Origin of the sequence: Rossellomorea vietnamensis, assembly GCF_008180615.1 — a bacterium.
Lineage (GTDB): Bacteria > Bacillota > Bacilli > Bacillales > Bacillaceae_B > Rossellomorea > Rossellomorea vietnamensis_D.
In genome coordinates, this window is the sequence record NZ_VTEH01000018.1 from 1 (window position 1) to 57671 (window position 57671).

Consider the following 57671-nt stretch of genomic DNA (forward strand, 5'->3'; position numbering starts at 1 on the left):
GAGCTTCTCAAACTCAGAAGGCGTAACATAGTCATGCTTACTGTTCTGAGCTTGAATGTCTTTTTTATATTTCCGTACCCATTTAGTCATCGTGGTGTAAGGGATCTCCAGCTCATAAGCTACCTCTGAAGCTTTTCTTCCTTCCTCCGCAACCATTTTACATACATACTCTTTATATTCGGATGAGTAATGTTTTCCCATGTGAACACGTCCTTATAAATGATAGTTATATTCTAACTTATTACCATTTTCCTGTGTCCACTTTTTAGACTAACTTAAATCTTGACCGAAGTGCGGCTCACTTCGTACACATCTCGACCGAAATCTCTCTCGCTTGACCGAAGTGCGGCTCACTTCATACACATCTCGGCCTAATTCTCTCTCGCTTGACGAAGTGCGGCTCACTTCGTACACATCTCGACCGAAATCTCTCTCGCTTGACCGAAGCAAGCCTCTCGCTACATATCATCCCACAACTCCTGCACCTCAAAGGATAGAATCACAGCACTGCCACTCAACTCCAGTGTAAGCACCCGACCCTTCCCATACACGAAGTAAACCCTATTCCTCTAGATTAAAGGAAAGAACTCACGACTTCCTATAAGCCCGCCTCTCAGCGTAAGGAACACACTTGCTGCAGACCTTTACCTTTTCCCCCTTATCATTGAAATAAGTTGCACCTTGTTTGAGTTTCTGCTTACAGATGGCACATTTTGATTGAATGGACAGCTTTTTTAATAGATTTAACAAGTCTATTCTCCTTTCCAGGGACTCAGCTGCAAAATCGCCGGCCCCTCATCTATACAAATTCCTTTTCCAAATCCCTTCATTCTTTCTTTAGACGCCAATTAACCTCATTGGGATTAAAAGTCTCATATCCCTGAATCTCACCCCATCCTGTCATATGCTCATTCTCAGGATGACTTTTATCGTTGATTACCCGCAGAAACTCTTCAAAGCCCGGCTCTCCGCCAACATCTTCCGGCGGCGCACTTCCTTCTCCATCTGTGCAGACAGGATAATTCACTTTATAATCCTGAACCACCTTTTCCACTTCGATTTCATGCTGCCAATTATCTCCGAAGTCATAGGTATAAAGAATAGAACTTTCCAGACATTGCGAGAGTTCAACCTCAGAGTCCATTTTCATCGGAATTTCAGTTTCTTCATTATAAGCATCATTAAAAGAAACAATTTTCACCAGCGGCTGATTCTTCGAGGTGACCCTGAACTCATAAAGGTGGCTGCTCTGCCAGTTAAAAGCAATTTGCAGGACGTTGTGCAATTGCTTCAAATTGTAATTCGTCGGTACGGTGATTCTGCGCCAGACTGAATAGTTTTCGAGCAGGAGGGTCACTTTCAGCTGAGCTGCCTCAGAATGAAAAACAGGTTGTCCAGCCATTTCTTCCAGGCTTTTATATAATTCTTCGTTAGGGTTAATGTAAGTGCCCTTGCCAGCCCCAGCCAGCAAAGAGCTGATTTTCATGCTCACATCCACTTGCGCAATAGACTCCTCGTCAATCAAGTCCGTCATAAAGTAGAAATCTTCACAAGCTCTGTTCATTCTCGCAACCGATTTTCTGTCCTTGGTCTTTGTAAAACTCGCTTCACCCGATTTCTGTATGAACTGCTCAATGATCTCCGGCTTAATCCCTTCCGCCTTAAAAATCTCACGAATCGATTGCAGCAACAGTCCGCTGAGATTTTTCAAATCCTTCGCTTTCACCCCGTAAAGCACTATTACATATTTCGTTTGATCGTTCACCATGACAATCGTCTTCTTGCGCCCGAGCTTAATAATATTGGCATGCCAGGAGAACAATGGATTTTCATCCGAAGATTCCTCGGCACTGACCTTCAGTTCATCCAGCAGCTTCTTTGTACATTGAATCAGCATATAAACACTCCTTATTTAAAATTCCCTTAATAACTTATCACTCATTTTAACATTAAGAGCTTCCAGCTGGGAGAACCTAAAGATTCAACTCCTTCAGAGACTCAGATTCAAAGCAGGTTTGAAAGAATCTACACAGTCAGTGCCGGCCTTCAATAATTATAATGCTAGAAAAGAGAAAAGTGTTGTACCTCACCACGGCTGTGCTGTAAAATCAAAGGATTTCCAGCCTCCGGCAATAATCACCACTCGCCCCACCTCCACAGTTGCTCAAGACGCTGACCTGGGAATACCTATGTCATACATGCCTGTCGATGGAAAGGATTGCAGCCGAGTTGAAATCCTTGAAACTCATGAAATATTTCATTAAAGAGGATCCTGCCCAAGACGGCAGGATCCTCTTTATTTCGACAAAATCCGGGTGGTGACTGTCACCAGAAAGGGAGTAGAAGGACTAGCGGGATTCCCGCACATCCATCCCATCCAGCCATCTCCCCAGTTTCTCTAAACGCTTTTCAGCCACGCCTTTTACAGGGCTCGGCTTGCAGAACGTATGGTACTCAAGCGATTTCAGATAGGCGGTGAGCCTGAAGGCTGCGTAGATGGAACTTGCGAAGGATCCGATGCAGAAGCTTAACCCCATCCAATCCAACCCTCCTGGAAGAAACAGGACGGTCAGCACCAAGTTGATTCCAAAGAACATGGCTGCGCTGTTCAATGCACCCTGCTGGTCGTCAAAGTAAAGCATGACCAGGAACAGGATCAGCAGCATCCCATTTGCGAGAGCGCCCATTGCTGTAATCCGGAACATCTGGATGAAGGTCTGGTCCAGTCCCAGCCATTCAAATATATAGCCGGCGAAAAACACCACCACCCCCGTGAAAATCAACTGCAGACGAAACACACGCTGCAGTTCCTGTCCCAAAACGGTCATCATCTTTTCTTTTGCCTTTTTAATCTGACCCAGGGTCCCTCCATGGTTCACCGCATTGAAATATTCCTTATACTTCAGATAAAACCTTGTCTCGATGGAGACGACAAATAGCACCATTGTCGGAAGAATCGTAAGGTAACTCCAAAAAATGGCCATATCATAATATGGGTGAATCAAGAAAGATCCTTCAACCACCCTTGCTCCTTCCCCAAACCATATGATCCAGGTGCAGACCCAGATGGCCAGATTATATAAAATTCCGGCAGCCAGCAATTTAGGATACTTGCCAAAATAAGAATAATACGCAAATTGGCCTGAGGTGTTCCAGTCTGGAAATGTCTTTAACAAAGTGTAAAACAAGGTATACAGCGTGACGGCCATTCCGACCCAAAAACCCAGCAGGAGAATGAGCGGGAGTGAATAAGCTTCGAAGGACAGCGCAGTTTGATTAAGACAGGCCAGCAGCGTGCCGAAGACCGCTACAGCTCCTCCTCCCAAAAATCCATAGCCAATGGTCCTGTAATCCTTGGCCGCAGACAAAAACAGAAGCAGCACCCATATCTGGTTCACCGTGAGGAAAAGCCCCAGAACAACCAATTTATATAGCAGAGGAAGAGGAGAAATCAGAGCGAAGGGGATCCACACACACAAGGCCAATACCGAGGTGGTCTTGGTAAGCCCAAGAAAAGCCGGCATAATCTCGTTATATTTTTTTTCATAAATTAAATCTGAGACAAATCTGGTCGCTGTCAGCTGCTGTGTGGAAAATAGAATCTGGGAAAAGATGAAACAGTAACTGACTGTAAAAATGAACAGTTCCTTATCTGCTGAGGATATCGCCGGAAACCTTCCGATAACCGCCTGTATCAGCCCGATGGCGGCAGTTATGATGATCCAGGGCCCCGCGGTTACCAGACTTGCAAATCCATAAGCTTTCAGTTTGGAAGAATACGTTTCCTTACTGAATAGATGCTGCAGATGAAACCCGATCCCCGCCATTCTTCTTCCCCCTTTCCTCATAAAGTGTGGTGTATGTCTCTATTACCTGATGAAGCTGATAGAATGCCTCTACCCTTTTTCTGCCGTTGCTGCCGAACTCCCGGCGCATCGCGGGATTTTTATAAAACCATTTCAATTTATCTCCCATTGCTTTCGCATTGACCGGCGGTACGATGAACCCCGCCTGCCCGAATTTATCCTGTTTGCTGCCGAACAGCAGCTCCCGGCAGCAGCCGACATCGGTTGCGACCCACGGCAGGCCTGCAGCCATTCCTTCCAGTAAGGCAAGGGGCTGCCCTTCTGAAATGCTGCTCAGCAGAAGCACATCGAATTCCGGCAGCCGGTCCGCAATATCCACCTTCCCTGCCAGGCAGACCTCCTCATCCAGGTTCAGCATTCTGATGAGTTCCCGGCACTCTTCCGCATATTGCTCATCTTCTTCAGCCGGTCCCATGATGACCAATTCGAATGGTACACGGGATTCCTTCAATTCGCTTGCTGCCCAGATCATCGTTTTAATATCTTTGATCGGCACAACCCTTACGATGGCACCTATTTTTAATCGGGGTCCCTGGATAGTTCTCTGCACATTCTTAAATCGTTCCAGCGAGATGCCGTTTGGGACCACACTTGTTTTTTCAGAAGGTGCCCCTGCAAGCCTCTGAAATTCCGAGTTTTTTTGAAAAAGGGTAATGACATCATCTGCATTCTGATAGGCATACCTCGAAAGCTTGTAAAAATAGTCAATCCAATTTTTCTTGAACTCAGGGGAAATCCAATCACTCTGCAGGATTTCTTCCTCCCGCTCACGGGAATAAATTCCGTGTTCCGTCAAAATGAACGGGGTGCCGCGCTGAATTTTCAAATAGGAGCCGACCAGGCCGGCGAAACCCGTTGAAGCACTATGAAGGATATCGACTTCAGGAAACTCCTGCTGCAGCAAATGAATAACCGGGCCAAGCTTCGCCTTCCACATGGAAAGATAGTCGATAAACGATTTATAACCACTCTCCTGCTGATAGCTTGCCTCCATAAGTTCCCAAAAGAACGAGGAACAAAAGAACTGTCCAGCCGTACCGATTTTCTCCTTGTCCCCGAGCAGAACAAGCTCCCGGCCGTCCTGATTTCCATGTAGCATCCAATCCCTCAGGACAGATTGGTCCTCTTCATTAAATCCGGCTCCCACCCTGGCTTTCCCACTGCCTTCATTGAGATTGATATTGGTAATGCCTGTCACATTGGACGGGATACTATATTTAAAATCGGTCTCACTCTTTGGTTTGTCGGAAATGCTGATAATATGAAATTCATGCTGCGGCATTTGCTCTATCATCATCTGAATCCAGCTGGAAACTCCCCCGCTTACATATGGATAGCTCCCTTCCGCTATGAATCCTATTCTCAATGTCACCACTCCTTAATCAAAAGTTTCGCCTGGGGCCTGGTAAGCTTGACAAGATACAAGCCTGTTTCGTCTTCTAACTGGCTGACTTGACCATAGGGATGGTTACCGGTTTCAAGCCTTTTTCCCTCCTGTACTCTGACAATCAGATGTGAGGGGTTCAGGATATTCTGCCCTGATATCTCAATTGAATCTGCAGAGTAAGCGACCTCCAGCTCTGCTTCCTGATACTTGATCAGTTTATTTCGGGCATCTTTCATGGTGAGCGGCTCCAGCCAAGGATAAGTGCCAGCAAGCTTCTTTAAATTTTTTTCAAAGTCGGCTTTCAACTCAGGCCACCCTTTATCCCCTGCCCTATGTTCATCCAAGACATCATCCGGGTGAAAAAAGTGGGAGACCACTCCAAAGTTCGCGATAGCATCCGTTTGGACAAACTCATCTTCAGGATGGAAGTTGTAGCGGCTCGTGATTCTGGGAAAATGATAGAGATTTTCATATTTCTCATCGAATTCAAATTCCTGTCCGAAGTACCCCTTATCAGCATCGGCCACATATAACGATGCAACCGTTTCAATATCAGGCATTATATTTTGAAGTGCCGCTATGCCGGTTTCATTGATGATATTGGAAGGAGGCACATAGGATTTCAACTGCTGATTGGGATAAAAGTGTTCAAAAAATGCTTTCGCTCTCTTCAGGCCTTCTTCCATTTCATCCTGATCCTTCCATGGCCTGTACCCAAGGGAAGGATCAGCAGGTTCCGCTTCTGTGACAAGAGATTGATGATTGTAGCCGTGAAAACCTATTTCACCCTCAGCCTCAAGCAGTTCCCTTCCGTAAAAGGTCATATGCCTCCGTGCTTTTTTTATCATGTCATCGACACTTAGTTCCATATCACTTCTATATGTACCGATGAATGGACTTGTGTATTTCAAACCGTACTTTTCCGACCATGCCTTCATATCCTCCCACCATATTTTTTTATAAAAATCGGCGATGGAAAGACCATACTGTTCTTTGACCGGACTGGACGAACCAGCCGGGACGGGGGAAGGGAAATCGTCAATGAAGATTACCTGAACGGCAGCCTGGCCGGTAACAAATGCCGGGACCGCAAGCCCGATGGAGTGAAGGAACAACCCGCGGAGATTCTTAGATTCCAGCATGGTGGTATTCCAGAAAAAAACCTTTCCCTCTCCATATAAATTGCTCCATAAAACAGGCTGTTCTTCAGAACTAATCAAGGTATTGGCGTTTTCCTTCAAAGAAACTTCCAATGTACTGTTGACTGCGAACGGGGTGTCGGATCCCAGTTCCCCGTAACCTGGAAAAATAGCAGAGTGAAAAGTGAAACCGTAGGATGGCTCACTCGAAAACCCGTACGTCTCCTCTATTCCTGCCAAGTCATACCAAGCCTGGTCATTGAACCGGCTTGCAAAGATCAGTCTCCCTCCTTTTTCCACAAAAGCTTCCACTTCCTTATATGGCCAGGCCTTTGAGTTTTCCCCGCCCAGCACGAGGACGTGAAAGGGAGATGGCTCCAGTTCACTGATTTCATCGACTGACAGATGTTCATATGGGACCTTCCCATAATGAAGGCCCTGACTCAAATTTTCATTCAGCCTTTTGGAGGATTCGGAGCCGTCACCCGCAAAATAGACTTTTAATGTCTGCCCCCCGGCGGAATCCCCTGCAGCTGACATCGTTGTAAAATCTTTTTCTGCTGAAACCACGGGTGTTATCACTTCATGAACGTTTTCCATACGCAGAAACTGAAATGCTGCCAATCCTATTAAAAATACTATTCCTGCTAAGCCTATGTTCAGCTTGAGTTTGTCCATTCTCCTGTTCCCTCCAATACACCAAGAGTCATTTTAAACGAATTTGGAATTGAGTCACGCTGCACAGAACGTTTCATTGCACTGATAGTACTTTTCAGTTCTTCCCATTTTCCTTCTTCATAGCAATATCGGACCATGCCCTCATATCCCCCATAATGTTCCGGGAATTTCTTCAACATCGATATGGATATTTCCCTTGCGCTTTCCTTCCTTCCGAGCATTTCCAGCACGTATGCTTGCTTTTGCAGAAAATCGGGATGTTCGGGGAATTCTGTACTTGCCTCTTTTAAAAAATGGATGCATTCCTCACCGGTCATCTCCTGCCATTTACTGCTGGCCATGCCGCTCTTCAGATAGCTGATATAGTGATCAGCGAGGACCCGATACCCTTCTGCATGCTTTGGGACCAACCGCTGCTTAAACCCTTCAATGTCTTTCCTGAACTTTTCCTGCAAAAGGTTCGAGGTCGTGGCTGCATAATGTACTGTCTCGGAATCATCGTTGCTCAAGGCAAGATCCAGACTTTTTTTCAGCCTGGTGATCCCCATGCTATGCAGGTTGAGGAGGAATTCTTTCTGCACCCGGGAATCTCCATGCCTGAAAACAGATGCAGTCGGAACTGCTTCTCTGTCTTTTTGTACAGTCTCCTCTAATTTGTTCTGTCTCCTGCCAGTCATCTCCATATAGCCGGCAGGCACCCCGTCCCTTAGGCGGTCAATCCTTCCCGAGAGATACCAGACAACAGCCCCAAATAACGAGCCGATCACCGGAAGGAACAGCGCCATCCAAAGAATCCATAACAGATGCGCGGATCGGGCCCTGTTTTGCTTTCCGGCAGCCTTGAATCCTCCCAGTACGATACATGTATTAAGGAAGATCACACTTATAATTAATAATTGACTATTCATGAATTCTTCTCACTCCACCATCAGATTTACACAACTTGCTGCTCTTTGCTTTCTTTAGTAACAGGTCGATGATCCTGGCAGTAAGATGTCCAGTCAAGAAGGGTTTGAAGCAGTTCCAAGTCATAAGGATTGAGCCGTTCAAACGCAACGCGGCCGATAGTCAGCACACCCGAAACCTGTCCGTCACATGTCACAGCACCTGCGATTAACGGAACATTCCCTTCATCCTCGAGCCTCCTGGTCAGTACTTTTCTTTTAGACAAAAGGGTTTGAAAGAAAAGTGAATTTTTTATAAGGATATACTTCTCCATCGATTCATCTGCATCACCAAGAAAGTATTTCAGCTTCATGCTGTTCGACCGTTCATCCAGGACATAGAATCGGACATCCTCTGCCTTGAACTGTTTCCTGATGACTGCCATCAGCTTCTTGGCAGTGGTATCACTAGTGGAAGAATGTATGTACTTCAACAGGGACAAAAGGGTTTCGGGGGTCTGTTCGAACTCATAAATTTTCCTCAGCAGATCCTGGCGGGAACCTTCAAGAAGCTCCACCGTCTTCTGGTGCTCTCCCAGCTCTTCCTTAACTTCGAGAAACTCATCCTGCAAATCGTTATAACGCTCTTTTTGCCTGGTCCCAATTACGGCACTGACCGCATAGACACTGAGAAAAAGCATCAGCCACTTCGCCTGCTCAATATCAAAAAAGAGGAGAAGGATATCAGACCCGTTCACCCATTCAGAGCCGACTAAATACAGGATTCCCGTACCCAGGGCGGCGGCCCCCAATCTCCAGCCGTATCTAAGCGAAAACAGCAGAACAACCAGAAGAATAAAGGCTGATTTCCAAAAGCTAAAGTCTATATCTGCAAGAAGCTCAATACTGAATAAAACCATGAAGCTCCCAAGCAGTTCCAGGCACTTTACAACATTATTTCGCACGACAGACACTCCTTTTCATCTTTTCACTTTGGCTCTTTCCACTCTTTTTCATGCGATGAGGCAGAGCTCACTTTCAAGCGGTACAGGGATACGGTAGGCGGGAAATTTTCCGGACCGCCCTCGCCTTCAGTCATTGAAAGACCATCCTAGAGAAGAATAAGCTTTAACAGTGTCTCGTTTTTTAAAAACACACGGAGATCCGATATAATGAAAACAGCAATTGAAAGCGAGGTGAACAGGCATGAAATATTTTGTGGTTTTTGGGATTTTGCTTCTTTTATCCATTCCAGTTTCCTTGAAGATTTATCAGGTCATCTTTTCCTCTGCTGAAAACCCGGGGAAAAAGCCATCCCAAATCGATACATATAAAATCTACTACGACAGTCCGACTCCTGAACTTATCAGGAAAATGCAGAAGCTGGACATGGTGATCATAGAGCCCCACCACTATTCAGAAGAGGAAATTCAACGAATTAAAGAGCATGGAACCATTGTGTTCGGCTATCTGAATGTAATGGAAATCGACAATTGGAATGACAGTGTCCGCAACGAAGTCAACTCTAATGACTATTTTTATAGAAACGGAGAAAAGATTTATTACCCAAAATGGGATTCCTACCTGGCCGATATTTCTTCGGAACACTATCAAAATCTCCTGCTGAGGGAAATTGAAACAGAAATCAGCGCCAAGAAAACGGACGGTATTTTCCTTGATACAGTGGGAAACATTGATAACGAACATCTTCAGAGTCCCGCTGTCTTACAGGAGCAGCAGACAGCCATTACCTCTTTCATCAAAAGTTTTCATGAAAGATATCCTGACTTGTTGATTGCTCAAAACTGGGGGTTCCATACCCTGAAAAATCACACAGCTCCTTATGTCGACTTCATTATGTGGGAGTCCTTCCATTTCAGCTCCCTGACGAATGACCAATGGTCGCTCGATCAAATCAAGATGCTGAACGAGCTGAAGGAACAGCATGAATTCGAAGTTCTGACCGTTTCCTTTGAAGAGGGCCGGAAAAGCAGGGAACTGGCAGACCGGAACGGATACATTCATCTCCATACAAGTGAGGACTACCTGAAATGGTAAGGGAGCTGCCGCTGCAGGAAAGCTCCCTCTCATTCTTTTTAACGTTTGTATGGTTCTTAATAAAGAACACACAAACATTATAAACCTTCCAATCTCCCGATAAAAATGTTATGACCCTCAATATGACCGAGTGAAATGATTTCAGACTCTCTTATTCTTCACTAAGCTCTTTTTTTCTTTAAAATCTATTTAGACACAAGGATAGCGGATGTGACAAGATCGGGATTGGTGAATACAGGTTCCTTTTCAGAATAACCATCAGGATTGGCAGACTGCCACCTCCAGGCATCCCTGCACATATCGGCCATCCCTTTCTCCGCCTTCCAGCCTAACTGACTCTCTGCCTTCCGCGGATCAGCATAGCATTCTGCAACATCTCCCCTCCTGCGGCCGGCAATCCGGTATGGGATCTTCTTCCCGGAAACTTCCTCAAAAGCGGATACCATCTGAAGCACACTGTAACCCTTTCCTGTTCCAAGATTATAGGTCTCAATTCCCTCTGACAAAAACAGCCTTTCAAGCGCTTTGATGTGCCCCCTCGCTAAATCAACCACGTGGATATAATCTCTTACACCCGTGCCATCAAAAGTCGGATAATCAATTCCAAAAACATTCAGATGCTCCAATTTCCCAGCTGCAACCTGAGAAATGTATGGCAGCAGATTATTGGGAATGCCGCCGGGATCCTCACCAATCTTACCGCTTTCATGGGCACCAATGGGATTAAAATACCTCAGAATTCCAATGCTCCAGTCAGGATCAGAAACTGCTATATCCCTCAGCATCTCTTCTATCATCAGCTTCGTACGGCCATACGGATTCGTCGCACTTAACGGAAAGTCCTCTGAAATCGGCACTTTTTCCGGCACACCGTACACTGTAGCAGAAGAACTGAAAACCAGCCTCTTTACATTATGGTTCCTCATGGCTTCCAAAAGATGAAGCGTCCCCGTAAGATTACTATGATAATAGTTCAATGGAAGTTCCACTGATTCTCCCACAGCTTTCAATCCCGCAAAATGCATCACTGCTTCTATGGGATTTTCTGAAAATACCCGGTTTAATCCGCCCTCATCCAGCAAGTCAAGCTCATAAAACACGGGCTCCTTCCCTGTAATCGCAAAAATCCGGTCCAGCACAGCCGGCTTGCTGTTATGGAAATTATCCACTATCACAACCTCATAACCTGCCTCCAGCAGCTCCACACATGCATGACTGCCGATATAACCAGTTCCCCCGGTCACCAAAATGGACATGAAACAACCTCCCCGTGAAAATTCTCCTAGTTCATATACCCTACAATAGCATAATTATTCTTTTTAATGAAAGGTTTTTTCATTATTGAGAACACACAAGGCATGCGTGACAGTCACGCCCCGAAATATGTCGATTAATAGATATCCCCAAGGTATAGGCGGATCCTGGTAGAAAGTGATGATAATTCAGGGCGTGACTGTCACCGCACAATCTCAGACAGAACGCTGCTCTCAATTTCCCTCAAACAGAAAATCCATTGAGTGATGGTAAACAACATTTAAATCCCAACTTCACGGTGCTGCTTATCACTGCCTTCATACATTAATCCTTTCCTTAAATATTTGTAATTCACTATCCAAAATCATAGAAAACCATTGCAACCGGGTTAAAGAGTTCACTGATCAGTACTTCCTGCTACAAGAAAAAAATGGATAATAAATAGTGCACTTACTATGCTATAGTTGGGTGGTCAATCGATATACGGAACACAGTTATAATCCGACAAATTTCGGGTGGTGACTGTCACCACCAGTAGGAGGAAACACCTTGAAAAAACTTACTATTACATTCGCAGCTGCAGCGCTGTCCTTAAGTATTGCTTCCGGAGCAAAGGCTGAGTTTCAGGATGTAACTCAGTTTAAAGAAGAGATTAGTTATTTGGAAGCCAGGGGAATTATCAATGGCCATGAAGATGGGACATTCAAACCGGAAAACAATCTTAAAAGAATACATGCAGTCCAGATTTTCCTGCGGGAGATGAACATTACCAATTTCGATGCCCCTGATCCCGGCTTGGCCGATATGCAGCCTGGCGACTATGGCTATGAAGAAGTTTCTCAAGCAGTAGAATTAGGCTTCATTTCAGGAAAGATTGCAGCAGATGGAACAAAATACTTTGATCCTTCAGGCTTCCTTACCCGAGCTGAAATGGCCAAAATGATGACAGACGGATACAACTTGACCGCCGACCAAAGAATTTCATTTATTGATGTTCCTATGCTTCATTGGGCAAACCAATATGTCAACCGGCTTGCTACAGCCAATATTACAAACGGCTTCCCTGATAGTGAGTTCAAACCTAATCAATCCATTTCCAGACAACATTTTGCCGCATTTATGGCCAGACTGCTGGATGATCGGTTCAAAGCAGAGATGAACCACCCAAGCTTCGAGCCTGACCATTCCAAAACGTATGTCTACAAACAGGGACGATATACTTCTTCCTATACTCATTCCCATGATGATCTGTGGAAGCAATACGATGTTAACACTGGCAGTTATGCCGATAACTTACGTCCATTTTCCGAAGCAGCTAATGGAATCGTGTTTGGAAAACCGCAAATGTCATTTAGTTTCACGCTTGGTTACCCTGTTAAAACCGGACATAAATGGATGGACCAGAATGCGCTGCAAATGACAATAACATCAACCGACAGTACAATAACCACCCCTGCCGGAACCTTCACCAACGCAGTAGAAGTCCGGGGCAATGGCTACCTTGAATACTATGCGCCGAACGTCGGCCTTGTAAAATCAACCTACCTTCCATACAACGACGTGATCGCAGAATTAATTGAAATTAAATAAGACAAGAATGCAAGGTGCTGCCAGAAAATATGGCAGCATCTTTTTATTAATAAAAGCCCGGCTCAACAAACAGTTAAATTTACATTCTCTTATGATTTCGATGTACTCTTATATAAGAAGGGAGTGTCCCTTTAGCGTGCTAAAGTGATAGTTTGTTCGACTTATAGATTAGTGCTTTAAAGCTTTAAAGAAGACATATCTTTTGAATTCTAATGTAAAGTTTTGTTAATATTGTAAATGTACTGAATAATAAATTTTCGGAGGGGTTAGATGAAAAGAATAAAATTCTTGAGCATTTTAATGGCTTTGACGCTGGTCTTGGGTGCTTGCGGAACGAACAACAGTGCAAATAACGGCGGTGATGAAGGAGGATCCGGCGATGACGGAGGCACTACATACACTGTTGGTACGGATACCACCTATCCTCCATTTGAGTTTGAAGAAGGCGGCGAGTATAAAGGAATCGATATTGACCTGATCAATGCCATCGCTGAGGAAGAAGGTTTTGAAATTGAGCTGAAGCCTATGGATTTCGGCGGCATCATCCCTGCTATCCTGGCTGATCAGCTGGACGTAGCGATTGCCGGTATGAGTATCACAGATGAACGAAAAGAAAAAGTCGACTTTTCAGATCCATACTTTGATGCAGGATTGACACTTGTTGTTTCAGAAGATAACACCGACATTACGAGCGAAGATGACTTGGAAGGAAAAGTAGTCGCAGTTAAGAATGGTACAACAGGCGCTGAACATGCCGAAGCAATTAAAGAAGAGGCGGGAATCAAAGAAGTACGCCAATTCAATGACAGTCCATCCATGTTTCAGGAAGTTGCAAACGGCAATGCAGATGTGCTCATAGAGGATTACCCGGTCATCGCCTATGCCATCAAAACAAGCGGTCTTGACTTGAAAACAGTGGGCGAGCGGTTGAATGGCGACCAGTACGGAATAGCTGTCAAAAAAGGCGAGAACGCTGAACTGCTTGAAAAAATCAACAGCGGTCTTCAAAAGATCAGGGACAACGGAACCTACGACGAAATCATGAACACGTATCTTGAAGAGTAAAACTTTTTTAGCGCGCTCCCTTGTAGCGCGCTATCTTTTTCGAAGGCTGTTTTCTCATTAATTGCTTCTTTTTATTACAAATTTGAAGAGATTATACGAATAAGCAGCGGAAGCCCCTGGTGAGCAAGAGAGAAAAAAATTCTCTCCCTGATTAGCGAGTAATTACCTCAGTATCCAAGCGAAAAATCCAGCACTAGGGATTTTTCCGAAAGAACCAATTTATGCGAAAACGACCTTTTCAAAAAACGAAAGGAGACAGACTATGGAAATTTTCCAGGAAGCCCTCCCCGTCTTATGGGCCGGGTTAAAAATGACAGCATACATAACCGTTCTCGGTTTGCTGTTCGGATTCATCATTGGTTTGATTACAGCACTTTTCCGCCTTTCACCGATCCCTCCTTTAAGGTGGATCGCTATTTGGTTCATCAACTTTGTACGCGGAACACCCTTCCTCGTTCAATTATTCTTTATTTATTTTGGATTGAACTCACTCTCCTTCATATCCTTCGAACCTGTAACTGCCGGTATCGTCGGGATTGCCATCAATGCGGGGGCTTATATCGCTGAAATCGTTCGTACCGGCATCCAGTCCATTGATAAGGGACAGACCGAAGCAGCAAGGACACTCGGCCTGACAAGTACGCAGACCATGCGGTACATTGTACTGCCCCAAGCGTTGAGAAGAATGCTGCCAACATTTGTAAACCAGGCGATCATCAGTCTGAAAGACACCTCCCTCTTGTCCGTCATCGGAATTGCCGAATTGACACAAAGAGGGCAAGTCGTTGTGTCGGCTACCTATGAACCTTTTAAAATATGGGGAATGGTCGCCCTGATGTATTTCGTCCTGATCTACCTGCTGACGAAACTTGGCGATTTTATAGAGAGGAGATATGAACTGCGATGAGCGTGATACAAGTCAATAACCTCAAAAAATCCTTCGGAGACCTCGAAGTCTTGAAGGATATCAGCACGGATGTAAAAGAACAGGAAGTGGTTTGCGTAGTCGGTCCATCCGGTTCAGGAAAAAGCACCTTCCTGCGATGCTTAAACAAGCTGGAAGAAATCACGGATGGTCATGTCATCGTCAATGGAAATGACATCACCGATCCAAAGATCAATATCAACAAAATACGCCAGGAAGTCGGAATGGTGTTTCAGCACTTCAACCTCTTTCCGCATAAAACAGTTCTGCAAAATATTACATTAGCACCTATGAAAACCAAGGGTGTTGACAAAGAATCTGCTAAAAAAACAGCCCTCAACCTTCTAAGAAAAGTAGGGCTTGAGGAAAAAGCTGACAGCTATCCCGGGGAACTATCCGGCGGACAGAAACAGCGTGTCGCCATCGCCAGGGCGCTTGCGATGGAACCAAAGGTCATGCTCTTCGATGAGCCGACTTCTGCACTGGATCCTGAAATGATCGGCGAAGTGTTGGAAGTGATGAAAGATCTTGCCCGCGAAGGGATGACCATGGTCGTGGTTACACATGAAATGGGATTCGCCCGTGAAGTCGGGGACCGCGTCATCTTCATGGATGGCGGCTATATAGTGGAAGAAGATGTTCCGAGCGAGTTGTTCGGTAATCCTAAGCACGAGAGGACTAAGGCTTTTCTTGGGAAGGTGTTGTAAGTATCCTATTAAAAAGCGTATCAGCGGCTTGGTGCTGATACGCTTTTTGTTTCGACAAAAACCGGGTGGTGACTGTCACGCCCCGAATAATCTTTATTTCACCCCACAGTATGAGTACACATCAGTTCAATATTATTCGACAAATCTCGGGGCGTGACAGTCACCCATGCAATCCAAATTAATACCAAAACAGTAAAAAACATCTATTTTATACGTAGATTTAAGGTTATAATTATACTAGTTTTTAAGTTTTAAAATAGGGAGAGAAAAATTGTTGAAGCAACTTAGTAGAAAGATACTTAATGGTAGTGTAGTTATATTGATGGCAATGGGGATGTTGGCGGCTATACCTTTTAACGCAGCAGCAGCGGCAACAACGTTAAAGGAAGACATACAGGTTGCACCAGGGATTGATTACAGAGACGTCCGATTAGCTGATACAGTGTCACACCAGGCTTTAAAAGTGATGGAGATAGACCTAAATGCTCCGTACACGAAAGTAGATGTTGGAGTTCCATCCGCTTTGAATAAACTCGAAAGAACGACAGCTCAGGCTCAAAGATACACTCAGGAAGGAAATACAGTTGTTGGTGCCATAAATGCTTCCTTTTTTTATTCAGGAACGGCTATGAATCTAGTTTCAAAGAATAATAGACTCGTCCATTCCGGTGAAGTATTTCCGGGAGAAGATAAATATGTGAATGAACCGATAGCCTTTGGGCTTAATTCTGCCGGGAAAGGGATTATTGATCATTATAATCTTAATATAAGTTATATACATAATGGCAGTCAATCTCCCATTACAGGTACGAATAAAGCAAGATACGCAAATAATACTATTCTTTACACTTCTGATTTCCCCGGAGGTTATACCGGGACAAACATTTATGGAACAGAAGTAATAGTAACATTGCCAATGGCTCCAGATCTGGAATTTGGATCCACTGTCGAAGGGACCGTTGAAGCCATACGGAAGGAAGGTGATCCAACATCGACACAAATTCCTGTCAATGGATTTGTGCTTTCCGGAAATGGAGTGGGATCAGATGCCTTAAAGACGATAAAGGTTGGAGATCCTATCTCACTTAATATTAATGTCGATGATAAATGGAAGGACTCAGCCTTTATGCTGGCAAGCGGGCCTATGCTGGTTAAAGGCGGGCAGGTATCACTGTCAATGGATTCAAAGAGTCCTAATGCAGGAACAAGAGCTCCAAGGACTGCAGTTGCCATTGACAAAACAGGAAGTAAAGTCTTTTTTGTCACGGTTGATGGCCGCCAAAGCGATTATAGCAATGGAATGAATTTGACCGAGTTTGCCCGCTATCTGGTTAGTATGGGGGCCGACCGGGCATTGAATTTGGACGGCGGCGGATCGACCACCATGGCAGTCCGTTTCCCGGGAAGCGAAGAATTGACTCTTGCAAACTCGCCTTCTGATGGATATGAGCGCTCTGTTTCCACCATTTTAATGGCTGTATCCACTGCGCCAAAACCAGTGTTTAACGATGTTGGGGTATCCTTCTGGGCTTTCAAGGAAATAGATGAATTAGTCAAAAAGGGAACAATTAAAGGGTTTCCTGATTTATCTTTCCGTCCTGATGAACCCATCACCAGAAGTCACGCGGCCGTCATGCTGACTCGTGAAATGGGGTTGAATACTGCTATAATTTCTAATCCAGGATTCGATGATGTACTAGAGAATGATCCGTATTATAAAGACATTGCGGCTGCCGAAAATGCCGGGTTGCTAAAAGGAAGAGGCCAAGGGGTTTTTGCAAAGGACAGCAACTTGACTCGTGCTGAAATGGCTGCAATTATTCAGAGAGCTTTCAATATTCCGGTTACCAGCCAAAGTTTTTACCCTGATTTAGCCAGTCATCATTGGGCATTCAATTCGATAAATGCCGTTACCCAGCAAAAAATTGCCGGCGGGTATCCTGATGGAAAGTACAAACCTGACAACCAAGTTACCAGGGCTGAATTCAGTGCATTTATTTACAGGGCAAACATTCGCTAAGAAGTTAATCTTTTAGAAATACTACCCCGGCAAAATTGAATAACTATGTAAAAGATCACTCCTTTTTTAAAAAGGGGTGATTTTTTGTTTGCAATAGACTTAAATTTTAAAATTTTTTATAAGAATTCTATTCGTTCTAGTCTAACTCGGAAGGCAGATTTGCTAGTCACATAAGAAAGCCCAATAACCTTTTTTCACCTCTCACCCTTATCTAAATGCGCTGAACATACAGAGCGTCAATGTTATTCACACTGCAATGATTAAATAGGAAAACTGGCTATCTGTAAATGCCTTGAGAACTGGTGCAGGAACATATCTATTCATTCCTTCCCATATAATACAAGCCGCAGCATCTGTGTTTACTTGACTTTCAACCTCTAGTCCAATGTACTGGCTTTTGCAAAAAAGAACCGCCATTCTTTTTTGAACGGAGGCCTTTTTTAGCATTAATACTAAATTTAATTTGGAATTGACTGCAGTGCACACTCAGTCCAAGTACTTGCTACAATTGGTTTTTGGGTATAGCTGGCCAGGAGTACTGACCTTCTCGCTGTCAATATTCCGGTCAACAGTAATAACATGAATAACTGAATTTTTTTGATTAAACTTCAGAAACATATGGTCCCGAAGCTGTTGATTTCTGGCATAATAATCAATGCTCTTACAGAGGGGCCTTATCTCTTCGGAAGCATGAAATGGTACATTGCAGTAAGGGTTTTTTCTCTTTGCCTAATAAGAATTGCCATGGAACACGGCACTTCCAATTCTAATCCATTCTTAAATGTGACAGCGGTCTTTCCATTTTCATGTACGAAATTATGTATGTGGTGTGTAAATAACCAGATGCAGGTATAACGTGAGGGGGACATGATTGGAAATGCAAATATGTGATCATGCTGGCAGATCATCAGAGGTGTTTTCCGATGGTAATTCAGCTCGCTCCTGACTGACTTGATTCTTCCGTCGTAGGAAGATCCCCTGACCAGGCAGGCTTCTTCTAACAGCTGCTTGACTGATTTGGAACTCAGGATCTTTTCCCCGGACTCCATAACCAGTTCAGTCTGATAGATTTCATGAAAGGCAGGGAGCAGAGCAATCGTACTTTTCGTAATGACATCTTTCTTGTTCACAGGAAAACACAACATCCTTTCGCTAATGGAATTAAATTACAGGTCAATTATACTACATAAAAACCAGGTTTCTACAAATTATTTGATAATTTGTTATATTTTTACAAATTATTTACATCTTCCACTGCGTGACAGTCACCACCCGATATTTGTCGAGTTTTGTCTCAGGACATGCATCCTAACTAATGTGTGAAAGCATTCATTTAAATACACAATAGTTCTTTTGAACAGAAAAACTTTTAGGCATTAATTAGTGAACTCAAAATACTTTGTTTTTGAAAAGAATAACTTATTATCAATACCTTGATAACCCAAAACAGACTATGGTACTATTAAATTGGTATTTTATTCCTAAATAGAGGAGGTGTGTCTAAGTGAATCAATACATAAATTTTGACAAAATGATTACTCCGGCCATTATTAAGGTCATTTTTTGGGCTGGCGTCGGTTTATCGGTTATATCCGGGTTAATCATGATGATTTCTGGAGCAGCAAGTCCTTATGGCGGAGGTTTTATGGTTTTTACAGGTTTAATGACCATCATATTAGGTCCGCTTTTCACCAGGATTTATTGTGAACTGCTTATTTTACTGTTCAAAATGAACGAAGCTCTCCAATCCATTAAGTCTAACAATGAAACCAAACGGTTCAGCGCCTAATCATCAGCACTTATTATTTAATACTTCTCTATATATAAAAAGGCGGCCTTTTAATCTAAAGGCCGCCTTTTTATCACTTTTTTTATCTGTTGATAAGAGGCTCAAGAACAACAAAACAGAATCTGGATTTGAAAGTGAGTCACCTCCTTTTTAACTACTCATGAATATTTCTCTTCTATAGCGAAAAAATAATAGCGTTACTGACACATGCAGGGATTCGGACCCATGATCTTATGGGGGCGCTGCTAAAATAGAACCCCAAACTTACAGCTGGCTCTCAAAAGGGTCTTAACCTCACCCCTCTTTTTCTTGATCGAAGTATTTCTTTATAATAGGATATACATCTGGCTCAGTCTTATAATATTGTTCACCTATCTGAGAGTCACCAAAAGAAAATGTTTCCCCATCTTCTTCTATGAAGGAAACCCAATAACGAAACCCATCCCTTTCTGATTGGTCTTCAAGAGGGTTGAAATTGATTTTTTTGATATCATTTATTAATCCTTGGACATTGTCTTTATTAGAAATAGCCACTGACTCCCCGGTGCTTCCATCCAATATAATAATTTTGTTAACATGATCGATCTTCCCGTCATAAAACTCAGTAAAAGTCCCGCTCTTCAGTCCGCAGCCTCCCAGCCAAATTACCAAAGCTAGAAATAATAATAACACTCTCTTCATAGAACCCACCTCCTCCTATTCTCGCTGATTCTGGCTTAGTAACTTTTTGAATGATAATAGATGTATCAAGATTCCTTCATTTTTCCCAGATATCCATTTAAAACATTGGATACTTTGCTTCCCCTATAGCGACCACAGAATAATCCCATAGCAAAGTAAATAGCTAACAACTTCCTAGTGTCAAAACGAGCTGGAAATACCAGAATAACCTGTTATAAGTTCATCATATACATCCCTGCAGTACCGGAAAAATTCACTTATCCAGCAGATGGACTCCACTTTTAGCCGCGACCTCAGTACAACCTTCCGACAAAGCTATTGATTTTGCTACTCATCCTATATTTCTATTTTATTCCATACCCTTTTATACAACAAACTTTTCTTTGCTCTTTTTACCATACACACCCAGGCAGCATATCATTCCTATATACGCACTTCCTGCTGAGGTAAAGATAAGTTGGAGATGGACACAGGGGGCATCTGCCACAGATGCCATTCTATGTTGTGTCATTCTATAAATCTTCCATTTTAATGAATATTTTATGTTCTCATACCAGATTTATGGTAAAATAAGGTTACTAAAACAGGCAGGTGAATATAATGAGAAAATTGACTCAGGTGCTAGTTGTTTTGTTGCTAATCTCATGTATAACAGTACAAAAGGGTAAGGCTGCATCTTATCAGATTTTTGAAGACGTACCGGAAAGTAATCCTTACTTTGAAGAAATCTACGGGTTATATGCCAAACAGGCAGTCAAGGGGTATCCCTCTTATGGAAAAATTTTATTTAAACCTAAAAACAGTATAACAAGGGCTGAATCCGCAAAGATGATTTCGGCTGTATTGGGGTTGGAAGCGACCCGGAGTACAGACATTCATTTTAAAGATATAAAAACGGATGCCTGGTACTATAAGGCAATGGCAGTTTTAGTCAATAACGGAGTGCTTACAGGTTTTCCTGATGGCACGTTGAAACCAGATGGTCTTCTAACAAGGGGGCAAATGGCTAAAATTCTCTCAGAGAGCTATGGTTACAAGACTACTACAGAGAACCTGGCTCATTTCACAGATGTAAAAAAAGACGCCTGGTATGCTGAATATGTCGGAGCACTGGTTGCGGAAGATATAACGAACGGTACATCAGAAACCACTTTCTCTCCAGATCAAAAAATTACGAGGCAGGAGCTGGCAGCTTTATTAGATCGAGCTCATAATAAAGTTTCAGCGCAAGATTTTTCTGATGGGCAGATCCAAAACTTAATTTCTGAATTACAAGTAAAAATCGATGTGGTTATTCAAAGAAACAAAATCGTTCAACCGTCAAGGCCGGCATTTTCAACAATTAGGGAAGAACTAAGAGAATATTCGACCAAGGAAATGGCGGATGGTCCATTAAAACTCTATTATGAGACATCATGTACTTCTTGTGATCATATATTGTTCGACATCCCCCTTGATTATAAGCTTCATTTTAACAAAGTTGAACACCAGCAGAATTTGATTGTTGTAGAAACAGTCAGTGCATCTAATGAAATGACACCAGGTCATTTCGCGACCATTACCTTGGTTAAAGAAAATAATCAATGGAAGCTGGCAAACTATAAATCTGAAAGTCTAACAGAACACCCTCTGGATATTTCTGTCGAAGAAGCAAAGGACTACCTATTGAACAAGTTCGAAGATGAGGGTTACCTTGATGTAAAATCATTGGAGTACCTCTACTACAATGATTTGGATAATATGTATGTCTTCGATTTAGTGACCTCAGATTCTCAATATTATAATGTGTATTTCAATCCCGACACCGGATATTATATATATGAGTAACATTTTCACTTGCAACTCGATATAGTAGTATAGGTGTCTTAAGGCCAGGAGGATTCTCCGGCCTTTTTTGTATTTCCTAAGAGGCAAACTTAAGCTATCCCCCCATACATAGTTCTTAATCTTGAAGAGACCCAGGTTTCATCCGTAACATTAGTTTTTATGTAGCAAAAATTTCTCTACTAAAGAAACCAAGGATCCTGCATTGATTCAAATCCTTCGGAGAACTTTTCCTTTGCTTCGTTCGACAAATCTCGGGGCGTGACTGTCACGCCCCGGTTTTTCTTTACCATTATTCCAAAGCAGACATCACCTATTCTACAAAAGTCGGGGCGTGACAGTCACCAAGAATATGAATATGCGAAACAACTACCCTATATCACAAAATCCATGATAAAATACTAATAAAAACTACTATATTATGACAAAAGGGGAAATAATGTGAAAAAGGTGCTTTTTACTGTAGCTGCTACTGCTGTTATTTCTACTGCGTATGGTGCTGCTGCAGAGGCAGGTTCCCATACAGTTGACAGTGGAGATTCGCTCTGGTCCATTGCCAAGAAATACAGCACTTCGGTCAATAAGGTGAAAGAATGGAACGGCTTAACTTCTGATGTCATCTATCCAAAACAGGTACTTAAAATCAATAACCCAGAAAAAGAAAAACCAGCCCCTCCACCTGTACAGGAAGTGATTCTGCTCCCGGCAATCGATAAGAAGTACACGGTGGCTTCCGGAGATACATTAATCGGAATTGCCAACAAACACTCTATTACTCTTGCAGAATTGAAGGCGCTGAATAACCTTAACGGCCACCTTATTTATCCTGGTCAAAAGCTGAATGTAGGAAAGGGTAGCATCCAGGCTCCTCCGGCAGCTGTCCCTTCTTCTGGCCCGCCCCCTGTTTCAGCTGCACCAAGCACCCCTGCTCCTCCAAAAGCAGATAGTGCCGAAAAGACTTATACAATTCAATCAGGCGATACCCTTTCTGTCATTGCCCGCTCTTACGGAATCAGCGTTTCACAGCTGAAAGAGTGGAACGGATTAAAAAGTGACATGATTTTTATCGGGCAGAAATTAAAAGTTAAAGCAGACAGTACACCTGCAGCTTCTCCCCCTGCGAAAGAGAAAGTATTTGATGCAGCGAAACTCATCCAAGAAGCCAAGTCCCATATCGGCAAGCCGTATGTTTGGGGAGGATCAACGGCCGATGGTTTCGACTGCAGCGGCTTTATCCACTATGTTTATAACGAAGCTGGATTGAAGATGAGCAGAACTTCCAGCGGCGGCTACTACAACCGCGCATACTATATAAACCAGCCAGTCGCCGGCGACCTGGTCTTTTTCGAAAATACATATAAAAAAGGAATCTCACATCTGGGAATCTACCTGGGCGGCAGCCAATTTCTTCATGCAAGTGATGACGGCGTGATGATTTCAAGCTTGGATAGTTCTTATTGGAAAAAACATTTTGATGGGTTTAAGAGATTTTATTAATAATGGGGACGGAGGTCCATCCGTCCTCTTTTCAATCAGCCAAACATATTGAAAAGAGTAATTTCTTACTTGCAGAACACTTAAAAAACAGAAGAGACCGGCTCACATTTTTATGTATGTCTGTATCATTAAATTTCTTAACAGGTGAGAGTTGAATCCAAGAAGATCAGCGGATAATCTCCGCCATTTCCCGATGTGGAACTTGCTCTTAATTGAAAATATTTAGTACCCGCTGGAACGGGAAATTGCAGTTCCTGAATGGTGTGACTCTTATGAAATGCATCCTGATAAATGACTACTCCTTTTGCTTACGCATATCCAGTCATAAGCCCTACATCACCTTCATTATATTTAGAATCTAAGACAATAGTAGACTTGAATTTGGAATATGTATAGTCACCGATATAACGGCTGCATATGTTCTAACGGACGAAGTCGTAATTTACCAGGGTACCTTTGATAAGAACAACATAAAACAGGATTTAGAAATTCAGATTCCTGCTGGAACAAAATATCTTCGCCTTCTCGCTAGCTCCGTAGCCGAAAAAGATGGAAACTATGCCATCATCTTTTCTGAGGCGAAGCTGGTATAATCATTCCCTGGCGGAGAGACAGGTTCCTGTTTCCACTATTACTCAGCTAAGGATACAAAAGAGGCATGTCAATACATGTCTCTTTTTCATGAAAAACGGGCCGCTGATCCTTAATAAAGCTTCTTCCCTCACATAATATTTCCTAAAGCATGACCAACCCTTACTCAATTCTCAAATATCGCGACTGCAATCAACACATTTAAATAGCAAATAATTCAGGGGTAAGGGACTTTAGTTGTCCCTCTTTCCTTTTCTAACTATTCTATGATAAGGTGGTGAAGATTGAAAAATAAAAAAATGATAAGTAACCTAAAGGCCCCCCATCACAACTCTGGAATTTGTCTAATGAACATATAAAAAGCTATGAAGCGTGATTGATTAAAGTTAAGGAGTTTAAGAATATGAAAAAGGTTATTCTTGGTTTTGTTATGATTACAGCTGCCCTGGTGTTTCTGCTGAATGCTTTTTTAACAAAGGAACACCGTGAGGTTAAAAATTATATTGAAGAAAAATATAGATTTAGTGCCGATATAAAAAAGGTTGAGAGTTATGGGTTCCCTTCTGACAACGAGTATATTGTTTCACCTAGTCACAATATGGATTTAGAGTTCACAGTTATTCCTGATCCACGTGAAGATGCTTTTACTGATGATTACCCAAAAGCAAAAGAGGCGTATCAGGAATCACAAAAACTAAAGAAGTCAGCTCCTGAAATAAAGAAGCTAGGCTTTCATAGTCTTGAGCATGAAGAATTAAGACTAAGCTTCAATCAAAGAAATAATTACTTTACTCTTATTCTGCAAACAGACTCACCTATAGATATCGCCAGTTTTGAAGAAAAGGAGCTGGACCGTTTCTTTAAACTTCAAGAACTAATTAAAAAAAGTAATGCTAAAGTCAACCACGTTACCGTTTATGATAACAGGGACCTAGTTGATAGAAACTCCATAATTTTAAACATGCAGCATCTCAGGGAAGTAAAAACCAAGGAAGAATTGCTATTAGGAATCAAGAAATCAGACTCAGGCATTGCCAGCTTCTATGAAAATGAAAAATGGAAAGCCGAAAAAGAGAAAGTAGAAAACGACCGCTTTACCTTTGGTTCTGAATACAGCGAGTCGTGGTTTTGGTTCAGCTGCAGTGTAACAAATGAAAAGGGAGAGTGCTCCAATATTTTTGTTAGTGTCTATTTCTCGGAGAATATGCTTACAAAAACAAATGAATACCTAGAAGAGGACCTGAACTCTATATTTACCCTCTTTGAAAAGACCATTGCTCCTAATGCTGCAATCGAGTATAATTTTTTGGAACAGGGCTCACATAACTCTGTTCGATTCACAAAAAACCAAATTGCAAATTATGAGTCTACTGAAAAATTTATTAATAAAAACTTCAAATAGAAACCCTGCTAAACAAGCACCTTGCAGTTAAACCTGATGTGGACACGCCTTTCAGTAGTTTAGGATAGCCCCTTGCACCGTTTAAAATCAGCATACTATAAAGAGATGCCACGTATGTTATTAGCGGGTGTCTTAGGGTAAAAGATCAGCATTCTACGTTAGTCCAGAAGTATGGGTGAGATTTTTTGTTACTGAAAAGCATTCCTTTCAGAGAACATTTTGCGGAGTGAATAAAAGAACAGTATAAAATCTACCGCAAAATAAAGAACATAGTAATAATCAAACGTTTGATTATTACTATGTTCTGGATAATAGGTTTCCTGTTAGAAATCGGATTGAACCTTTCACGTTCTCATTCAGCTAAAAATACAAAAAAGGTACCTGTCGCCATGAAAAATCATCGAGGTGTTTTAACAAATTGCCACCTTTGAATTTTTTAACCTCTCCCTCACTTACGTTTCTGAAGATGCCGGTCAATTACAATCCCTGCCACAAGACCAACCGTGATGATAAAATTATTCAAAAGCATTTCTCCATAAGAAAGACTGCCATATAGGGAGAGTGAATAAAAAGATGCAACTAAAGTATTATCGAGCCATCTTACAATGACAATGATATGATAGGCAGCAATAAAGCCAACGGCCAAACCTGCCGATATCCCGGTCGCAAAATTCCTGATAGGCGGACGGTTTATAAAAAGGAAGCCAAGGATAATAAATGGAAGCACAACAAACTCCTGTACATACATCCTCACCACTATTAGATCTATTAAGTTGGTAATATAAAATCCTATTACCCCGCCAAGAACCACTCCCTTTGTTCTCAACCGTTCCATATTTTTATAAAAAAGAAAAGACAAAGTTATAAATATAATGGGAGAGGCGAATACGAAGAGAATTAATAGTGATAAACCTTCTAAATTCCCCGGTTCTGCAATCGAGTCACGATATAATAACCATGATAAGAAGTATAGTGAATTAACGCTTCCCACCCATGTCACAAGGAAGGCAGCCGTTATAGAGAAAAATAATTTCATAGGAAACTTCATCTTTGAGATTCAAACCTTTCAACATTTTTACAGTACAGAAGAGTCCCAGAACACATATCTTCATGTCTGCACAGGAAGACAGCATCCATTCATTCGTGGACTAATTTATTCTACTATACAGAGTGCAAACCTGCAAATCCTTTGAAAATATGATAAAAATTTACAAATCTATCACTTTATATATCTCTTGGATATAGCTGGCTATCTAAAAGCTGATGTACAAATAATGGAATCGTGTCAGTGCCTTATCAAAGAAGCACGTCCACAGCTATGAAGCTGGCTGTTTCAAAGACATTTCTGGTTAAGCAGGTTTTCAAAGAGATGTTCACTTAAGAATACACATTTGCAGCCAGTTGAATATTATTATCTATTCTAATGAGGAAAGAAGAAGATTGAACTGCTCTTTATGAGGTGTGGTTTTCTTGGTTATTTTGAGTATGAACCAGGATGAGGCTTTTAACGGAAAAACAGTTAACGTGGTCCAATTACAATACATGGAAATAAATTTTAACTCGCTATTTAAAAATTTAATACATACTAATCCTCACGTCCGCTAGAGTACAATGTTTCAGCAAACCCATATTCCAATGAACCTTATACAGCTGAGCTGTGCTAAACTTATCTGAATTGGGTAGTATCCTATTATATAAGAGACCTGCTCAAATTAAAGGAGGAATACGGATGGGCATTATTTTATATTATCTAACCTGGTTCCTGATTCTTATCGAGATTCCTGTTCTTATTGGCGCTATCGTTATTACATTATTTATCCTGATATCCTGTATATTATATAGAAGGAAGCTTTTAAAAACTGAGGGGAGAATTCCTCTTAGATTAAAGATTCTCGGGGTGATGATCATGCTGCCGACAGGCTTCATTCTTATATCTTCTTTAATAATAATTTATTATAAAGTTGGTATGGGCATCTAGTGCGGAACAAAAGGACAGGTCCCTTGTCCCGCCAGCCAGGAGGACAGAAAAGAGACATCTCGGGATGACATGCCTCCGGTTCAGTCTCTAATGTATAAAGCAGCTTCTAATTATTTTTTAGTCATGATTCGCCTCCGCGATCCACCTGCCATTGCAGAGAATCCGGCAAAATGAAGCACCTCTCCGCCCCTCTTACGACCACTTCCATTGTAAAGTCCGCAGAACAAAACAAAAGCTTAAAAATTACCTGCATGGACAATCATTCAGTTTATAAGAAGGGAATTCCATTTGTTGAAGATGCCAAGTCTCCTGGTGATTTTCAAATGGAAGCCAGCCTCCGTCTCTTTTTAACTTGCCAACACGTTTTAGATCTGTTTCTTTTTTTATGTACGTATAGGCAATTTGTGTGTGAACTTTACACTTTTTGGTTGCTTTATCACTGTTCATCCAGATCACACTCCGTCCTCCTCAATCAATTTATAAAGTTTTTCAACCTCTTACTTTCTTAATTTTAGCCAAATCACCATCGCTACTTTTGAAATAAATTACATACTTCACAATATTCATCTATAAAATGGTTGAAACTTCTTAATTCCGTTATTACATAAGGCAAGGCAAAGCAAAACTTAGTGGACAAGGGATCTGCATCCTTTTGTCCCTAGGAAAATGTTTCATTTTTTACAATCCCCTTAAAATTTTGTCATCTTTTTCTGTTATGTGGGTATGATAAAACGAGGAGGGAAATACAATGAAAAAAATTATTTTATTATTATTAGCTATTGTTCTATCATTCTCTTATTGCCTTCAGACTGCAGCAGCTAGTAAATTTACCGACCTGAAATCTTATCAGGAAGAGATTGATTACTTAGCAGAACTTGGGATTGTCAATGGATATGAAGATGGTATATTCAAGCCTGAGGCACCCATCAAAAGAATTGAAGCAGTACAGATGATTCTCAGGGAAAAAGGGATCACTAATCTATCCGATGCCCCTGACCCAGGGTTCACGGATATCAAAACCGGCGACTATGGGTATGAAGAAATAGCCAAAGCAGCAGAGCTTGGATGGATAGCAGGGAAACCTGCCTCTGACAATAGCAGATTTTTTGATAAATGGGGTACTCTCACAAGAGGGGAAATGGCAAAGATATTAGTAAAGGCTTATAATTTGTCAGGAAGCAATCGAAGTATTTTTAAAGATGTTCCTCAATCCCATTGGGCACACAGCTATATAAGCACGCTGATTCATCACCGTATAACAAAAGGCTACCCTGATAACAGGTTTCTTCCACAACAAACCCTTTCACGCGAACACTTTTCTGTATTTCTTGCCAGACAAATAGAAAACGATTTTAGAAACACCGATATCCCTATCACTTTCGTGAATGGTAAAGTATATTTTCAGGGAGTGACCTTGGGAACATCCAAACAAGAAGTGATAAAACAGCTGGGAGACCCTTATAAAATTGAACCGAGTGAGATGAATCCGGGAGAGGTATATTTGTATAAACCTTCTCCGTTATATGAAGATATTCTTGCTGTATTACTTACTCCCTCCGGCAACGTTGAGTTTATAAACTACCGCACATTCACAAGTTTCCCATTGAGTATCGAAGAACAATTCGTCCGTGACTTCCACGGAGACATTTATGGAGAGTCTGAAGATGTTTCTTCTGAAAATGCCTGGCTTCACTATTACTTCCCTGAAGGATCAAAGAATGTATTTATGACAGAATCTCACTCTGAAAGAGATGGATCCTACTCTAACAGGTTTAAATTGGGCCAAGAGTATCAAGGAGTTCCAATCGAGACAGACAATTACTTTAACAAACTCTCTAAACAAGAGGCGATTGACGACTATTCCAATCATTAGAAACAGCTGTGAAGGGGAAAGAAGAATCCTGGGTATAAGTTGTGATATGGAATAACTACTGCTGTGTCAAGAGGCGGACGATAAGAAAAACTCCCAGAATCGCAAACTATTAATCGTTAGAAGGCAGATGAACTCTTTTCTTTTAAAAAAGATATAAGTTAGAGACATGTCAACTTGACATGTCTCTTCAGCATGTCGGTTATAAGAATCGAAAAATATCAGCAGGAGGATTTTTATTAGAACGAGGATTTCCTCCGCCTTTTACTGAGACCCTTATTTTCTCGTGTGAAAATTTCAGCGTTCCTCTCTTTCATTCTATTCTGCTTTAATATGAGCTTTCCTCCTTTACTTGACCACACAAGTATAGTAGACTAAGTTTAAATTCAAGTTCACTATTAAGAACATTTTAATCACGATAAAGAATGTCGCTGGGTTGTTCAATAGCCTAGAGAAAAATAACCTTTAACTATATAAAGGAGGAAAGAAAAATCATGAGCTTATTTGAAAGCCATGTAAAAAAGAACCTGGTTAAACTGCACAAGAATTTGTATTTGTCGAAAAGTGATCCCGAATTCTTCGAAAAGATTCTTCGGTATAAAGACCCCCAGTCTCCGGAGGCCCACTATAATCTTGCGAAGAAATGGGAAGAAGAAGGGGTACTGATGAAGGCTTATCTTCACTATCAAAAGGCAGCAAAAGTGGATTCTCCTTTCTATTACCAGGCCAAAGCAGCCTGTAAATCCATTGAGCAAATGATGGACTCTGCTCCTGAGGAAGCCGAATCATCTCCCTCAGCGAAAATCCCCTTTTACATGAAAACCATCATTGCGTCACTCATTCTATTGAATCTCTGTATACTCGGGATGCTGTTTTGGAAGGCAGACTCTATCAGGATGGCCGCCTCACAGCCGAAAGACTGGGGGACCGGAATGGAAGTTGTTTACGAAACGGAAGATGTTCCCTATGTATTTTATATCCCTGCCGGCACTTCTCCTAAGGAAGTCGAGGAGTCGTTATATAAGAAAGCAATAAGCCTGGGGAGCCAGCTTTCCAATAAGACACTTCTTCTATACGGCGTCAGCACCACAGATTCCGGACTTTCTCATGAAACCCTGCCATTGAAGAGCGACGGGATAAAAGACCAGGCCTTCGTCATTGCCGAGTATAACTCTGCCCTTGACCACCCTGTCAAAATCCGTTTTCTGAACCAGCAGAACCAAGTGGAAGACTCCTATTCTTATACCTACATCAGCACAAATCTCCTCAGGACGGCATTGAATTCTTACATCGAAGAGATTGGAGAGCCGCCAGCCGAACTTGGAGACCTCGCAGGAAGCTATCCGAATAATTACCTGAGTTTTATTCCAAGAGAGCTTCACCTTTTTTCCAACAGCACTTCCCCTTCCTTTACGGGTAACGGCGGCTGGGTCTTTAACAAAGAGGCAGAGACAATTGAACAAATGCTATACCCCAATATTATGGATAGCTCCTCTGAGGGGGCTATCCATATTCCGTTTGCCCCCGTGGAAGTATTCATTGATAAAAGCACCTTCAACTTACTTGTCAAAAGCTTCCCCTACACCATGATGACCAAGCCCGTAGGATTGGGAAAAAACAGCTCAACTCCAGAAGGAACCTTTATCATCCAGAAACGAGTTTTGGACCCGCAAGGCAGAAAACCGGATATGTTTGGCGCTGCCGGACTCGGCATGGGAGAGTACGCTATCCATGGAACAAGCGATGAACACTCCATTCGCAAAGAAAAGTCCCTGGGCTGCATCAGGATGCTGAATGAAGACGTCCTGGATTTTTTTCATATTGTTCCAAAGGGAGCAAGCGTTGAAATTGTGGATGCCCTGCCGGACCAGGCAAATTCTATAAATATAGAGGAAGTCCATCTTATCTCCCCTGAAGAAAAGCCCCTATCCACCCAATTGGCAGATGAGATTTTTGAGTGGGCAGGCTAGATTGGTCTGAGAGACTGGTCCCTTGTTATTTAACATTAACGCATTAAAGTGCGAAAAGGGAACCTTGATGGGAACGATCATAGCAGACTGAGGTTTATCAATTCACTCGTAACCTGTTAAAGCATAAACTATGATTACAGCTGCTTAAAAGTACAGACTCAAAGGAGAATCGATATGAAGCCAAAGAAATCCTTGTGGGAATCGGTGAAGGAACAAGATACCGCTTTTGATAAAAAAATGGCCGAATATGATGCAAAAATAGAGGAATTGAAAAAAGCTTTATTCAAGGAAAAAGATAAATAAAGAGATGGAGCGCACACCGACCTTGTTAAATTAATTGCAGCAGCAGCGAAAAAGGACTTCACTCCTGTAGAAGATTCTGGTGATGTTTCTTCTAGTGGGAGGTTTTTAACTACTCTGGCAATCAAAGCAGCTGCCTTTTCGCGGGTCTAATTCATGCCAGGCTTGAAGGTTGCATCCAGGAAACCGTTAATGACTTTTTTGCTGCAAGGTTTTGAACTTCTTCTAACTCAAATTGGCCTTTTTGGAAGTCTTTGAAGTGCTTATATAAAACCACTACTGGAAAAGGGAATGGAAGCTATGGACCTGCCGATAACGTAACCAGAGCAATATTTGCGGTGTTCCTTGACCGTTCATTAAACAAATAACTGGTACGCAGGGTCCCTTGTTCCGTTCTTCCCCAACTAACAGTACAGAAAAGAGACATGTCAATGACATGCCTCTTTTCAATAAAGAAGAACCGCCTTTTAATTTCAATAAAATAAGCTGCTCTTCTCTGCCCTAACTGTAAAGATTCCAAGGTACGCCAATTGGAATCATATCTGGGGAAAATGAGCTTGTCCTCCTATTTCCTCTAAAATGAACCCTTGAAGCAAGCCTCACTGCATGATACTTACTTCTGCTCCTCTTCCAAGTACCAGATTTCCCCGTTAATAATCTTCATTCTCCAACCGTTATCTTCATGAGATAAATAGACTGCTTCTACACGACAGTCCTCACAGTTTGTTTCAATAAAATTCAGACGAAAGGCAACACCATGAAAACTGATGTCATTCTCATAGTCGGCATTAACTAATTTAAATTGCCTGTTTTGTTTTTCCTCTAAAGATACTTCAGCTTTAGAAATAAGAGCCTGCTTCTGTTCTTCACCTTGGCCCCCAAAAATAATATGATTCTGCACTCTGGTTATAACAGGTCCCGTCATCTGCAGGAGTCCCCAAAACAAAAGCCAGGAGAGGCAAAAATAGAGGAAGCCCTTTCCCCACTTATTCTTTTCATTTCTGAGAATGATACTTATATAAACACCTGGTAACACCACAAAAATCAGAAAGAGCAAAGGAAGGAAAATCCCGAACACGGGAAGAAACCCTTCAGATTCTCCTAAACCCACAGTAAAGCCGCTTGTGATGAGAAGAAAAAAATAAAGAACCCAAACAAAAGCTGAGGATAAAAGGAATTCTTTAATAAATTTTTTCAATTGACCCCTTTCCTTTCAGGGGCACTGGTTCACCGTCCGCCCCCTAGACACCTTTAGAGTAATATAAAACTAGTGTATTTGCAAATAGCCTGCGTAATATTACTCTGTCAACCTTATAACTATAAATGCCATTTAGAAGCCTGTCATAAGAAATGTAGAATCGATATGATCTTGGGGTAAAAAGAAAAGAGACACGCCATGGCATGTCTCTTTTCTATGAAGAATAACCGCTCTAACTTCAGAAATAGATACTCTTCCATAACTTAACCATAAAAGTTCAAAGGCACTGGCCAAATGGTTAGTTCCCGGGGCAAAAAACCTGACGCCATGTCCCTTTTAACAGTGGAATTTTTCCTTTTTTACTTCTTATGGAATAAGTAGATAACTCTCGCTGCCTCAGCGCGGGTAGCGTTATTCTTAGGATTGAATCTATTCAACTTATCTCCGATCATGAATTCAAGTTCAGCCGCAATTTGAACATATTCTTTGAAAACTGGGCTGATCTTATGTTTATCTTGATAGTTAATTTCTTTTCCAGCCTGAAGAGCAGTGCCAGTTTTAAATTCATATGCACGGATTAGCATAGCAGCCATTTCCTCACGCGTAATCTTTTTATTTGGTTCGAAAGTTGTTGCAGATGTTCCAGAGACAATTCCAGATTCATATGCAGCAGCAATATCAGTTGCCAGACCGCCTTCAACATCCGTGAATGGAATTGATTTTGCAGCCTTAAGATTCAGGGAACGGGAGATTAAAGCGATGAATTGTCCTCGAGTAACACTTCCTTTTGGATCAAACATCTCTTCAGATACACCACTGATGATTCCTTTTCCAGCGAGATCTTGAATGTACTCATAAGCCCAATAATCAGCTGATACATCTTTGAACATCTGCTCAGGATGTGGATTCAATGCTTGTGCAGATACATAGAAATCTTTATCGTTATAAACTGTAATACCATTGAGTGTTTTGACGTATTCTTCACTGCCATTGGTTACTATCGCAAGGTTTTTATTTTCAGGAAGCTCAATCTTTGTGTCTCCCTTTTCTGCAACAAATACAGGATTGTTCACATCTGTTACATCGATGCGAGTGGAATACCCTTGGTTCTCAAATGACTCTTTTGCATTGACAAACAGCTTGTCCGTCATTTCTTTCAGATCAATCCCCATGAAACCTGCCATTGACTTTGCAATGTCAGTGTTATCTACCAAGCCGGTCGGTCTTGATGGACCGTAAGCATATAGGAAAACATCTTCCCCAGTATGACCGCCTGTAGTGAATCCAAGTTTGGCACGGCTTGCAAGCATATTAACCATCGCTGATTGAAGAGCTCTGCCATCCTTAGAAGCTTTTAAAGTATCAATCTCTTCTGCAGTAAGATCATCTAAGCCGTATAAGCCTGCAACTTCTTCCAAGTTGGAAAAATCAGGCTTCATTTTCTTCAGAGCACCTTCAGCTGTCAAAGTTGCTTTCTTCAATGGATCAATATAAGCAGAAACTGGAATTTCAGGGTAGTTACCGTTAGTGCTTTGGTTACCCATTGTGATACCGCTGTTTCCATGGTCGCTGACAGCGATGACCATTGTGTTTCCATCTTCCTTGGCAAACTCCAAAGCTTCACCAACCGCATCATCAAATGCCAATACATCACTGATCATTCCAATTGGATCATTGGCATGCGCTGCCCAGTCCACTTTACTTCCTTCTACAAACAAGAAGAAGCCGTCGTCATCCTTGGAAAGGGTATCAATCGCTTTTTCAGTCATATCAGCAATGGAAGGTTCACTGCTCTCTGCTGCTTTACGGTCAAAATCATAAGCAAGTGCGGAAGGAGCAAATGCACCCCAGATTTTGTCGGAGTCAGACTTCAGGAGATCTTCCCTTGTTTCAACAAAATCATAGCCTTTATCGTTGACAACCTCTAATAGGTCTTCTCCATCAACACGTGCTTTGCTTCCAAGCAGCAAGGAGTCTTTTCCTCCGCCAAGTACAACATCCATTCCCTGGTACACCTGTTGTTCAGCAATGTCAGCATAGTTGCTGCGATGAGGTACATGAGCAGAGAAAGCGGCAGGAGTGGCATGCTGAATTTCAGAAGTAGAGATGATTCCAGTTGCCTTTCCTAATTGTTTTGCACCTTCTAAAACGTTAACGACCGGTTTATGAGCATCCTCAGGAGCAACTGGTGCAACACCCGGTGAATTCACTAGAGAAGGAAGAAGGCCGATGACCTTGTCATTACTCTTATGGCCAGTCGATAAAGCTGTTCCAGCCGGCGCAGAGTCAGTGATAGCAGATTCCGCAGAGTGCGTGCGAACGCCGCCAATCATGATTTCATCCATCGCAAGGCTGCCGCCTTTGTACCATCTTGCCAAAGTAGTCGCACCGGCACTTGTTCCATCCATTACCATCATGATGACATTTGTCGGCTCTTTTGTTTCAGCCGCTGCTTTTGTTACCTCACCCGTGAAACCCAAAGAAGAAATCGCCATAGTCGCAGCCACTGTCATTCCAGTGACTTTCTTTTTTATACCGTTAGACATAAATCCAGTCCTCCTCTAAAGGAAATTATTAAACTACTAATGTCAATATTAGTGAATATATGTAAAAAAATAACACTTTGGATGTAAAGCTTTCGTAAAAAAAGGGACCGAGGATCCAAGGTCTCTCCTCCCAAGTTCCTGGCATGGTGATATGCTTCTATGATCCTCTGTTATTTCTAATTGCCGCTTCCGGAGATCTTTTTGCATTCTTACTGTTTCGCAACATTAGTATTTTCAGGAATTTCAAGATAGCAGTGAGATTGGAAGAGGTTTTATTGAGTCAAAAATGGGAGAACGTCTGCAAAACAAGCCGGTGAACAGTAAGGAAACATCATAGGTACTATAAGAAGAATGTAAGAAAGGGAAAGAAAGAGAAAGGGGGATTAAGGACGGGTTCCTCGTTCCACCTAGTAATTGCGTCCTCCGCTCCCCTATGGATGTGAAGATTAATATGAGTCAATAAAATCCTTCTTTAACATAACTCTAAGCAGCATGAACAGCCGCAGAGCAAACATATTATCTACCGTCTCCCACTCTGAACATTGCTGCCGCCTTCGGAAAAATTTGAATGCCAGGTGTCCTTTTCCCTCCCTCCCCTCTACATAGAAGGTGAAAGGAGGTGAGACAAAATGGCAACTGCAGATTTGAGAACAATCAAACTGAGAATGATGTTTGACAATGGAGTGGACGAGAAGGGCAAGCCGAAATTATCAAGCAGAACGTACGGCAACATCAACTACTTATCCACACCAGACGAAATTCTTCAAGCAGCCCAAGCATTGGCGGGGCTCAGCACCAGGCCGCTATGGCTGGTAGAGAAGAATGACAGCTACGACATCAACGCGTAAGCAGCGTTGAGACTTAATTGAAAGGAGGTGAAATAAAATGGCTAAAGCATTGGAATTGCAATTCATTACCCAGCTTGGCAAAACGGCTCGTGTATCCATCGATGCACCTATTGAGCCCGTCGATACTGATCAAGTGAAACAGGTAATGGACACATTGATCGCCACGAACGTCATCCAGAGTAGCAGCGGCGCACTTGTAGCTGCCGAAGGAGCTCGTGTCATCGAGCGCAATGTCACGGAATACGAAGTGTAAGAAAGGAAAAGGTGCCCGGCGGCTATAGCTAAAGGGCACCTTATTTATTGGACCGCAAAGGGACGGTTATTGAGCTGCTGTCCCCGCCACTTTAATGAAAGGAGGTGATCACGTTGGAACAATCAATTTCGTTCATTTCAGAGGTAGGCTTTCCGATTGTCGTGACAATGTATCTGCTTCATAGAATCGAAACCAAGCTTGAAGCGGTCATTGATTCGATTAGAACACTGCCGCAAGAGATGAAGAATCAATAGTTGAGTATGACGGGGGACCAACTTCGGTCACGAGGCGCAGATTCCGGGCGGGATGTGTATGACGTAGACCGGACTTCGGTCACGAGACACAGATTTCCGGGCGAGATGTGTATGACGTGGGGACAACTTCGGTCACGAGACACAGATTTCCGGGCGGGATGTGTATGACGTGGGCGGAACTTCGCTCACGAGACGCAGGTTCCGGGCGAGATGTATCTGAATTCTGCCGCACTGAGGTACAGGTACCATGTCGCTCTCTCACTCACCCATTACTACTATAAAGAGACATGCACAATAAAAACATGTCTCTTTCCAATGAAGAAGTGTTGCTCCTAGTTTAGAAAAAAACACTCTTCCAGTTATCACTTTAAGAAGTTACATAAGAAATGTCGGACAAGATACTTGTCCCTCCCCACCCAGAACGTTTAATCCACAATCGCAACCACTGGAGGCTTATTCAGATAGGTAACGAGGTTTTTCACATCGCCCTGAACTTCTTGAAATTCAGGCGTTGCCAGTGACTGCATCAATACTTCCGGATTTTCAAACTGGAGTTGGGCAATTAAGTATAATTTTTCTTCCGTGTACATGGTTTGGAGTACACGATGGACTTCAGCACCTATTAAATTCGGCACTTTTTGGACCAGTGGAACATGAACTTCATGATAATGCTTGTCAAAACCTTCTTGATCTTTTGGCTGGTCGTAAGTCACAATAATCTTTGCCATCTTCATCCCCCTTAGGAAAATACAATCTCACCTTCATTATAACGAACCAAAAATTCCCAGTAAAGAAATTCTCTTCGACAGATTTCATCTAGAAACAAGTACAAAGGTATCCTGATCTAGTGATAAAAACAGACTGGATTAACCTTTTGAAAGGATGAGAAACCTTGCCCTATCTCCCATCTAACAACGACAATATCGGTCAGGCTGCCCGCAATCATCACAGCACTCACAAGGATACGAATCGCATCTTGAACAGCACTGGCAAGGATGATCATCACATGTCCTGCAGCATTGGCAAGGATATGAATCGCACGTCCGGCAGCAGCGGCAATTCGCTTCTCTACATTCATCACAGCATTGGCATGGATAAGAGCTGCAACGGCTGCAGCAGCGGCAGTAACGATCCGGCTGGCCGCACTCGTCACAGCATTCGCAAGGGTATGCCTCACACTTCGAACAGCAGCGGCACCTTGCCGCTCCGCATTCTTCACAGCAATCGCAGGGGTATTCTTTACATTTATAACAGCATTTACAAGGGTAATCGTCACATGTGTTGCAGCAGCGGCATTGGGACTCCCAGTGATTGCAGTTATGGCATACAGGCTGGTAATCCTGTTTGTCATTTTCCCAATCCCGCTCTCTTTCCGTGCGGCCCAATGCATCATCTGCCGCTTTCACTTTCCAGTGGTCAGCATTATATTTCCGCAGAAGATAGGCCTCTTCTTCCAATGCCTGCCGCCTCGCTCTTTCACTTTCTCTTTTAGCAGAATAACTGCCGTTTTCGCTTTTGTAAAAATCATCATTCTCTCTCCTGCGCCGCTCCTCCCGTCTGTCGATTTCCTGCAAATGGACATTTTCCGGATCCTCGTAGTACCCTTCTATGTCACCAGGAATGTATTCTTCCTTTCTATAATTCTTGTTTTTTCGTGTTTTCTTTGAGCCAGCAGTGTTCATACCCGACTTGGATACCCCAACGGACTGACCGATTCCTCTGTAATTCAGCGTCACATCACCCGCTGGCTCTTTTGCCTTCCTGGACGACCAGAGTATACAGAAGGGAAAGCCAATAAGTGCTGTTATGGCCGCAGCTAAATGATGCTCTCCATTAAATAATAAAGACAATGCACCCAGATACAGAATCCAAACCATGTTCCCGCCTCCCACATTTTCCCTTCTCCAATCCAATCTTATGATTATTTCTTCCTAGACATGATTGATAAAGGCGTAATAGAGGGATGATTTCATCTCCGTTTTAGAAGGAGGCAGGACTTTCCTCCCTATAACCCGGATGAATCTATAGTATAAAATAACTATCCTTATCCTCCTTAAAATCTGCCAACACAGGAACCGCTATGCCCCGCCCCTAAAGAATTAACTTCAATTTAACATTCAATTAATAATGCTTCCGTATAGTAGAAATCGACTGTCATAGTCATAATTTTTTTAAAAAGGGGAGAATGTATTGACTACTAAATTTCAGCGCACAACCAGCTTAATGCTTGTTTTTGCACTTGTACTTAGTTTTTTTGCGGTACCAGCTAAGCAAACCTATGCCGCAGCTTCAACATCTGAAATCACTTCAGCAGAAACATTGACCGCGAGTGAGGCACTTGCACAGCCGCACGGACAAGAAGTGACCTTAAAGGGTTACGTCGTCACAGACTACTATGGAGAAAATTCCATAAAAGTCTCTGAAACTATTGGAGACACAACCAATACGATCTTGGTAAAACTGGAGTCCGAGATGAAACCTGAATTTAGTCCGGTTAACAATCCTGACTCTTTGAACAAAGAAGTAACAGTGACTGGAAAAAGAGGAACGTATTACAGCCAGGAAGCTGTCAAAGAGGTCAGCATGATGGAATTTACTGAAGATTCTTCTTCAGCAGAACCAACTGAACCTTCAGAATCTCTTTCCATCGCAGATGCTAAACTAAAAATTGGACAAACCGTAACCACTGAAGGAATTGTAACAGCAGACAATTCTTCTATCGGCGGCGGCAAGCTTTCCACGTATATTCAGGATGAAACAGCGGGAATCAATCTTTTCGCTTTTGACCCGTCTAAGCACCCTGATGTAAAAGAAGGCGACAAAGTTAAAGTAACCGGTGAAATCACCTTGTATAAACAGTTGACGGAAATCGTTGCAGAAACAGTGGAAATTGTTTCTTCAGGCAGCGAGCTTCCCGCTGCTGAATCCCTAACCCTTGAAGATATGATGAATCCAGCCGCGGCTGAGCCATTTGAAGGCCAGCTTGTCACTGTAAATGGATATGTTAAAAATATCCCTGACAGCCCTGCCGGCGGCGGCTACAACATTTCTCTTGTAGATGAAGACTTTAATAGCACTACCCTTCGAGTGCTGGAAGGATCTATGGATATTTCAGCAATTGAAGAAGGAAAATGGTATGACATTACCGGTATCCTCAGCCAGTATGACGGCTATCAGCTGATTCCAAGAAAAGCTTCCGACCTTACTGAAGCCGCAGAACAGCCAGAAGCACCAACTGCAGCTGGTGAATACACTTCAACCGTTCATTCTGTTACGGACGGCGATACGATTCGCCTTTCTACTCCAGTACTCGGAGCCGACCGCGTTCGTTTCGTGAACATCGACACACCCGAAACGGATATGGGTGACAACGCTGCAGTGGATGGAGACAACCAGGATTACCATGGTGAAATTGCATCAGCTCATTTGAAAACTCTCCTGCAGCCTGGAGATCAAGTGACACTGAAGCTTGGCGAAGAACCAACAGATAACTATGGCCGCCTTTTAGCACAGGTCATCAACAAAGACGGCATCAACACGAACCTTGAGATGGTTAAACAAGGTTATGCCGTAACCTATTTCATCTGGCCGATCGGCGATGAAACAGAGTATGAAACATTCCAGGCCGCTGTTAAAGAAGCGAAAGACAACGAGCGCGGCATCTGGAACCCAGCAGATCCGTTAACAGAACTGCCATTTGAATACCGTGTGCTTCTGGATGGCAGAGAGTATGACAAACCGGTTGGAAATTCAGATACAAAAGAATATGTAACACCAGCTCAGTGGGAACAAGTTCCTGTTGAAAAGCGTGTTTTCTTCTGGGATGAAGAAACAGCTAAAACACAAGGATATACTTTAGCTGAAGGAACTACTCCCCCTCCAGCCCCGGAACCTGAACCTGAACCAGAGCCAGACCCAACTGAGCCTGAGCAGCCAACTGATCCTGTCAATGGTACCTTAACTGTCAGCGAAGCACTTGCACAGCCTCGAGGAACAGAGGTTACTATGAAAGGCTATATCGTCGGCGAAAGCAATGGCCAATATGCCGTGAAAGTCTCTGATTCTACTGACAACACTTCTACGTCCATTGTTGTCAAACTTGAAACTGATATGCGCGCTGAATTCAGCCCTGCGAACAACCCGGATGCACTGAATAAACAAATTCTTGTCACTGGCAAGAGAGATGCCTATTCAGGAAATGAGTCCATTGAATCTGTAACAAGCATTGAATTTATGAATGAAGAACCTGCCCGTGATTACTTGACTGTCAGCGAAGCACTTGCTCAGCCACAAGAAACAGAAGTTACTATGAAAGGCTATATCGTCGGCGAAAGCAATGGCCAATATGCCGTTAAAGTCTCTGATTCTACTGATAACACTTCTTCTACCATCGTTGTCAAACTAGAAACTGATATGCGTGCGGAATTCAGCCCGCTGAATAACCCCGATGCACTGAATAAACAAATTCTTGTCACTGGCGAGAGAGATGTTTATTCCGGAAACGAGTCCATTGAATATGTAACAAGCATTGAATTTATTGCTGAAGAGCCAGCCGTTGATTACTTGACTGTCAGCGAAGCACTTGCACAGCCTCAAGGAACAGAGGTTACTATGCAGGGCTATATCGTCGGTGAAAGCAATGGCCAATATGCCGTGAAAGTCTCTGACTCTATTGATAACACCTCTTCTACCATCGTTGTCAAACTAGAAACTGATATGCGCGAGGAGTTCAGCCCGCTGAATAATCCGGATGCGCTGAATAAACAAATCATAGTAACAGGAAAAAGAGACGTTTATTCTGGCAGCGAATCAATCGAATCTGTAAGCAATATTGCGTTTACTGAAAGTGAAGCTCCAACTCAACCGGAAACACCTGCTGAAACACTATCTATCGTTGATGCGAAACTAAAAATGGGACAAACGGTTACCATTGAAGGAATCGTAACAGCCGATAATGAAGCTATCGGCGGCGGAAAACTGTCGACTTACCTTCAGGATGATACAGCTGGAATCAACCTTTTTGGCTTTGACCTCTCCCAATATCCTAATGTTAAAGAGGGAGACAAAGTAAAAGTTACCGGTGAAATTACTTCTTACAAGCAGCTGACGGAAATCATTCCAGGAACGGTAGAAGTAATTTCTTCCGGAAACGATCTTCCTGCAGCTAAGACGATTTCTTTAGGTGATCTTACTGACCCTGCCACTGCTGAGCCATTTGAAGGCCAGCTTGTAAAAGTGAATGGATACCTGAAGAGCATTCCATCTACACCAGCTGGCGGAGGCTATAACATCACTCTGCTTGACGAAGATTATAACGGCACCACCCTTCGCGTAATCGAAGGATCAATCGATGTTACAGAACTACAAGAAGGAAAATGGTATGACATTACTGCAATTCTCAGCCAGTATGACAGCTATCAGCTGATTCCTAGAAAAGCTTCCGATCTTACTGAAGCGGCGGAACAGCCTGAAGCACCAACTGCAGCAGGTGAATATACCTCAACCGTTCATTCTGTGACGGACGGTGATACCATTCGCCTTTCCACTCCTGTACTTGGAGCGGACCGCGTACGTTTCGTGAACATCGACACACCTGAAACGAATATGGGTGACAATGCTGAAGTCGACGGAGACAACCAGGATTACCATGGTGAAATTGCATCAGCTCACTTGAAAACTCTCCTGCAGCCTGGAGATCAAGTGACACTAAAGCTTGGCGAAGAAGCGACAGATAACTACGGCCGCCTTCTGGCACAGGTCATCAACAAAGACGGCATCAACACAAACCTGGAGATGGTTAAACAGGGCCATGCTGTTACCTACTTCATCTGGCCTGTTGGCGATGAAACCGATTATGAAAAATTCCAAGCCGCAGTTAAAGACGCGAAGGACAACGAGCGCGGCATCTGGAACCCGGCAGATCCGTTAAAAGAACTGCCATTCGAATACCGCGCACTTCTCGAAGGCGGAGACTTCAACAAACCTGTTGGAAACTCCGACACGAAAAAGTACGTAGAACCAACTCAATGGGAGCAGGTTCCTGTTGAAAAGCGTATATTCTTCTGGGATGAAGAAACAGCCATTGCCCAGGGATACAATATGAACAACACTGTTACTCCTGTTATCGAAGGAAACACAGCTGCAATTTCTGATTCAGTTATTACGAATGTACAAGCTGGCAGCGAGTTGGAGCTTGATTTAACAGAAAGCACGGAAGAAACGATTTCTTTAGAACTTTCAGCTGAACAAGTTCAGTCTTTAAAAGCAAAGGATGTAAAACTATCGATTCTGAAAGGAACCGTAGCACTCACCCTCCCTGCTTCAATCTTTACTGAAGATGTTCATACCTCAATCTCTATGAAAAAAGCTGAAGCGGTCGAGGGAGCTCTTGCTGAGGTATACGATTTTACGATAAAACAAGGTAACGAAATCATCGAACACCTTAGTTCACCTGTCGAAGTGTCGTTCCATGTAAATACGGAAGTTCCTAATCCTGAAACTCTTGAGGTTTTCCGATGGGAAGACAACTCAGCACAGTGGGTTTCTGTTGATAGCGACCCTAGCTTTGAGAACGGAGTAATCACTGCGGAAACAGATCACTTCAGCTTATACACAGTTTTTGAAAACACTGTGGATGCAGCTAAGGAAGTACCTGCAGAGCATATTGAAGCTCTAATGGAAAAGCTAGTATCCGGAGACAAAACGAAATCTAAAGAAGTTGCACAAGGATTTATCAACCTAGTGGAAGCGGGCTCACTGACAAACACGGATGTCGTAGAGTTAATCGGTGAGGAGCTTAACAAAGCAGCCGGCAATGACTTTAGAACAAAGCTTGCAGTAAAACGTGTATTGGTCCAGATTGATAATATTCTGGATCGAGTAGAAAAAGACTATCATAACCCAAAAGTAGAAAGCATCATCAACTATGGAGCGCAAAAACAACTAATTCGCATTATCGAAAGAGATATCCATGATATCTTGGAAGACGGAAAGAAAAAGAAACACTTTTCATTTCTTGGAGTGATTTTCGGCTGGTAATTTTGTGAATCTATCTTAAAAAAGAAGCAGTGCGTGTCGGTTGTTTAATCGATGCGCGCTGCTTCTTTTTGTGTGGGAAGGGAATTCAACAACTCATGTTGCCACCCCAAGCTCTTGGATAAACATCTCGCCTAAAAACCTCAACTCATGTATCCACCCGACGCTAACGCTTATAGGTACACATCTCAGACCAAATCCACCAACTCACGTACCCACCCGACGCTCCTGGATACACATCTCCCCTCAAATCTATCAACTCATGTATACACCTCACGCTTCTGGATACACATCTCCTCCCAAATCTACCAACTCATGTATCCACCCCACGCTCCTTGATACATATCTCCACCAAAATCTATCAACTCATGTATCCACCCCACGCTCCTGGATACATATCTCCAACCAAAAACCTCAACTCATGTATCCACGCGACGCTTCTGGATACATATCTCGCCTCAAATCTATCAACTCATGTATCCACCTCACGGGTCTGGATACACATCTCCCCTCAAATCTATCAACTCATGTATCCACCTCACGCTTCTAGATACACATCTCCTCCCAAATCTACCAACTCATGTATCCACCCGACGTTCCTGGATACATATCTCCACCAAAACCTATCAACTCATGTATCCACCCCACGCTCCTTGGCACACGTCTCAAACAAAAAACAACAACTCATGTATCCACACCACGCTCCTGGATACACATCTCCACCCAAATCAACCAACTCGTGTCCCCACCCCACGCTCCTGGATACACATCTCCCCTCAAATCTACCAACTCATGTACCCACCCCGCGCTCCCGGATACACATCTCCACCCAATCTATCAACTCATGTATCTACCCGCGCTCCTGAGAGGGGGATGCCACCGCACCATACGCACCCTCCCTCTCCCACTTTTAAAAAGAAACTCTCACATTTCCAAAGGAGCCACTTCCCAAACTCAATTTTCAAACAATTAACATATTTTTTACAATATTCTCATTCCTCTTTATCAAACCCCGAGTAAAATGAAATCTGTTGCTTTATAGAACACAGCTTAGGGGGTTTCACCTTGAAAATAGACTTAAAGAATATCTCAATGAAGTTCGATGATGTAACTGCAGTAGATAACTTAAATGTAACTATAAATGAAGGAGAGCTCGTGTCTCTTCTTGGTCCCAGCGGTTGCGGCAAGAGTACGACTTTGTTCATGCTTGCCGGTCTTTATAAGCCGACCTCCGGCGAGATGCTTTTTGGGGACAAGCTTGTCAATAAGGTGGAGCCGGAAAACAGGGAAATCGGGATGGTATTCCAAAACTACGCGCTTTATCCTCACATGACCGTTTTGAAGAATATTATGTTTCCTTTAAAAATGGCGAAAGTCCCGAAGAAAGAAGCGGAAGACAGGGCGAAAAAGATGGCAGAACTTGTTCATATCGACCATCTGATCGACCGCAAGCCTGGACAGCTTTCCGGCGGACAGCAGCAGCGGGTTGCCATCGCGAGGGCACTCGTCAAACAACCAAAACTGCTTCTGCTTGATGAACCATTATCCAACCTGGACGCCAGGCTTCGCCTTGAAATGCGTGAAGAAATCAGGCGTATACAGCAGGAAGTCGGCATCACGACGATCTTTGTCACTCATGACCAGGAAGAGGCAATGAGCATCTCTGACAAAGTACTTCTCATGAAAGACGGGAGATATCAGCAGTTCAGTCCTCCTCAGGAGATGTACGACCATCCGGTGAATATCTTCGTCGGTCAATTTATGGGCAGCCCGCCGATTAATATGATTCCTGTAACAGCAGATAAAGAGACTGGGAGAATCGTACTGAAGGGAACAAAAGAAACGCTGAGCCTGCCTTCTGGAGTCCAGCCTGCTGCCATTAATGGCAGTGATTTGGTTCTCGGTGTCAGACCTGAGGACTTCCATATTGCAGAGGGACATCAAGAAGGCATTACGGTAAAAGTGGACCTCGTAGAAAGAATCGGAAGGGATACCCTTTTGAGCGCCACAGTCGGGGACAAGCAGATCCGGGCCCTGGTACAGCCTGATTTTCAAGGACAGAAAGATGATAACGTCAAACTCGGCATCCGTAATCATCAATTTCATATATTCGATTCAGAAACAGAAAAAAATTTAATAGAATCCAAACGATAGAGGAGGGGTCACGGTGGATCCAAAACCAACTTTGCTCGCTACCCTGAAAGCCCTTCTGTATCTGCTCCCTGCACTCTTAATTCTAGGGGTTTTCAATATTTATCCGATCATCAAGTCTTTCTTGATGAGCTTTTACACCGATTATGATTATTTTAAGGACATCGTCAATGAGTACGGATTAGATAATTTCACCTATATTTTTTCGGATCCCGAATTCTGGCAGTCGATGAAGAACACCATTATTTTCGTGCTCGGTGTTGTGCCTTTATCGATTATCATATCGCTTGGAATCGCTATTCTATTAAACTCCAATATTAAGTTCAAAGGGCTTTTCCGCACCATTTACTTCATACCCTTTGTCACTTCGGTTGTGGCGGTTTCGATTGTCTGGAGATGGATTTTTCATACGAACTATGGGATCTTGAATTTCTTTCTTGGGTGGTTCGGCATTTCACCCATAGAATGGCTGACTGATCCCACATGGGCAATGCCGGCTCTGATTATCCTGAGTATCTGGAAAGGGCTCGGATACAATATCGTCATTTTCCTGGCAGGCCTGCAAACCATTAACCAGCAGTACTATTTGGCAGCAAGGATTGATGGAGCCTCACCGTGGAACAGATTTCTAGCGATTACGGTGCCTTTGCTTTCACCTACCACCTTTTTTATTTCAATCGTATCCATCATCAACTCTTTCAAAGTGTTCGATGAAGTCTTTGCTTTATTTGACGGCAAACCGGGTCCTGCCTACAGCGCCCAGACCGTTGTATACTACATTTTTGAAAAATTTTATAACGAGTGGGAATTCGGAATTGCATCCGCTGCCGCTTATGTCCTGTTCCTCGTGATTTTCATCTTCACGCTTGTCCAGCTCTACATCGGAAAGCGTAAGGTCACCTACTAGAGAAAGGAGGAGTACTCATTGCAAAGAGATGCCTTATCTAAAACATTCATTTATTTCACGCTCATTTTGGGGAGCCTGCTGATGCTGCTTCCATTCATCTGGATGATCAGCACTTCTTTGAAATCTTCGGGTGAAGTCATGACGATGCCGCCAGTTTGGATTCCAGGCGAATTCAAATGGGAAAATTACGCTGCTGCCTGGGCAATGGCTCCTTTCGCCCAATATACCGTGAACAGCATAATCGTCACCGTCCTTACCACGATCGGTGAACTGATTACGACGATTCTCGCTGCCTATGCATTTTCACGAATCAACTTTTACGGCAGGGACATTGTGTTTGCTGTACTGCTCGGGACCATGATGGTGCCCGGCGAGGTCTTATTGATTCCGAACTTTGTAACCCTTTCGAACCTTGGCTGGATCGATCAATATGAAGCCCTTATCGTCCCTTGGCTTGCCAGCATTTTTGCCATCTTCCTGCTGCGGCAATTCTTCCTGGGCATTCCGCAAGAACTGTCCTATGCCGCCAAAATCGATGGCTGCAGTAATTTCCGCTTCCTGTGGATGATCATGGTGCCTCTAGCCAAACCGGCACTGATTACGATTGCCTTGCTGAAAGCCATCGGAAGCTGGAACGCATTCCTCTGGCCGCTGATAGTCACTCAATCAAAGGAAATGAGGACACTGCCTGTAGGACTGACCTCATTCAGCACAGAAGCCGGCACTGTCTATGAGCTGCTCATGGCCGCTTCCACGATGATCATCCTGCCGATGATTGTGCTTTACCTGATCCTACAAAAATATATCATCGAAGGTGTCGCCAGATCTGGAATTAAAGGATAACGAAGGATATTGCATTTAAGGAGGTGGTCCAACTCATAAGCTGTTTTGCAAGACTGACTCTTGGCACTAATGATTTTCAAAATAATATAATTTTCAGGAGGGTTTTACATGAAGAAGTTTTTACTATTGATGCTGACCTTAGTATTCGCAGCCGTGATAGCTGCCTGCGGAAACAACAGTGAAGATGCTTCCACTGAAGCAGATACAAAAGATGTTAAGGATGCCACAGCCGGCGAAACTACGGAAGGAATCACAACTGAAATTACTTCACCTGTAGAAATTGATTTCTGGCACGCGATGAGCGGTGACCATGAAGCTGCTTTAACGGAAATCACTGACAATTTCAATGAATCTCAAGAAAACATCACGGTAAATTTAGTGAACCAAGGAAGCTATGATGACCTTTCTCAAAAAATCATGGCTGCTGCAAAAGCAAAGAACCTTCCTGCAATGTCTCAAGCTTATGAAGACTGGATCACAGAGTATCTTGAAAACGACCTTGTTGCAGACTTGACTCCATATGTAAGCGACGCAAAGTACGGCATGGATGATGAAGAATTGAATGATATCGTTGAAATTTTCCGCGAATCTAATACTTGGGATGGAAAATACTACGGCATGCCTTTCAACAAAAGTACACGTATCATGTTCTACAACACTGACTACTTTGAAGAAGCTGGCTTAGAAGCTCCAACAACTTGGGAAGAACTTCGCGCTGCTGCTGAAAAATTGACAATGGACAAAGATGGCAAGAAAGTTGTCGGCCTAGGTTTGGAAAACTCTGTAACCCTTGAATTCAATCAATGGGTAGAGCAAGCTGGCGGAGACTTCATTGACGAAGAAAGCGGCGAATTCAAAATGAATTCTCCAGAAGGTAAAGAAGCACTTGATTTTGTAAATGGCATGATCCAAGATGGCGTTGCCCGTACAGCTGGTGAAGATGGTTACATGTCAGGTCCTTTCACAAATGGTGATGTGGCAATCTACATCGGTTCTTCTGCAGGTATCCCTTATGTTGCTGGTCCCGCTGAAGAAAATGGTTTGAACTGGTCTGCTGCGGTTCTTCCTGCAGGGAAAGAAGCTGCGACTCCATTCGCCGGCACAAACGTTTCTGTTTTTAACTCTGCTGCTGATGAAGAAAAATTAGCCGCTTGGGAATTCACTAAATTCCTAATCAACACTGAAAACACTGCATTCTGGGCTTCTAAAACTGGTTACCTTCCTGTCCGCTACTCTGCGCTTGAGAGCGATGAGTGGGTACAATATAAAGAAGAAAACCCTGTATACGGTATAGGCGAACAGCAATTCGACGCTGGATTCTACGATCCTCGTATTGTTGGTGCTTACGCTTTGAAAAATGCAGTTGCCAAAGAACTTGATAAAGTCCTTCTTGGCGAAATGACTGTAGAAGAAGGCTTGGAGGCTGCTGAAAAAGCTGCAAACGCCGAGCTTGGAAACTAATTAATATCGAAGGAGCCCCGTCAAACGGGCTCTTTCTTCTTTGCGCTTTTTGTATTCTTTGTTTCTATCGAAATCTCTTTTTAGGGCTGCACCCATAAAAGCCTAAGTATCCAGGGCGATCCGAGATCAACCAGCTGAAAGAAATAGACATCTTCTAAAGAGAAAAGGAGAGATTGACAATGAGTAAGACAACTATGACATTTTACGGCGGACTCCGCACCATTGGCGGCACCGTCATCGCTTTGCAGTATGAAGACTCAAGGGTTATTTTTGATTTTGGACTAACCTACAACCCAGCAGCCAATATTTTCGACGGCATGGTAAAGCTGCGAAACTCCGCAATGATCAGGGACTACCTTAAACTTGGCTTAATTCCAGAAGTAAACGGCCTGTACAGCAGAGAAGATCTTCCTGCCAACAGTCCCCTCCTTCCTGCCGAGGAGTACTCAGGTGAAACAGCCGTCCTTATCTCGCATCTACACTTGGACCATATGGGCGCCATGGGCTTTATCAATCCTTCAGTGCCCGTATTCATGACAACCGACTCCCAACGTTTATATCAAGCACTGGAAACAACTGGAGAAGGCGTCGCCGGGAATCGCTCATATAGCACCTGTGATTATGGCAAGCCCTTCTTCATAGGCAAAATCAAGGTTACTCCACTGAGGCTTGATCATGATATTATCGGCGCCTGTGCTTTTCATATCGAAACACCGGACGGAAGCATCATTTACACCGGAGATCTCCGGATGCACGGAAAGAATCCTCAATACGTAGATTCTTTTATCCAGGAAGCCAAAAAACTGGGGTTTACTGCTGTTATCATGGAAGGGACAAGCCTAAGAAACGAAGAGGAGCTTCCAGAGAACCTTCTTTCTCCCGACCGCAGCCTGCCAGCCGACTTGCTGACGGAAACCGACATTCACAGCAAAATTTCCGAAAGTTCAAAAGACACAAGCGGAATTGCCCTATTCAATATTTACCACCGCAACATTGACCGCATCAACGGGATACTCAAAGCCGGCAGGAGCGCCGGACGGAAGGTGATCCTTGAAGCGGCTACTGCAGAAATTGCCAAAAGACTTGGCGAGGATCAGGAATTCTTCATTTATGAATCTGAGGACATCAGGACAGCCAAAGAATCTGGTAACCTGCCTGATTGGCTCAGGGCTTTATTGAGTGACTATCCATCTCTTTCCTATAAGGATATCAATGAAAATCCTGGAGGTTACCTTCTTCAATGTTCATACGACCGATCCCTGGAGCTGTTCGACCTGAATACAGAAAGAGGAGTATACCTCCACTCTAACGGTGTTCCTCTCGGAAACTTTGATCCTGCTTACGAAAACTTATCTCGAATCTTATCAGCTATCGATTTAGAACGAGTGGAAATCGGCACCAGCGGACATGCCACTCCTCAGCACTTAAAGTATATTGTGGATGAACTCGACCCGGCCATTCTAATACCGCTTCACAGCTTTCACCCGGAAAGGCTGCAGCCCAAAAATGGACGGCAACTGCTGCCGAGCTATGGAAAAACCTATATTCTTTCTGATGGGGATGTTTCGGAAGGATAGTGGTGCACGGGTGCAACGAGGATTCCTTGTCGTACACCATGCTAAGATTACAGAAAAGAGACATGCCTTTATTAAAATGTACCCTATAGAGTAGACACTTAAAAAAAGTCTACCTATAGGGTATTTTTTTGTATAATGACAAATAGACAACTAGTAGAAATCGGGGAAAACATCATGAGTAAAAAAACATTTACAGAGAAAGAAATCAAACAATTATCCATCAACCCTTTTGTTAAAGCTGTAAGCGCTAAGGGAATTACCTACACAGATGAATTTAAACGCCTATTTATCGCTGAGAAGGAGAAAGGCAAATTCTCTAGACAGATCTTCGAAGAGGTTGGGTTTGATGCAGATATAATTGGTATGGCACGTATTCATGCCGCAAGTAAGAGATGGAGTGCTGCTTATAAAAAGAATGGAGTTTTGGGGCTCAGTGACACAAGGAAAGGCAATTCCGGGAGACCTAGAGAACGGGAGTTATCCCTTGAGGATAAGAATGCTCGACTGGAAGCCCAAATCAACCTGCTTAAGGCGGAAAATGAACTTCTAAAAAAGATTCGATTCGCGGAAAGGGGGCTAAAGAAGTAGTCCTCTCTCCAAGTCAAAAGTTCATTCTCATTCGTTCTGTAATAGAGAAATATAAGCTCAAAAATATGGTGAGATACCTTTGTGGGGTCGCAGGAGTTTCCAGAAGTGCCTATTATAAATACTACTCTCCCGAGTCTCAAGAGCGTAGAAAACAACGGGAAGCAAGGGATGAAGAACTGAAAGAAATCATCTTAGAAGCATTCCGTCATAAGAATCGCAAGAAAGGGGCGCGTCAAATCAAAATGACTTTGGCGGGTCAATTTAAGATTGTCTTTAACTTGAAAAGAATTCGCAGAATTATGAAGAAGTATAACATCGTTTGTCCCTTCCGGAGGGCGAATCCATATAAGCGTCTAATGAAAGCTACCCAGGAACATTCAGTGGTCCCTAACCTATTGGAGCGCCAATTTAACCAGGGTATACCCGGGAAAGTACTATTAACAGACATCACCTACTTGAACTATGGAAAAAGTTCCAGAGCTTATCTATCTATGATTTTGGATGGCTCCAGCGGTGAAGCTCTTGCTTTCCATGTGTCTGACAGAATGACTATGGAATTAGCCACAGATACCCTCAATAAACTAAAGAAAAACAGAAGGTTTAAAAAACATAAAGACTCACTCATTCATTCGGATCAAGGAGTTCACTATACACATCCCCAATTTCAAAAAATGGTTAAAAAACTCGGAATCCGTCAATCAATGTCCCGAAGGGGAAACTGTTGGGATAATGCACCTATTGAATCATTCTTTGGACACCTGAAAGATGAAACCTATATTAAATCCTGCCTCACATTAGAGGATGTACAAAAGGAAATTAAGCAATACATAAATTACTATAATCACCATAGATATCAATGGAACAGAAAAAAGATGACCCCTGTTCAATACAGAGATCATCTTTTGGAAGTAGCTTAGGCTTTTTTTAAATGTCCTTTACAAAGGGTACACTTTATATTTATGGTATGTCTCTTTTTCTTGGGTAATTTCCTGGCGAAGGTGGATAGAATCTTTTGTTTTAAGAAGCCAACCCACGTTCCTGGATACATATCTCCACCCAAATATACCAACTCATGTATCCACCCGGCGCTTCTGGATACATATCTCCTCTCAAATCTACCAACTCATGTATCCACCCGGCGCTTCTGGATACATATCTCCTCTCAAATCTACCAACTCATGTATCCACCTCACGCTTCTGGATACATATCTCCCCTCAAATCTATCAACTCATGTACCCACCCGACGCTCCTGGATACATATCTCCTCCCAAATCTATCAACTCTTGTATCCACACCGCGCTTCTGGGTACACATCTCTGACCAAAAATCACAACTCATGTATCCACACCGCGCTTCTGGATACATATCTCTACCAAAAAACCACAACTCATGTATCCACCCAAGGCTCCTGGATACACATCTCTACCAAAAAACCACAACTTATGTACCCACCAGCCGCTCCTGGATACCCGCCAGGATCAGAACCTCAACTCACGGATTGAACCCTTCACCTATCAGATACCACCGTTATCAACGAGCATCGCCTCCAAACTACCTAAAAAAATAAGAACTCACCCCATGCCCCTGCTGCTGGCAGTTACCCTGTAAAACCTTTCGAATTGTTCTTTTGTCTTTAAAAACTCCACACCAATCAAACAGTCTATTAGTTGTTAATTTTTCGGAAGGAAACAGCAATTGAAACTCCTCCATACTTCTCAAAACAGCTTGCTCCGTACTTTCTTGCAGCTGACATGATTCACAATAAAAGGAAGTGTATATTGGCGGGCTGTAAAACTTGAGGCATCCGGGACAGGCAATTCCTTTTTGAAGGGTGTGATAGTCGTAGTTCGGGAGGTTGGAATAAGTCGATTCATTGATATGGAGCGAAAGGAGAGATTGGGCTAACTTCATGTCAGACGGGGTGATTTTTACAGGTTCAGTATTCAGCATTTCTATAAAGCGGTTCAGCTGGGCGGGATATACAATGGGAAGGCCTGACGGGATGTCGTATAGGTGGAATTCGGGATTGATGAAAATGAGGTGGGATTCTACTGTATGGCGGAAGCCTTTTTCTCGGAGTAATTGAGTCAGCAGCGCATCTGTGCGTTGAACTTGCAGCAGTGGATTTTTCACTATGTTATTGTTGGGGGAAAACCACTTGTTATCTTTCACAATATAGTCGCCTTCATAGTTTTTGACTTCAAAAGTGTGAAGTTTATTGGAGGCGATGGCCATGGAGTCAATTTGATACTCGTTATTATTTTGCTTCAGTGTTACATCATTTAAGAATACCATTTTTTCTCTGAGAGGTTCGGTCAGCTTATCAAACGCAAGCTCTCCTTGGAATCCTTTTTCCTTGTAATCAAGGTAATTCTTCTCTTCATTGTTAAAATGCAGCCTTGGTTTCAACCCTCTCAACATCATTAATTCTTGAGATGGTTCTCGATCTTTGATTAACAAATACATCACTCCTTTATAGGTTAATCCAATTTTACCCATATTTCTTGTGGGAGTCCACTCATTCCCCCTATAATTTCGCGTTCTTTCCTATTATAATAGCAAAAAGAGTGGATTCCCGCTCCAGACACCAGTATGTCAGCAGAAAGCCACTTTTCTTATTTCACCATCGTTTTTCTAAGAACTAACTCAGCCAGAATCGGAACAACCCCTTCAATATTGCTGACGATAAAATCTGCATCACCCTGATCCCCAATCTCATGGGGATCAATCAGGATCGTAAAACAGCCAAGCTCTTTTGCCGGCTGAATTTCATTAATCAGATTATCGCCGACACTAAGCATCTCATTGTATTCCACACCTGTTTTCTCCTTGATCATCGCGAATCTTTCCTTTGTTTTTAAAGGCTTATTGCCATTAAAAACCTTTACGTGGAACGAATCTTTCAGCCCCAGCTTCTCTAAAATGATTTCACTGTCTTCTTCCGGACTGTTGGTAAGGAGAACGAGTTGCACATCCTCTTTTACACCCTCCAGAGTTTCATTAAAAGCCTGAATGGTGTTCAACTGAAAATCCGGGGTGGTCATAAAGGTCCGGGTTTCCATAAATGCCTCTGCAGCGTCACTGCTTGTGAGGCCATAATGCCGGCCGATTGAATTTGGAACCCACCAAAGATCACCAACATTAGTCATGGTATCCATGTCAAACGTCAGTTTTTCGCTATATAAATCCCTTACTCCCATATCATCCAGCTTTTCGCCGTCCCAGGTGAAAGCCTCTGACACCATGCCATTCTTATGTATCAAAATCAAATCCCGGGAAACATCGTAGACCCGGCCGATCCGGAGAGGATGCGTCCCCTTTATGATTTTCTGATAATCGTCTTCAAAATTTCCTTGATGCTCTGCCGCGGTCCTTGCTTTAAGACGCTCGGCATAGTAGTCAAAATGGTGAGTATCCTCATACAGCGTGCCGTCCAAGTCAAATACAACGGCCTTGATTGTTCTCTCTTCTTTCAACTCTTGTCACCTTCTCTCACATAGCCTTCTTATCCAGCGTACCAGTGAAAGATTAAGAGGAAGTTAATTTGAGGATAAGCTTTGGTGAAAGTGCCTACCCCGGAAATTCTGCCTTTGATATAAAAAAACATAGAATACGAATCTTCAAGTGATCTGATTCCGAATACAAATTAGACCAGTAAATTCCAGCACATGCATCCACTAGGCTCTTCTGGATACATATCTCTGCTGAAAAACCACAACTCATGTACCCACCAGGATCCCCTGGATACATATCTCTGCTCAAAAACCACCACTCATGTACCCACCAGGCTCTCTTGGGTACATATCTCTTTTTTAAACCGGCCACTCATGTATCCACCGGGCTCTCCTGGATACATATCTCTGCTCAAAAATTACAACTCATGTACCCAACGAGCTCCCCTGGATACATATCTCTGCTCAAAATCACAACTCATGTACCCAACGAGCTCTCCTGGATACATATCTCTGCTCAAAAACCGCAACTCATGTACCCACCGGGCTCTCCTGGATACATATCTCTGCTCCAAAACCGCAACTCATGTATCCACCAGGCTCTCTTGGGTACATATCTCTGCTCCAAAACCGCCACTCATGTACCCACCGGCCTCTCTTGGATACATATCTCTGCTCAAAACCCGCCACTCATGTACCCACCGGGCTCTCTTGGGTACATATCTCTGCTCAAAACCCTCCACTCATGTACCCACCGGCCTCTCCTGGATACATATCTCTGCTCAAAACCCGCCACTCATGTACCCACCGGGCTCTCTTGGGTACATATCTCTGCTTTAAACCCGCCACTCATGTATCCACCGGGCTCCCCTGGATACATATCTCTGACGCAAACCTGCAACTCATGTATCCACCGAGCTCTCCTGGATACATATCTCTGCTCAAAAACCGTAACTCATGTATCCACCGGGCTCTCTTGGATACATATCTCTGCTCAAAACCCTCAACTCATGTACCCACCAGGATTCCCTGGATACATATCTCTGCTCCAAAACCGCCACTCATGTACCCACCGGGCTCTCTTAAACGAACTAAAAATTCCCAGACGAGAAATTTCCGTCGACAAAATTCTTTAGGAACCCAGGCACACGTACCTCGTCCCAGCGACAAACCATATAACATAACTCCATTTAAAAAAGCATCAGCGGGATTAGCTGACACTTTAAAAAGTTAGAAATTGGCGGGACAAGGGACCTGTCCCTCTGTCCCGCCACCATACTTATTGTTCCACCAGAACCGGGGATTCCTTTTTCGCATATTCAACCACGGCTTTGCCCAGTGTTTTGGCAGCTACGAGCATCGATTGTTCACTGATTTTAAACTTAGGGTGATGGTGAGGATATGTTTCTTTCCAGTCCGGGTCGCCAGCTCCAGTGAAGAAGAACGTTCCTTTTACATGCTGCAAATAATAGGAAAAATCTTCTCCACCCATTTGCGGAGCGGCTTCATATACATTCTTCACGCCGGGAACAGATGCAGCAGTTTCTGCTAAGAACTCCGTTTCTTCTTGATGATTAACACAGGCAGGGTACCCTTTGACAAATTGGTATTTATACTCGGCATCGGCAGAAAGGCATGCCCCTTTTACGACCCGTTCGATTTCTGTTTCTACTGAACTTCGGACATCTTCTTTAAACGTCCTTACTGTTCCTGTTAACTCCACTGAATCGGCAATAACGTTGAATGCATTTTTTGCAACAAAATTGCCGATGGAAACAACCGCGGATTCAAGCGGATCAACGCGGCGTGCGACGATTTGCTGCAGGTTCGTTACCACCTGGGATGCAATCACAACAGAGTCCTTGGTAAGGTGAGGCTGAGCACCATGTCCGCCTTTACCTTGGATGGTGATATGGAAACGGTCAGCTGCAGCCATTACCGGTCCAGAGCGGAAACCAATTTCTCCAACATGTGCATTGGCCCATAGGTGAGTTCCAAAAATCACATCTACACCTTCAAGACAACCGTCTTCGATCATGGCAATCGCACCGCCCGGCTGATATTCTTCTGCGTGCTGATGGATGAATACGATTGTACCTTGAAGCTCTTCCTTCATTTTGTTCAGCGCTTTTGCCAAGATCAGCAGTTCCGCCGTATGCCCGTCATGTCCACACGCGTGCATTACACCATCCACTTTGGACTTATGGGGAAGATCGGTTTCTTCCTGGATGGGCAGGGCGTCAAAATCGGCACGCAAAGCGATAGTCGGTCCCGGCTTTCCGCCTTTAAGCTTCGCAACAACCCCGCGGCCGCCTACTTCGGTCCGAACCTCATGCCCAAGCTGAGTATGATAGTCCGCGATAAATTTTGGCGTTTCCACTTCCTCAAAAGAAAGTTCAGGATTCATATGCAGGTGGCGGAAAACTTCCACCATTTCATCGTACAAGTGATCGAGCTGCTGATATAGTTTTTCCATTAATATAACACCATCCTATTATTTATTGGCGGGACAGAGGGACAGGTTCCATGTCCCGTTAGATTACTAGAGTTTTTTAAAAACCTCTTTTGAAAAGGCTGTATTCGCATATATTGTTGCTTTCAGAAAAATCCCAAGAGCCGGATTTCCCCCCGGATACTAAGAGTTTACTCTCTGATTGAGGGAGAGCAGCTCTTTTCTTGTCGTTATTACTTTTTATCGGAATAAGTGTTAAGTAGCAGCAGCGTTTACGAAAAGAGCCTTTGAAAAATAGCATTCGCCCTCTTTGAACACTTTTACGACCTTGCGCAAATCGGAAATGTTTTCTAACGGGTTGCCTTGGACCAGAATCAGATCAGCAGATTTACCGGCTTCTACTGTTCCTGTCTTGTGGTCGATATTCATCGCTTCTGAAGCTGTTTTCGTTGCGGAACGCAGTACGTCAACATGCTTCATTCCATTCATGACCATGAGCTCCAGCTCTGTCACAAAGTCACCGTGTCTGTTAAACGGTGTTCCGGCGTCTGTACCCGCAGCGATTTTCACTCCTTTTTTATAAGCTTGGTAGAAGCTCTTCTGGTGGTCCCCCATTACCCGTTCTGCTTT

At 43.1% G+C, this 57671-nt stretch carries 45 protein-coding genes and 1 pseudogene (1 of these 46 running past the window's edge); 24 read left to right on the top strand and 22 right to left on the bottom strand.

Annotated features, from left to right (window positions below; genetic code table 11):
• The 7 genes from FZC79_RS18500 to FZC79_RS18535 form a co-directional block, all read right to left on the bottom strand.
• A partial coding sequence (locus FZC79_RS18500; RefSeq protein WP_148947098.1) for a transposase occupies positions 1 to 201 on the bottom strand: 201 nt, incomplete at its 3' end.
• A 625-nt stretch (positions 202 to 826) separates the two neighbouring features.
• Positions 827 to 1897 (bottom strand): plasmid pRiA4b ORF-3 family protein, encoded by a 1071-nt coding sequence (locus FZC79_RS18505; protein WP_148948234.1) that lies wholly within the window; start codon positions 1895 to 1897, stop codon positions 827 to 829.
• Between the two features lie 451 nt (positions 1898 to 2348).
• Complete coding sequence (gene pelG, locus FZC79_RS18515) at positions 2349 to 3827, bottom strand: exopolysaccharide Pel transporter PelG (RefSeq protein WP_187442877.1); 1479 nt, start codon at positions 3825 to 3827, stop codon at positions 2349 to 2351.
• The gene (pelF, locus tag FZC79_RS18520) at positions 3787 to 5232 is read right to left on the bottom strand and encodes a GT4 family glycosyltransferase PelF (RefSeq protein WP_148948237.1); all 1446 of its coding nucleotides are present in this window, start codon (positions 5230 to 5232) and stop codon (positions 3787 to 3789) included. Before pelF ends, pelG begins: the two co-directional genes overlap by 41 nt.
• Before the next feature lie 2 nt (positions 5233 to 5234).
• Positions 5235 to 7070, bottom strand: a complete 1836-nt coding sequence (locus tag FZC79_RS18525) for a DUF2194 domain-containing protein (RefSeq protein WP_148948238.1) — start codon at positions 7068 to 7070, stop codon at positions 5235 to 5237.
• Positions 7052 to 7978 (bottom strand): hypothetical protein, encoded by a 927-nt coding sequence (locus FZC79_RS18530; protein WP_148948239.1) that lies wholly within the window; start codon positions 7976 to 7978, stop codon positions 7052 to 7054. Before FZC79_RS18530 ends, FZC79_RS18525 begins: the two co-directional genes overlap by 19 nt.
• A 26-nt stretch (positions 7979 to 8004) precedes the next feature.
• Positions 8005 to 8919 (bottom strand): hypothetical protein, encoded by a 915-nt coding sequence (locus FZC79_RS18535; RefSeq protein ID WP_148948240.1) that lies wholly within the window; start codon positions 8917 to 8919, stop codon positions 8005 to 8007.
• A 241-nt stretch (positions 8920 to 9160) separates the two neighbouring features.
• Here FZC79_RS18535 and FZC79_RS18540 point away from each other — a divergent pair, with 241 nt between their 5' ends.
• Entirely contained in the window at positions 9161 to 10012 is an 852-nt protein-coding gene (locus FZC79_RS18540) for an endo alpha-1,4 polygalactosaminidase (RefSeq protein ID WP_148948241.1), read from the top strand.
• 185 nt (positions 10013 to 10197) lie between these two features.
• On the opposite strand, the gene galE is transcribed toward FZC79_RS18540, so the two are convergent.
• Positions 10198 to 11268, bottom strand: coding sequence for a UDP-glucose 4-epimerase GalE (gene galE / locus FZC79_RS18545; RefSeq protein WP_148948242.1), 1071 nt, complete (start codon positions 11266 to 11268; stop codon positions 10198 to 10200).
• A 547-nt stretch (positions 11269 to 11815) separates the two neighbouring features.
• Here galE and FZC79_RS18550 point away from each other — a divergent pair.
• From FZC79_RS18550 to FZC79_RS18570, 5 genes are all read left to right on the top strand, one after another.
• Complete coding sequence (locus FZC79_RS18550; protein WP_148948243.1) at positions 11816 to 12856, top strand: S-layer homology domain-containing protein; 1041 nt, start codon at positions 11816 to 11818, stop codon at positions 12854 to 12856.
• A gap of 270 nt (positions 12857 to 13126) precedes the next feature.
• Positions 13127 to 13921: a transporter substrate-binding domain-containing protein gene (locus FZC79_RS18555; RefSeq protein WP_148948244.1), complete on the top strand. Its 795-nt coding sequence runs from the start codon at positions 13127 to 13129 to the stop codon at positions 13919 to 13921.
• A gap of 262 nt (positions 13922 to 14183) precedes the next feature.
• Complete coding sequence (locus FZC79_RS18560) at positions 14184 to 14828, top strand: amino acid ABC transporter permease (protein ID WP_148948245.1); 645 nt, start codon at positions 14184 to 14186, stop codon at positions 14826 to 14828.
• Complete coding sequence (locus FZC79_RS18565) at positions 14825 to 15553, top strand: amino acid ABC transporter ATP-binding protein (RefSeq protein ID WP_148948246.1); 729 nt, start codon at positions 14825 to 14827, stop codon at positions 15551 to 15553. The genes FZC79_RS18560 and FZC79_RS18565 overlap by 4 nt, the downstream gene beginning before the upstream one ends.
• 274 nt (positions 15554 to 15827) lie before the next feature.
• Complete coding sequence (locus FZC79_RS18570; protein WP_148948247.1) at positions 15828 to 17573, top strand: phosphodiester glycosidase family protein; 1746 nt, start codon at positions 15828 to 15830, stop codon at positions 17571 to 17573.
• Positions 17574 to 18247: 674 nt separating this feature from the next.
• Here the strand turns inward: FZC79_RS18570 and FZC79_RS18575 are convergent.
• A complete protein-coding gene (locus FZC79_RS18575; RefSeq protein ID WP_187442878.1) occupies positions 18248 to 18703 on the bottom strand; it encodes a competence protein ComK in 456 nt (151 codons plus the stop codon).
• A 374-nt stretch (positions 18704 to 19077) separates the two neighbouring features.
• On the opposite strand from FZC79_RS18575, the gene FZC79_RS18580 reads away from it, so the two are divergent.
• Positions 19078 to 19362: a DUF4282 domain-containing protein gene (locus FZC79_RS18580; protein ID WP_148948249.1), complete on the top strand. Its 285-nt coding sequence runs from the start codon at positions 19078 to 19080 to the stop codon at positions 19360 to 19362.
• A 294-nt stretch (positions 19363 to 19656) separates the two neighbouring features.
• Here FZC79_RS18580 and FZC79_RS18585 read toward each other — a convergent pair whose 3' ends face one another.
• A complete protein-coding gene (locus FZC79_RS18585) occupies positions 19657 to 20043 on the bottom strand; it encodes a hypothetical protein (protein ID WP_148948250.1) in 387 nt (128 codons plus the stop codon).
• A gap of 600 nt (positions 20044 to 20643) precedes the next feature.
• Between FZC79_RS18585 and FZC79_RS18590 the strand changes: the two genes are divergently transcribed.
• The 3 genes from FZC79_RS18590 (at position 20644) to FZC79_RS18600 (ending at position 25357) form a co-directional block, all read left to right on the top strand.
• Positions 20644 to 21870: an S-layer homology domain-containing protein gene (locus tag FZC79_RS18590; RefSeq protein ID WP_148948251.1), complete on the top strand. Its 1227-nt coding sequence runs from the start codon at positions 20644 to 20646 to the stop codon at positions 21868 to 21870.
• A gap of 438 nt (positions 21871 to 22308) precedes the next feature.
• Positions 22309 to 23364, top strand: a complete 1056-nt coding sequence (locus tag FZC79_RS18595; protein WP_148948252.1) for a LysM peptidoglycan-binding domain-containing protein — start codon at positions 22309 to 22311, stop codon at positions 23362 to 23364.
• A 994-nt stretch (positions 23365 to 24358) separates the two neighbouring features.
• On the top strand, positions 24359 to 25357 hold the full coding sequence (locus tag FZC79_RS18600; RefSeq protein WP_148948253.1) for a hypothetical protein: 999 nt from the start codon (positions 24359 to 24361) through the stop codon (positions 25355 to 25357).
• Between the two features lie 448 nt (positions 25358 to 25805).
• Here the strand turns inward: FZC79_RS18600 and FZC79_RS18605 are convergent, their stop codons facing one another.
• Positions 25806 to 26393, bottom strand: a complete 588-nt coding sequence (locus FZC79_RS18605; protein WP_148948254.1) for a hypothetical protein — start codon at positions 26391 to 26393, stop codon at positions 25806 to 25808.
• 693 nt (positions 26394 to 27086) lie between these two features.
• On the opposite strand from FZC79_RS18605, the gene FZC79_RS18610 reads away from it, so the two are divergent.
• Positions 27087 to 27335 (top strand): hypothetical protein, encoded by a 249-nt coding sequence (locus tag FZC79_RS18610; RefSeq protein WP_148948255.1) that lies wholly within the window; start codon positions 27087 to 27089, stop codon positions 27333 to 27335.
• 243 nt (positions 27336 to 27578) lie between these two features.
• Here the strand turns inward: FZC79_RS18610 and FZC79_RS18615 are convergent, their stop codons facing one another.
• Positions 27579 to 27791: a hypothetical protein gene (locus FZC79_RS18615; RefSeq protein ID WP_148948256.1), complete on the bottom strand. Its 213-nt coding sequence runs from the start codon at positions 27789 to 27791 to the stop codon at positions 27579 to 27581.
• Between the two features lie 292 nt (positions 27792 to 28083).
• Between FZC79_RS18615 and FZC79_RS18620 the strand changes: the two genes are divergently transcribed.
• From FZC79_RS18620 to FZC79_RS23910, 3 genes are all read left to right on the top strand, one after another.
• Entirely contained in the window at positions 28084 to 29208 is a 1125-nt protein-coding gene (locus FZC79_RS18620; protein WP_148948257.1) for an S-layer homology domain-containing protein, read from the top strand.
• A gap of 491 nt (positions 29209 to 29699) precedes the next feature.
• Positions 29700 to 31175, top strand: a complete 1476-nt coding sequence (locus FZC79_RS18625; RefSeq protein WP_148948258.1) for a L,D-transpeptidase — start codon at positions 29700 to 29702, stop codon at positions 31173 to 31175.
• 174 nt (positions 31176 to 31349) lie between these two features.
• On the top strand, positions 31350 to 31478 hold the full coding sequence (locus FZC79_RS23910) for a hypothetical protein (protein ID WP_286365383.1): 129 nt from the start codon (positions 31350 to 31352) through the stop codon (positions 31476 to 31478).
• Between the two features lie 610 nt (positions 31479 to 32088).
• On the opposite strand, the gene FZC79_RS18630 is transcribed toward FZC79_RS23910, so the two are convergent.
• From FZC79_RS18630 to FZC79_RS18635, 3 genes and pseudogenes are all read right to left on the bottom strand, one after another.
• Positions 32089 to 32673: a hypothetical protein gene (locus FZC79_RS18630; RefSeq protein WP_187442879.1), complete on the bottom strand. Its 585-nt coding sequence runs from the start codon at positions 32671 to 32673 to the stop codon at positions 32089 to 32091.
• 359 nt (positions 32674 to 33032) lie between these two features.
• A complete protein-coding gene (locus FZC79_RS23665) occupies positions 33033 to 33563 on the bottom strand; it encodes an S-layer homology domain-containing protein (RefSeq protein ID WP_252183392.1) in 531 nt (176 codons plus the stop codon).
• Positions 33564 to 33578: 15 nt separating this feature from the next.
• Positions 33579 to 35219 (bottom strand): annotated as a pseudogene (locus tag FZC79_RS18635) (alkaline phosphatase); the annotation flags it as partial.
• A 629-nt stretch (positions 35220 to 35848) separates the two neighbouring features.
• Between FZC79_RS18635 and FZC79_RS18640 the strand changes: the two are divergent.
• From FZC79_RS18640 to FZC79_RS18650, 3 genes are all read left to right on the top strand, one after another.
• A complete protein-coding gene (locus FZC79_RS18640) occupies positions 35849 to 36067 on the top strand; it encodes a DUF1659 domain-containing protein (protein ID WP_148948261.1) in 219 nt (72 codons plus the stop codon).
• Positions 36068 to 36104: 37 nt separating this feature from the next.
• Positions 36105 to 36320: a DUF2922 domain-containing protein gene (locus FZC79_RS18645; protein ID WP_148948262.1), complete on the top strand. Its 216-nt coding sequence runs from the start codon at positions 36105 to 36107 to the stop codon at positions 36318 to 36320.
• A gap of 113 nt (positions 36321 to 36433) precedes the next feature.
• Positions 36434 to 36574, top strand: coding sequence for a YvrJ family protein (locus FZC79_RS18650; protein ID WP_148948263.1), 141 nt, complete (start codon positions 36434 to 36436; stop codon positions 36572 to 36574).
• Between the two features lie 425 nt (positions 36575 to 36999).
• Here the strand turns inward: FZC79_RS18650 and FZC79_RS18655 are convergent, their stop codons facing one another.
• From FZC79_RS18655 to FZC79_RS23915, 3 genes are all read right to left on the bottom strand, one after another.
• A complete protein-coding gene (locus FZC79_RS18655; RefSeq protein WP_148948264.1) occupies positions 37000 to 37302 on the bottom strand; it encodes an EthD family reductase in 303 nt (100 codons plus the stop codon).
• Positions 37303 to 37418: 116 nt separating this feature from the next.
• Complete coding sequence (locus FZC79_RS18660) at positions 37419 to 37925, bottom strand: hypothetical protein (protein WP_148948265.1); 507 nt, start codon at positions 37923 to 37925, stop codon at positions 37419 to 37421.
• Positions 37926 to 37976: 51 nt separating this feature from the next.
• The gene (locus FZC79_RS23915) at positions 37977 to 38105 is read right to left on the bottom strand and encodes a hypothetical protein (protein ID WP_286365384.1); all 129 of its coding nucleotides are present in this window, start codon (positions 38103 to 38105) and stop codon (positions 37977 to 37979) included.
• Between the two features lie 659 nt (positions 38106 to 38764).
• Between FZC79_RS23915 and FZC79_RS18665 the strand changes: the two genes are divergently transcribed.
• The 7 genes from FZC79_RS18665 (at position 38765) to FZC79_RS18695 (ending at position 52053) form a co-directional block, all read left to right on the top strand.
• A complete protein-coding gene (locus FZC79_RS18665) occupies positions 38765 to 43612 on the top strand; it encodes a thermonuclease family protein (protein WP_148948266.1) in 4848 nt (1615 codons plus the stop codon).
• A gap of 1062 nt (positions 43613 to 44674) precedes the next feature.
• Entirely contained in the window at positions 44675 to 45763 is a 1089-nt protein-coding gene (locus FZC79_RS18670) for an ABC transporter ATP-binding protein (protein WP_148948267.1), read from the top strand.
• Between the two features lie 13 nt (positions 45764 to 45776).
• Positions 45777 to 46667: a carbohydrate ABC transporter permease gene (locus tag FZC79_RS18675; RefSeq protein ID WP_148948268.1), complete on the top strand. Its 891-nt coding sequence runs from the start codon at positions 45777 to 45779 to the stop codon at positions 46665 to 46667.
• An 18-nt stretch (positions 46668 to 46685) separates the two neighbouring features.
• Positions 46686 to 47510, top strand: coding sequence for a carbohydrate ABC transporter permease (locus FZC79_RS18680; RefSeq protein ID WP_148948269.1), 825 nt, complete (start codon positions 46686 to 46688; stop codon positions 47508 to 47510).
• Positions 47511 to 47618: 108 nt separating this feature from the next.
• On the top strand, positions 47619 to 48971 hold the full coding sequence (locus FZC79_RS18685) for an ABC transporter substrate-binding protein (RefSeq protein ID WP_148948270.1): 1353 nt from the start codon (positions 47619 to 47621) through the stop codon (positions 48969 to 48971).
• 179 nt (positions 48972 to 49150) lie between these two features.
• Positions 49151 to 50548, top strand: a complete 1398-nt coding sequence (locus FZC79_RS18690) for an MBL fold metallo-hydrolase (protein WP_148948271.1) — start codon at positions 49151 to 49153, stop codon at positions 50546 to 50548.
• Between the two features lie 135 nt (positions 50549 to 50683).
• A protein-coding gene (locus FZC79_RS18695; protein ID WP_148948272.1) for an IS3 family transposase occupies positions 50684 to 52053 on the top strand; the annotation gives its coding sequence in 2 pieces (ribosomal slippage) (positions 50684 to 51095 and positions 51095 to 52053; 1371 coding nt in all).
• A 635-nt stretch (positions 52054 to 52688) separates the two neighbouring features.
• Here FZC79_RS18695 and FZC79_RS18700 read toward each other — a convergent pair.
• The 4 genes from FZC79_RS18700 to FZC79_RS18715 form a co-directional block, all read right to left on the bottom strand.
• Positions 52689 to 53597, bottom strand: coding sequence for a nuclease-related domain-containing protein (locus FZC79_RS18700; RefSeq protein ID WP_148948273.1), 909 nt, complete (start codon positions 53595 to 53597; stop codon positions 52689 to 52691).
• 155 nt (positions 53598 to 53752) lie between these two features.
• On the bottom strand, positions 53753 to 54613 hold the full coding sequence (locus FZC79_RS18705) for an HAD family hydrolase (RefSeq protein WP_252183390.1): 861 nt from the start codon (positions 54611 to 54613) through the stop codon (positions 53753 to 53755).
• Positions 54614 to 55868: 1255 nt separating this feature from the next.
• A complete protein-coding gene (locus FZC79_RS18710) occupies positions 55869 to 57065 on the bottom strand; it encodes a M20 family metallopeptidase (RefSeq protein ID WP_148948274.1) in 1197 nt (398 codons plus the stop codon).
• A 231-nt stretch (positions 57066 to 57296) separates the two neighbouring features.
• A protein-coding gene (locus tag FZC79_RS18715; RefSeq protein WP_148948275.1) for a metal-dependent hydrolase family protein crosses the window boundary here: on the bottom strand, positions 57297 to 57671 show its 3' end. The gene runs 834 nt beyond the window's last position; the window shows 375 of its 1209 coding nt (coding positions 835–1209); its start codon lies beyond the right edge, outside the window; it ends in the stop codon at positions 57297 to 57299.

Bases quoted from the DNA above. Each gene is read 5' to 3' on its own strand.
- FZC79_RS18505 (WP_148948234.1), bottom strand. From the start codon at position 1,897: ATGCTGATTCAATGTACAAAGAAGCTGCTGGATGAACTGAAGGTCAGT.
- pelG (WP_187442877.1), bottom strand. From the start codon at position 3,827: ATGGCGGGGATCGGGTTTCATCTGCAGCATCTATTCAGTAAGGAAACG.
- FZC79_RS18525 (WP_148948238.1), bottom strand. From the start codon at position 7,070: ATGGACAAACTCAAGCTGAACATAGGCTTAGCAGGAATAGTATTTTTA.
- FZC79_RS18530 (WP_148948239.1), bottom strand. From the start codon at position 7,978: ATGAATAGTCAATTATTAATTATAAGTGTGATCTTCCTTAATACATGT.
- FZC79_RS18540 (WP_148948241.1), top strand. From the start codon at position 9,161: ATGAAATATTTTGTGGTTTTTGGGATTTTGCTTCTTTTATCCATTCCA.
- galE (WP_148948242.1), bottom strand. From the start codon at position 11,268: ATGTCCATTTTGGTGACCGGGGGAACTGGTTATATCGGCAGTCATGCA.
- FZC79_RS18555 (WP_148948244.1), top strand. From the start codon at position 13,127: ATGAAAAGAATAAAATTCTTGAGCATTTTAATGGCTTTGACGCTGGTC.
- FZC79_RS18560 (WP_148948245.1), top strand. From the start codon at position 14,184: ATGGAAATTTTCCAGGAAGCCCTCCCCGTCTTATGGGCCGGGTTAAAA.
- FZC79_RS18565 (WP_148948246.1), top strand. From the start codon at position 14,825: ATGAGCGTGATACAAGTCAATAACCTCAAAAAATCCTTCGGAGACCTC.
- FZC79_RS18585 (WP_148948250.1), bottom strand. From the start codon at position 20,043: ATGAAGAGAGTGTTATTATTATTTCTAGCTTTGGTAATTTGGCTGGGA.
- FZC79_RS18590 (WP_148948251.1), top strand. From the start codon at position 20,644: ATGAGAAAATTGACTCAGGTGCTAGTTGTTTTGTTGCTAATCTCATGT.
- FZC79_RS18600 (WP_148948253.1), top strand. From the start codon at position 24,359: ATGAAAAAGGTTATTCTTGGTTTTGTTATGATTACAGCTGCCCTGGTG.
- FZC79_RS18605 (WP_148948254.1), bottom strand. From the start codon at position 26,393: ATGAAATTATTTTTCTCTATAACGGCTGCCTTCCTTGTGACATGGGTG.
- FZC79_RS18610 (WP_148948255.1), top strand. From the start codon at position 27,087: ATGGGCATTATTTTATATTATCTAACCTGGTTCCTGATTCTTATCGAG.
- FZC79_RS18620 (WP_148948257.1), top strand. From the start codon at position 28,084: ATGAAAAAAATTATTTTATTATTATTAGCTATTGTTCTATCATTCTCT.
- FZC79_RS18625 (WP_148948258.1), top strand. From the start codon at position 29,700: ATGAGCTTATTTGAAAGCCATGTAAAAAAGAACCTGGTTAAACTGCAC.
- FZC79_RS23910 (WP_286365383.1), top strand. From the start codon at position 31,350: ATGAAGCCAAAGAAATCCTTGTGGGAATCGGTGAAGGAACAAGATACC.
- FZC79_RS23665 (WP_252183392.1), bottom strand. From the start codon at position 33,563: ATGTTCAAAGATGTATCAGCTGATTATTGGGCTTATGAGTACATTCAA.
- FZC79_RS18640 (WP_148948261.1), top strand. From the start codon at position 35,849: ATGGCAACTGCAGATTTGAGAACAATCAAACTGAGAATGATGTTTGAC.
- FZC79_RS18645 (WP_148948262.1), top strand. From the start codon at position 36,105: ATGGCTAAAGCATTGGAATTGCAATTCATTACCCAGCTTGGCAAAACG.
- FZC79_RS18655 (WP_148948264.1), bottom strand. From the start codon at position 37,302: ATGGCAAAGATTATTGTGACTTACGACCAGCCAAAAGATCAAGAAGGT.
- FZC79_RS18660 (WP_148948265.1), bottom strand. From the start codon at position 37,925: ATGACAAACAGGATTACCAGCCTGTATGCCATAACTGCAATCACTGGG.
- FZC79_RS23915 (WP_286365384.1), bottom strand. From the start codon at position 38,105: ATGATGATTTTTACAAAAGCGAAAACGGCAGTTATTCTGCTAAAAGAG.
- FZC79_RS18685 (WP_148948270.1), top strand. From the start codon at position 47,619: ATGAAGAAGTTTTTACTATTGATGCTGACCTTAGTATTCGCAGCCGTG.
- FZC79_RS18690 (WP_148948271.1), top strand. From the start codon at position 49,151: ATGAGTAAGACAACTATGACATTTTACGGCGGACTCCGCACCATTGGC.
- FZC79_RS18710 (WP_148948274.1), bottom strand. From the start codon at position 57,065: ATGGAAAAACTATATCAGCAGCTCGATCACTTGTACGATGAAATGGTG.